The sequence below is a fragment of the Bacteroides sp. MSK.20.12 genome, from assembly GCF_019052435.1.
Classification (GTDB): domain Bacteria; phylum Bacteroidota; class Bacteroidia; order Bacteroidales; family Bacteroidaceae; genus Bacteroides; species Bacteroides xylanisolvens.
Map to the genome: position 1 here is coordinate 1 of NZ_JAHQVH010000025.1, position 57,671 is coordinate 57,671.

At 39.1% G+C, this 57,671-nt stretch carries 54 protein-coding genes, 1 tRNA gene and 2 pseudogenes; 25 read left to right on the forward strand and 32 right to left on the reverse strand.

Annotated features, from left to right (window positions below; genetic code table 11):
- The 5 genes from KTR06_RS14030 to KTR06_RS14050 form a co-directional block, all read left to right on the forward strand.
- Window positions 1-185: hypothetical protein (locus KTR06_RS14030; RefSeq protein WP_217290440.1), on the forward strand; the 185-nt coding region annotated here is incomplete at its 5' end.
- Window positions 182-970 carry an NAD(+) diphosphatase gene (gene nudC, locus KTR06_RS14035; protein ID WP_120071047.1) on the forward strand — a complete coding sequence of 263 codons (789 nt, stop codon included), beginning with the start codon at window positions 182-184 and terminating at the stop codon, window positions 968-970. The genes KTR06_RS14030 and nudC, both read left to right, overlap by 4 nt.
- 7 nt (window positions 971-977) lie before the next feature.
- Window positions 978-1,541, forward strand: a complete 564-nt coding sequence (locus tag KTR06_RS14040; RefSeq protein ID WP_004304240.1) for a Crp/Fnr family transcriptional regulator — start codon at window positions 978-980, stop codon at window positions 1,539-1,541.
- A gap of 80 nt (window positions 1,542-1,621) precedes the next feature.
- A complete protein-coding gene (locus tag KTR06_RS14045) occupies window positions 1,622-2,671 on the forward strand; it encodes an acyltransferase (protein WP_120071057.1) in 1,050 nt (349 codons plus the stop codon).
- Window positions 2,672-2,680: 9 nt separating this feature from the next.
- Window positions 2,681-3,856 carry a DUF418 domain-containing protein gene (locus KTR06_RS14050; protein ID WP_217290441.1) on the forward strand — a complete coding sequence of 392 codons (1,176 nt, stop codon included), beginning with the start codon at window positions 2,681-2,683 and terminating at the stop codon, window positions 3,854-3,856.
- Window positions 3,857-4,245: 389 nt separating this feature from the next.
- Here the strand turns inward: KTR06_RS14050 and KTR06_RS14055 are convergent, their stop codons facing one another.
- From KTR06_RS14055 to KTR06_RS14065, 3 genes are all read right to left on the reverse strand, one after another.
- Window positions 4,246-5,991, reverse strand: coding sequence for a phospho-sugar mutase (locus KTR06_RS14055; protein ID WP_004300737.1), 1,746 nt, complete (start codon window positions 5,989-5,991; stop codon window positions 4,246-4,248).
- A 178-nt stretch (window positions 5,992-6,169) separates the two neighbouring features.
- The gene (locus KTR06_RS14060; RefSeq protein ID WP_053095326.1) at window positions 6,170-7,807 is read right to left on the reverse strand and encodes a C69 family dipeptidase; all 1,638 of its coding nucleotides are present in this window, start codon (window positions 7,805-7,807) and stop codon (window positions 6,170-6,172) included.
- A 28-nt stretch (window positions 7,808-7,835) separates the two neighbouring features.
- Window positions 7,836-9,488 (reverse strand): M23 family metallopeptidase, encoded by a 1,653-nt coding sequence (locus KTR06_RS14065; RefSeq protein ID WP_074560181.1) that lies wholly within the window; start codon window positions 9,486-9,488, stop codon window positions 7,836-7,838.
- 198 nt (window positions 9,489-9,686) lie between these two features.
- On the opposite strand from KTR06_RS14065, the gene KTR06_RS14070 reads away from it, so the two are divergent.
- The 5 genes from KTR06_RS14070 (at window position 9,687) to ald (ending at window position 19,410) form a co-directional block, all read left to right on the forward strand.
- A complete protein-coding gene (locus KTR06_RS14070) occupies window positions 9,687-12,320 on the forward strand; it encodes a zinc-dependent metalloprotease (RefSeq protein ID WP_049702427.1) in 2,634 nt (877 codons plus the stop codon).
- A gap of 30 nt (window positions 12,321-12,350) precedes the next feature.
- On the forward strand, window positions 12,351-15,698 hold the full coding sequence (locus KTR06_RS14075) for a SusC/RagA family TonB-linked outer membrane protein (protein ID WP_015532979.1): 3,348 nt from the start codon (window positions 12,351-12,353) through the stop codon (window positions 15,696-15,698).
- A gap of 10 nt (window positions 15,699-15,708) precedes the next feature.
- Window positions 15,709-17,046 carry a RagB/SusD family nutrient uptake outer membrane protein gene (locus KTR06_RS14080; RefSeq protein ID WP_008025778.1) on the forward strand — a complete coding sequence of 446 codons (1,338 nt, stop codon included), beginning with the start codon at window positions 15,709-15,711 and terminating at the stop codon, window positions 17,044-17,046.
- A 443-nt stretch (window positions 17,047-17,489) separates the two neighbouring features.
- A complete protein-coding gene (locus tag KTR06_RS14085) occupies window positions 17,490-18,173 on the forward strand; it encodes a WG repeat-containing protein (RefSeq protein ID WP_004300751.1) in 684 nt (227 codons plus the stop codon).
- Window positions 18,174-18,303: 130 nt separating this feature from the next.
- Window positions 18,304-19,410: an alanine dehydrogenase gene (gene ald, locus KTR06_RS14090; protein ID WP_008025781.1), complete on the forward strand. Its 1,107-nt coding sequence runs from the start codon at window positions 18,304-18,306 to the stop codon at window positions 19,408-19,410.
- Window positions 19,411-19,726: 316 nt separating this feature from the next.
- Here the strand turns inward: ald and KTR06_RS14095 are convergent, their stop codons facing one another.
- From KTR06_RS14095 to KTR06_RS14125, 7 genes are all read right to left on the reverse strand, one after another.
- Complete coding sequence (locus tag KTR06_RS14095; protein WP_008025783.1) at window positions 19,727-20,671, reverse strand: nitronate monooxygenase family protein; 945 nt, start codon at window positions 20,669-20,671, stop codon at window positions 19,727-19,729.
- A 168-nt stretch (window positions 20,672-20,839) separates the two neighbouring features.
- Complete coding sequence (locus tag KTR06_RS14100; protein WP_004314511.1) at window positions 20,840-21,565, reverse strand: DUF4858 domain-containing protein; 726 nt, start codon at window positions 21,563-21,565, stop codon at window positions 20,840-20,842.
- A 211-nt stretch (window positions 21,566-21,776) separates the two neighbouring features.
- Window positions 21,777-22,301, reverse strand: coding sequence for a DUF4943 family protein (locus tag KTR06_RS14105; RefSeq protein WP_008644616.1), 525 nt, complete (start codon window positions 22,299-22,301; stop codon window positions 21,777-21,779).
- An 11-nt stretch (window positions 22,302-22,312) separates the two neighbouring features.
- A complete protein-coding gene (locus KTR06_RS14110) occupies window positions 22,313-23,362 on the reverse strand; it encodes an outer membrane beta-barrel protein (protein ID WP_008025786.1) in 1,050 nt (349 codons plus the stop codon).
- Window positions 23,346-23,897 (reverse strand): RNA polymerase sigma factor, encoded by a 552-nt coding sequence (locus KTR06_RS14115; protein WP_004300758.1) that lies wholly within the window; start codon window positions 23,895-23,897, stop codon window positions 23,346-23,348. The genes KTR06_RS14110 and KTR06_RS14115 overlap by 17 nt, the downstream gene beginning before the upstream one ends.
- Before the next feature lie 226 nt (window positions 23,898-24,123).
- Window positions 24,124-24,972, reverse strand: a complete 849-nt coding sequence (nadC, locus tag KTR06_RS14120) for a carboxylating nicotinate-nucleotide diphosphorylase (protein ID WP_117809086.1) — start codon at window positions 24,970-24,972, stop codon at window positions 24,124-24,126.
- The gene (locus KTR06_RS14125; protein WP_004311346.1) at window positions 24,965-25,357 is read right to left on the reverse strand and encodes a DUF4783 domain-containing protein; all 393 of its coding nucleotides are present in this window, start codon (window positions 25,355-25,357) and stop codon (window positions 24,965-24,967) included. The genes nadC and KTR06_RS14125 overlap by 8 nt, the downstream gene beginning before the upstream one ends.
- A gap of 127 nt (window positions 25,358-25,484) precedes the next feature.
- On the opposite strand from KTR06_RS14125, the gene rlmH reads away from it, so the two are divergent.
- Complete coding sequence (rlmH, locus tag KTR06_RS14130; protein ID WP_004314516.1) at window positions 25,485-25,958, forward strand: 23S rRNA (pseudouridine(1915)-N(3))-methyltransferase RlmH; 474 nt, start codon at window positions 25,485-25,487, stop codon at window positions 25,956-25,958.
- A gap of 15 nt (window positions 25,959-25,973) precedes the next feature.
- On the opposite strand, the gene KTR06_RS14135 is transcribed toward rlmH, so the two are convergent.
- The 6 genes from KTR06_RS14135 to KTR06_RS14160 form a co-directional block, all read right to left on the reverse strand.
- On the reverse strand, window positions 25,974-26,573 hold the full coding sequence (locus tag KTR06_RS14135) for a nucleotidyl transferase AbiEii/AbiGii toxin family protein (RefSeq protein WP_008025790.1): 600 nt from the start codon (window positions 26,571-26,573) through the stop codon (window positions 25,974-25,976).
- Window positions 26,528-26,827: a hypothetical protein gene (locus tag KTR06_RS14140; RefSeq protein ID WP_004311349.1), complete on the reverse strand. Its 300-nt coding sequence runs from the start codon at window positions 26,825-26,827 to the stop codon at window positions 26,528-26,530. Before KTR06_RS14140 ends, KTR06_RS14135 begins: the two co-directional genes overlap by 46 nt.
- Before the next feature lie 77 nt (window positions 26,828-26,904).
- Window positions 26,905-27,546: an HD domain-containing protein gene (locus KTR06_RS14145; RefSeq protein ID WP_217290442.1), complete on the reverse strand. Its 642-nt coding sequence runs from the start codon at window positions 27,544-27,546 to the stop codon at window positions 26,905-26,907.
- 37 nt (window positions 27,547-27,583) lie between these two features.
- Window positions 27,584-28,039, reverse strand: a complete 456-nt coding sequence (queF, locus tag KTR06_RS14150) for a preQ(1) synthase (RefSeq protein WP_004304260.1) — start codon at window positions 28,037-28,039, stop codon at window positions 27,584-27,586.
- Between the two features lie 580 nt (window positions 28,040-28,619).
- Window positions 28,620-29,279 (reverse strand): 7-cyano-7-deazaguanine synthase QueC, encoded by a 660-nt coding sequence (gene queC / locus KTR06_RS14155; RefSeq protein ID WP_118407342.1) that lies wholly within the window; start codon window positions 29,277-29,279, stop codon window positions 28,620-28,622.
- Window positions 29,280-29,287: 8 nt separating this feature from the next.
- Complete coding sequence (locus KTR06_RS14160) at window positions 29,288-29,968, reverse strand: queuosine precursor transporter (RefSeq protein WP_004311352.1); 681 nt, start codon at window positions 29,966-29,968, stop codon at window positions 29,288-29,290.
- Between the two features lie 232 nt (window positions 29,969-30,200).
- Here KTR06_RS14160 and KTR06_RS14165 point away from each other — a divergent pair, with 232 nt between their 5' ends.
- On the forward strand, window positions 30,201-31,205 hold the full coding sequence (locus KTR06_RS14165; RefSeq protein ID WP_134985669.1) for a virulence RhuM family protein: 1,005 nt from the start codon (window positions 30,201-30,203) through the stop codon (window positions 31,203-31,205).
- A 228-nt stretch (window positions 31,206-31,433) separates the two neighbouring features.
- Here the strand turns inward: KTR06_RS14165 and KTR06_RS14170 are convergent, their stop codons facing one another.
- Complete coding sequence (locus tag KTR06_RS14170; RefSeq protein ID WP_004314521.1) at window positions 31,434-31,940, reverse strand: RNA polymerase sigma factor; 507 nt, start codon at window positions 31,938-31,940, stop codon at window positions 31,434-31,436.
- A gap of 163 nt (window positions 31,941-32,103) precedes the next feature.
- Between KTR06_RS14170 and KTR06_RS14175 the strand changes: the two genes are divergently transcribed.
- The gene (locus tag KTR06_RS14175) at window positions 32,104-33,393 is read left to right on the forward strand and encodes a DcaP family trimeric outer membrane transporter (RefSeq protein WP_008644596.1); all 1,290 of its coding nucleotides are present in this window, start codon (window positions 32,104-32,106) and stop codon (window positions 33,391-33,393) included.
- 117 nt (window positions 33,394-33,510) lie between these two features.
- On the opposite strand, the gene KTR06_RS14180 is transcribed toward KTR06_RS14175, so the two are convergent.
- A complete protein-coding gene (locus KTR06_RS14180; protein ID WP_008774706.1) occupies window positions 33,511-34,920 on the reverse strand; it encodes an OmpP1/FadL family transporter in 1,410 nt (469 codons plus the stop codon).
- Between the two features lie 210 nt (window positions 34,921-35,130).
- Between KTR06_RS14180 and KTR06_RS14185 the strand changes: the two genes are divergently transcribed.
- The 6 genes from KTR06_RS14185 to KTR06_RS14210 all read left to right on the forward strand — a co-directional run bounded on the left by KTR06_RS14185 (window position 35,131) and on the right by KTR06_RS14210 (window position 39,940).
- Window positions 35,131-36,132: a 2-hydroxyacid dehydrogenase gene (locus tag KTR06_RS14185; RefSeq protein WP_074705499.1), complete on the forward strand. Its 1,002-nt coding sequence runs from the start codon at window positions 35,131-35,133 to the stop codon at window positions 36,130-36,132.
- A gap of 63 nt (window positions 36,133-36,195) precedes the next feature.
- Window positions 36,196-36,900, forward strand: a complete 705-nt coding sequence (locus KTR06_RS14190) for a pirin family protein (protein ID WP_004314524.1) — start codon at window positions 36,196-36,198, stop codon at window positions 36,898-36,900.
- 43 nt (window positions 36,901-36,943) lie between these two features.
- The gene (gene pdxH, locus KTR06_RS14195; protein ID WP_217290443.1) at window positions 36,944-37,591 is read left to right on the forward strand and encodes a pyridoxamine 5'-phosphate oxidase; all 648 of its coding nucleotides are present in this window, start codon (window positions 36,944-36,946) and stop codon (window positions 37,589-37,591) included.
- 66 nt (window positions 37,592-37,657) lie between these two features.
- Entirely contained in the window at window positions 37,658-38,389 is a 732-nt protein-coding gene (locus tag KTR06_RS14200) for an MBL fold metallo-hydrolase (RefSeq protein ID WP_004311361.1), read from the forward strand.
- Window positions 38,390-38,402: 13 nt separating this feature from the next.
- Window positions 38,403-39,548 carry a DUF4468 domain-containing protein gene (locus KTR06_RS14205; protein WP_004311362.1) on the forward strand — a complete coding sequence of 382 codons (1,146 nt, stop codon included), beginning with the start codon at window positions 38,403-38,405 and terminating at the stop codon, window positions 39,546-39,548.
- Between the two features lie 14 nt (window positions 39,549-39,562).
- Entirely contained in the window at window positions 39,563-39,940 is a 378-nt protein-coding gene (locus tag KTR06_RS14210) for a VOC family protein (protein WP_008025806.1), read from the forward strand.
- Window positions 39,941-40,725: 785 nt separating this feature from the next.
- On the opposite strand, the gene KTR06_RS14215 is transcribed toward KTR06_RS14210, so the two are convergent.
- Complete coding sequence (locus KTR06_RS14215; RefSeq protein ID WP_004300779.1) at window positions 40,726-40,911, reverse strand: hypothetical protein; 186 nt, start codon at window positions 40,909-40,911, stop codon at window positions 40,726-40,728.
- A 95-nt stretch (window positions 40,912-41,006) separates the two neighbouring features.
- Here KTR06_RS14215 and KTR06_RS14220 point away from each other — a divergent pair, with 95 nt between their 5' ends.
- Window positions 41,007-41,738, forward strand: a complete 732-nt coding sequence (locus KTR06_RS14220) for a bifunctional 2-polyprenyl-6-hydroxyphenol methylase/3-demethylubiquinol 3-O-methyltransferase UbiG (protein WP_217290444.1) — start codon at window positions 41,007-41,009, stop codon at window positions 41,736-41,738.
- Window positions 41,739-41,883: 145 nt separating this feature from the next.
- Here KTR06_RS14220 and KTR06_RS14225 read toward each other — a convergent pair whose 3' ends face one another.
- Window positions 41,884-42,486, reverse strand: a complete 603-nt coding sequence (locus KTR06_RS14225; protein ID WP_009041222.1) for a TlpA disulfide reductase family protein — start codon at window positions 42,484-42,486, stop codon at window positions 41,884-41,886.
- 94 nt (window positions 42,487-42,580) lie between these two features.
- Here KTR06_RS14225 and KTR06_RS14230 point away from each other — a divergent pair.
- Window positions 42,581-42,654 (forward strand) — tRNA-Thr (locus KTR06_RS14230).
- 51 nt (window positions 42,655-42,705) lie between these two features.
- Here KTR06_RS14230 and KTR06_RS14235 read toward each other — a convergent pair.
- From KTR06_RS14235 to KTR06_RS14255, 5 genes and pseudogenes are all read right to left on the reverse strand, one after another.
- The gene (locus KTR06_RS14235) at window positions 42,706-43,593 is read right to left on the reverse strand and encodes a DMT family transporter (RefSeq protein ID WP_087323662.1); all 888 of its coding nucleotides are present in this window, start codon (window positions 43,591-43,593) and stop codon (window positions 42,706-42,708) included.
- 163 nt (window positions 43,594-43,756) lie between these two features.
- Window positions 43,757-44,164: pseudogene (locus KTR06_RS14240) on the reverse strand (hypothetical protein); the annotation flags it as partial.
- A 570-nt stretch (window positions 44,165-44,734) separates the two neighbouring features.
- Window positions 44,735-45,604, reverse strand: a complete 870-nt coding sequence (locus tag KTR06_RS14245; RefSeq protein ID WP_195741032.1) for a hypothetical protein — start codon at window positions 45,602-45,604, stop codon at window positions 44,735-44,737.
- Window positions 45,605-45,606: 2 nt separating this feature from the next.
- The gene (locus KTR06_RS14250; RefSeq protein WP_195741031.1) at window positions 45,607-46,680 is read right to left on the reverse strand and encodes a DUF3696 domain-containing protein; all 1,074 of its coding nucleotides are present in this window, start codon (window positions 46,678-46,680) and stop codon (window positions 45,607-45,609) included.
- Window positions 46,673-47,986 carry a DUF262 domain-containing protein gene (locus KTR06_RS14255; RefSeq protein WP_195741030.1) on the reverse strand — a complete coding sequence of 438 codons (1,314 nt, stop codon included), beginning with the start codon at window positions 47,984-47,986 and terminating at the stop codon, window positions 46,673-46,675. The genes KTR06_RS14250 and KTR06_RS14255 overlap by 8 nt, the downstream gene beginning before the upstream one ends.
- A gap of 376 nt (window positions 47,987-48,362) precedes the next feature.
- Here KTR06_RS14255 and KTR06_RS14260 point away from each other — a divergent pair, with 376 nt between their 5' ends.
- From KTR06_RS14260 to KTR06_RS14270, 3 genes are all read left to right on the forward strand, one after another.
- Window positions 48,363-48,680 carry an HU family DNA-binding protein gene (locus KTR06_RS14260; protein WP_195741029.1) on the forward strand — a complete coding sequence of 106 codons (318 nt, stop codon included), beginning with the start codon at window positions 48,363-48,365 and terminating at the stop codon, window positions 48,678-48,680.
- Complete coding sequence (locus KTR06_RS14265) at window positions 48,680-49,279, forward strand: hypothetical protein (RefSeq protein ID WP_118202014.1); 600 nt, start codon at window positions 48,680-48,682, stop codon at window positions 49,277-49,279. Before KTR06_RS14260 ends, KTR06_RS14265 begins: the two co-directional genes overlap by 1 nt.
- Window positions 49,280-49,439: 160 nt before the next feature.
- Window positions 49,440-49,976 (forward strand): hypothetical protein, encoded by a 537-nt coding sequence (locus KTR06_RS14270; RefSeq protein ID WP_002561186.1) that lies wholly within the window; start codon window positions 49,440-49,442, stop codon window positions 49,974-49,976.
- Window positions 49,977-50,136: 160 nt separating this feature from the next.
- Here the strand turns inward: KTR06_RS14270 and KTR06_RS14275 are convergent, their stop codons facing one another.
- From KTR06_RS14275 to KTR06_RS14295, 5 genes and pseudogenes are all read right to left on the reverse strand, one after another.
- Complete coding sequence (locus KTR06_RS14275; RefSeq protein WP_217290446.1) at window positions 50,137-50,448, reverse strand: hypothetical protein; 312 nt, start codon at window positions 50,446-50,448, stop codon at window positions 50,137-50,139.
- 21 nt (window positions 50,449-50,469) lie between these two features.
- Window positions 50,470-51,276: pseudogene (locus KTR06_RS14280) on the reverse strand (replicative DNA helicase); the annotation flags it as partial.
- Window positions 51,277-51,486: 210 nt separating this feature from the next.
- A complete protein-coding gene (locus KTR06_RS14285; protein WP_217290448.1) occupies window positions 51,487-52,995 on the reverse strand; it encodes a hypothetical protein in 1,509 nt (502 codons plus the stop codon).
- A gap of 40 nt (window positions 52,996-53,035) precedes the next feature.
- Window positions 53,036-54,322, reverse strand: coding sequence for a hypothetical protein (locus KTR06_RS14290; RefSeq protein WP_217290449.1), 1,287 nt, complete (start codon window positions 54,320-54,322; stop codon window positions 53,036-53,038).
- A gap of 4 nt (window positions 54,323-54,326) precedes the next feature.
- Window positions 54,327-54,968 (reverse strand): DUF1643 domain-containing protein, encoded by a 642-nt coding sequence (locus KTR06_RS14295; protein WP_216441860.1) that lies wholly within the window; start codon window positions 54,966-54,968, stop codon window positions 54,327-54,329.
- Window positions 54,969-55,048: 80 nt separating this feature from the next.
- Between KTR06_RS14295 and KTR06_RS14300 the strand changes: the two genes are divergently transcribed.
- Window positions 55,049-55,285: a helix-turn-helix domain-containing protein gene (locus KTR06_RS14300; protein WP_002561180.1), complete on the forward strand. Its 237-nt coding sequence runs from the start codon at window positions 55,049-55,051 to the stop codon at window positions 55,283-55,285.
- 211 nt (window positions 55,286-55,496) lie between these two features.
- Here KTR06_RS14300 and KTR06_RS14305 read toward each other — a convergent pair whose 3' ends face one another.
- Together KTR06_RS14305 and KTR06_RS14310 are read right to left on the reverse strand one after the other, a co-directional pair.
- The gene (locus KTR06_RS14305; protein WP_122364997.1) at window positions 55,497-56,408 is read right to left on the reverse strand and encodes a YafY family protein; all 912 of its coding nucleotides are present in this window, start codon (window positions 56,406-56,408) and stop codon (window positions 55,497-55,499) included.
- Between the two features lie 153 nt (window positions 56,409-56,561).
- Entirely contained in the window at window positions 56,562-57,578 is a 1,017-nt protein-coding gene (locus KTR06_RS14310; RefSeq protein ID WP_217290450.1) for a hypothetical protein, read from the reverse strand.
- Window positions 57,579-57,671 lie beyond the last annotated feature (93 nt).

The following is a 57,671-nucleotide window of genomic DNA, read 5'->3' on the forward strand; positions in this document are numbered from 1 at the left end:
TTGCCCTACGCTATATAATTAAGCCCTTTCAGGGCACTCCGCAAAATTATCATTTAGCTCATTTCTGCACGGTTATGAATCAAATTTTGGTGCAGTTGCCCTGTATTTTATCTGATAAGTCTAAATATCAATCTAGTTTTTTTATAACTTCGCAGCGCGAAGATCAAGAATTAGAATTAAAATGAATCATACAGCACAATCATGGTGGTTTATCTTTTACAAAGACCAACTGCTTCTTGAGAAAAAAGAGGATGGTATATATACCGTCCCATGTGGAGAAAGCTCTCCTATTGTTATTAAAGAAAAAACAACCGTACACAATATCACTACACTGGAAGGGAGAAACTGCAAGGCTTTCTCCCTATCCTCTCCCATTGAAGAATCGGAGCAATGGATCATGATAGGGCTTCGTGCCTCCTATGAATATCTTCCTTTGTCTCATTATCAGACAGCAGGAAAAGCACATGAGATTCTGCATTGGGATATAAACAGCCGCTTTTGTTCCGCCTGCGGCACGCCTATGGAACAGAAAGAATCTATCATGAAGCGTTGTCCGAAATGTGGCCGGGAAGTATATCCTTCCATTTCCACAGCGATTCTTGTATTAGTGAGAAAAAAAGATTCACTACTCTTAGTGCACGCCCGCAATTTTAAAGGAACATTCAACAGTCTCGTTGCCGGATTTCTGGAAACCGGAGAAACGCTAGAAGAATGTGTAGCACGTGAAGTGAAAGAAGAAACCGGACTGGATGTAAAGAATATCACTTATTTCGGTAATCAGCCCTGGCCTTATCCCAGCGGACTAATGGTCGGCTTTATTGCTGATTATGCCGGAGGGGAAATCAACCTCCAAGATGAAGAATTGAGCTCGGGAGACTTTTATACAAGAGACAATTTACCCGAACTTCCCAGAAAACTTAGTCTTGCCCGAAAGATGATTGATTGGTGGATAGAACATCCAAATGAATAAATCAAACATGGAAAATATCATCAAAGGAATCCGTCAGTATTATCCGGTATCCGACAGTTCTTTGGAAGTACTCTTCAGCTATATGAAGAAAATGGAGCTTCCTAAAAAACATTTACTGATACACGGTGGAGTACTAGACCGCCACGTCTACTTTATTGAAAAAGGATTTTGTAGGTCCTATTGTTTACGTGACGGAGAAGAAATCACGATCTGGTTTTCACGCGAAGGTGATATTACCTTTGCCATGAAAGATTTATATCATAATCAACCGGGATACGAATATGTAGAATTACTGGAAGATTGTGAATTATATGCCATACGCATTGAAGATTTAAATCAGATTTATGAAACTAATATAGAAATTGCCAACTGGGGACGTGTTATTCATCAGGAATGTTTGTTGTACATGGATATTCACCATATCAACCGATTGTATCTTCCGGCTAAAGAACGTTATGAACAACTTTTACGTGAGCAACCAGATGTCATTCACCGTGCCCAATTGGGATATATAGCCTCCTTTCTAGGCATGACTCCCCAACATCTTAGCCGTCTACGGTCCGAATCTTGATTCTTTTTAATCTATGTGAATTTTTATATCACAAGAAAGCAGTACTTTTGTCAGCGAATACAAAAAAACTGATAAGTATCGTGATTAACACATTAACTTCTTTACGAATATTATTTGCCTTGATGGTATTCGGGGCACATTGTTATGTTCTGGATCCGAGCTTCGACACACACTTCTTTAAAGAAGGATTTGTTGGAGTCAGCTTTTTCTTCATCCTTAGTGGCTTCATTATTGCCTATAATTATGAAGAAAAGTTATTGGAAAAGATCACCACCAAACGTACTTTTTGGGTAGCACGCATTGCCCGCATTTATCCCCTCCATCTACTTACTCTATTAATTGCCGCATGTATAGGAGGGTATGTTCAATACAACGATATGACAGACTGGATAAAACACTTCGCCGCTTCCACTTTTCTATTGCAACCGTTCTTCCCTTCTGCAGATTATTTTTTCTCATTCAATAGTCCTTCGTGGAGTCTGGGCTGCGAACAGTTATTTTATTTCTGTTTCCCCCTCATCATTCCTTTCTTAAATAGTAAACGGAATCTATGCATCACTCTTTTCATCTGCCTGCTGGTTATGCTGACAGGTATGCATCTGACTGCTGAAGAACAAATTAAAGCATACTGGTATGTAAATCCAATCACCCGCCTGCCGGACTTTTTTGTAGGTGTTTTACTTTATCAGTTTTATCGGTCGATATTCAACAAAAAGATTTCTTATTCCACCGGAACACTATTAGAAATAGGAGTAGTCATTTTATTTTTTGTTTTCTATTTTTGTACCGCAGACATTCCCAAAGTATACCGCTATTCTTGTTACTACTGGCTACCCGTTTCTTTGGTGATACTTATCTTTGCCTTACAAAGAGGGTATATATCCCGGTTACTATCCAATCGGGTCTTAGTGATAGGAGGAGAAATCAGTTACAGTTTCTACCTGATACATTTATTTATTATACTCACATACACCCAAATGGCTACTCTGTATCAATGGCACATGCATTGGATGATAAGTGTCCCCGTCATTTTTTGCATCACTATTGCGCTTAGCTTACTCTCTTATTATTATTTTGAAAAGCCTGCCAATAGATGGGTAAAACGAATACTAACTAAAAAACAATCATAAATTAGCCCCATGGAATTATCAACAAAAACACCCCGAATTGAAGTAGTAGATGCTCTTAGAGGATTTGCTGTAATGGCCATCCTTCTGGTTCATAACCTGGAGCATTTCATTTTCCCCGTATATCCGGAAAGTTCTCCTGAATGGCTCACCATTTTGGATGCCGGAGTATTTAATGCGACATTTTCACTGCTTGCCGGAAAGTCTTATGCCATATTCGCTCTGCTTTTCGGATTCACTTTCTATATCCAGTCGCACAACCAGCAGTTGAAAGGAAAGGACTTTGGTTACCGCTTTTTATGGAGAATGATATTGCTGGCAGGATTCGCTACTTTGAATGCTGCTTTCTTCCCGGCAGGAGATGTCCTGCTTCTGTTTGTTGTAGTCAGTCTTGTACTATTTATCGTACGTAAATGGAGTGACAAAGCGATTCTAATCACCGCCATCTTGTTTTCACTGCAACCGATTGAATGGTTTCATTATATAATGAGCCTTTTCAATCCTGCCTATACCCTATCCGATTTGAATGTCGGAGCCATGTATGCTGAAGTAGCAGAATACACCAAAGCCGGAAACTTTTGGGATTTTCTGATAGGCAATGTTACTTTAGGACAGAAAGCAAGCTTGTTTTGGGCTATCGGTGCCGGACGTTTCTTGCAGACTGCCGGACTTTTCCTGTTTGGCTTATATATCGGACGCAAAGAATTGTTCGTAACTACCGAATCTCATTTGAAGTTCTGGATGAAAGCACTTATTATTGCAGCTATCAGTTTCGCGCCACTGTATTCTCTGAAAGAACAGATCATGCAAAGTGACAGCAGTTTAATTCAGCAAACGGTAGGTACTGCCTTTGATATGTGGCAGAAATTTGCATTTACGATTGTACTTGTTGCTTCTTTCGTGTTGCTTTATCAGAAGGATCAGTTCAAGAAAACTGTATCTAATCTGCGATTCTACGGAAAAATGAGTTTGACCAATTATATTTCTCAATCTATTTTGGGAGCCATTATCTATTTCCCATTCGGATTCTATCTTGCTCCTTACTGTGGATATACTCTTAGCCTGATTATCGGTATTATTCTTTTCCTGGCGCAGGTTCGGTTCTGCAAATGGTGGCTGTCTAAACATAAACAAGGACCATTGGAAACAATATGGCATAAATGGACTTGGATAGGCACGAAGAAATAACAGAAAAAAAAGAAATAGCACTGACTGAAAAATAGACTAAGAAAGCAGGCCACGAAATACACATAACTACAAACGAACAACTTACGAATATGAAACTGAACGTATCACTCTAAAGCATCAACAAAACATGTGTATCCGCAGCCTGCGGGTTGAAATTGAGATGATGTCAATACAACAAGATTCTCGCAAGAAGGATTAGCAAGTGGACTTAAAGAATGCAAAGGAAATGAAAGAACTGTGCCAAGTTGGGGAAAAAGCCCGAAAATAGGCAGAATCAGGGCTATGTATAGAGAAAAAGAAGCGCCGCCATAATCTTCGAAAAGACCATGGAGGCGCTATTTATTATTTATCTTTCGTTATCTATATCTGAAATTTCAGAAGAAACAAAATCAGATACCCAATGATTTCTTCACTGCTTCAATCTTTTCCATTGCAGCAGATTCGGCAGAAGCATAACAATTGCGGCAACCCATTTCACCCTGAACTTCCATATAGAACTTAATCTTCGGTTCTGTACCTGAAGGACGAACAGAAACTTTGCTACCGTCTTCAGTGAAATATTGAAGTACGTTAGATGGTTCCGGCATATCGATTGCAGTTACGTTACCTTTATCATCTGTCTGTTTCAGTGTCTTATAATCTTTGCTCAAGATCACTTTAGAGCCACCCAATTCTTTCGGAGGATTGGCACGGAAGTTCTCCATCATAGCTTTGATTTCTTCTGCACCGCTCTTACCCGGTTTCACTACGTTTACAGTAAACTCTTTAGAGAATCCGTATTCTACGTAGATATCCAGCAACAACTGATACAAGGATTTACCATTATCTTTTGCCCATGCAGCAACTTCAGCAATCAAACAGCAAGCTGATACGGCATCTTTATCGCGAACGAAATCTTCGGCAAGGAATCCGTAGCTTTCTTCACCACCACCGATATATTTCTGTTTGCCTTCACGCAGACGGATTTCACGGGCAATCCATTTAAATCCGGTGTAGCAGTCAAGCATTTCGATATTGTTCTTATCTGCGATCTTCTTGATTAATTCAGTTGTAACGATTGTCTTCACACAGAACTCGCCACCTTTAATCTTACCCAGTTGTTTGTACTGTGTCAGAATATAATAAAGGTACATCATACAAGTCTGATTACCATTAATCAGTACCCATTCGCCTTTATCATCCTTGCAAGCAATACCCACACGGTCAGCATCCGGGTCGGAAGCCATAACGAGGTCAGCATCAATTTCTTTGGCAAGGTTTACAGCCATAGAAAGAGCTTCCGCGTTTTCCGGGTTCGGAGATACGACAGTCGGGAAGTTACCGTCCTTAATCATCTGTTCGGGCACAGTAAATACGTTTTCGAATCCCCACATTTTCAATGCACGAGGAATCAACATCATACCTGTACCATGAATCGGAGTATAGACAATCTTCATATCTTTGTGACGGGCGATAGCTGCCGGATCAATAGAAACAGTTTTCACCATATCCAGATAAATCTTATCGATGTCTTCACCGATAATCTGAATCAAATCCGGATTTCCCTGGAATTTAATATCGGCAGCAGAAGCAATTGCATTCACTTCGTCGATGATACCTTTATCGTGTGGAGCCAATACCTGTGCACCATCGTCCCAATATGCCTTGTAACCGTTGTATTCTTTCGGATTGTGAGAAGCAGTCAGGATGATACCGCTTTGGCAACCGAGGTGACGGATGGCGAAAGACATTTCCGGTGTCGGACGCATGTCGTCAAACAGATATACTTTGATACCATTGGCAGAGAAAATATTAGCAGAAGTTTCCGCAAACAAACGGCTGTTGTTGCGGCAATCGTGACCTACTACTACAGAAATCTGCGGCAGGTCTTTGAAGTTCTTTTTCAGATAGTTGGAAAGTCCTTGAGTGGCAGCACCTACCGTATAGATATTCATACGATTGCTACCTACACCCATAATACCACGCAGACCACCAGTACCAAATTCAAGATCTTTGTAGAAAGCTTCAATTAGTTCGGTTTTATCATCGTTTTCCAACATACGCTTCACTTCAGCCTGGGTTTCAGCATCATAAGCCGGGGTTAGCCATTTTTCGGCTTTTTCAGTGACCTGTTTAATAAGTTCCTGATTTTCCATTTCGATTGTTATTTATTGGTTAATGAATTATTTATTATCAATTTCTTGAGCACACAAATGTAAAATAATAAGTTTATAATTCCTAGTTATTTAATGAAGAATTAAGAATGAAAAATGAAGAATCGCATTATAAGACATATTTGCAAAGCATAATTCTTCATTTTTCATTCTTAATTCTTCATTTTACCAAATATCTGTCACCAGTCTGCTTGACATATTCCTGCAAGAATTCTTTCGGATATCCGGGACGCATCACTCCGGCAGGTTGTCCAATAGAATTACGCTCAAACTTACCGTCTTTAACACGTTTCACCACTCCATCATTGTACTTCACAATCAAGAATGTACCCAATTGTTTCCAAGTATCGAAAGTGCTCTGTGCGGTCATATTTGTATAGTTTGTCAGAAAGTCAACTGCTGCGTTCTTATCTTTTGCCAGCAGTTTGGCAGCCATTTCTTCAATGCCTTCCTGTGCATTGTTGAAAGTAGTTTCCATTTCTTTCTGCGCTTCCCGTACATCACCGATCATCAAATCATAACGCGGATAGACCATATTAGATACCCAGTTGAAAATCCAGAAAGCAGAATTCCAGGAGAAAGTAATATAATCGGCCCCATCTACACGGGTATAACATACCGGCACTTTAGTAGCACAACAATAAACCGGAGTAAATACAGCCATGTTCGCATCATCCACGCCAAACCAAAGTACACCGCCTATCGGGTCCGGCTTATGAGCCCGCATTTGTGCAACAAATACAAACCCGCTTTGTTGAGTGGAAATCGGACGTTCGTTGAAATATTCCTGACCATCTACCTTGAAGTTCAGAGGAGAAAGACGGTAAGGTGTCTTATAAGGTCCGGCTCCAAAATCATTGGAGATGTCAAGAGGCGTTCCTTCATAATGGTCGCGCATCATATCTTTCACATCTTGCACGGATAACTTATGTTTCGGTTTCACAAAAAGAGGCATCGGCGTATTGGTCTTTCCCTCAATGTAAGGAAGATAATCTTTTCCGTTATCTGTGAACTTATTAAAATAGCTCCACACACGAGCCTCACAGAAACGGCGGGCACCAAAATCAAGAGGCGCATAGGCTAATGAGAAGCTAAAGTCTTTGTTTACTCCATTAAAATATCCCTTCTCACGGGCAAAAGAAACGACATCCGGAGAGTACATACAGTTTTCCTTGTCGTTCATATCAAACTGGTGGATACGTGACTGGTTGGCATGGGCTGAAATACAATCATCGGGCACACGTACAGCTACCCAAACTGCTCCACGGATGCCGGGACCTTTACCAATCATTTCCATAATCCATATTTCGTTCGGATCGGCAATAGTAAAGGATTCTCCTTCGCTATAATAGCCGTATTGCTGCACTAAGTCGGTCATGATCTTAATTGCTTCACGGGCAGTGCGCGAACGCTGCAAACCGATATAAATCAGACTTCCGTAATCGATAATCCCTGTAGAATCGGCCAATTCCGGACGTCCGCCGAAAGTTGTCTCACCAATGGTAACCTGATATTCATTCATATTACCGACTACATTGTAAGTCTGGCGTGCCTGCTCTATTTCTCCCAGATACTTGCCGGTATCCCATTCATAAACTTTCAGCATCGTACCTTTTGGATAGGTAGCAGCCGGATAATGATAAAGTTCTCCGAATAAGCCATACGAGTCGGCAGAATAGGAAACAATCGTCGAGCCATCGGCAGACGCATTTTTTCCGACAATCAGGTTGGTGCAGGCGAAGGTGTTCGCCACAGCCGCCATCAATACGGCGGCACAAAGAATAATTCTTCTCTTCATAATAAATATATGATTCACTTTTAATAATTTACCAAATAAAGCTTTCACGGGCCACTGTTTCATTCCCACAATAGTCGGTCACTGTAAATTCAACAGTATGCTTGCCTCCTTTCTTTACGCGTTTGGGGTCCAACGTACATTCCCAGTATGATTTCACAATATTGGGACGTCCGAAAAGCGCATACTTTCCGTCAATCGTTCCACGATAGGAAGCAATTCCCGCGCCCTGATCTTTCAAACGATAGACAATTTTTCCGTTTCTTCCCCACTGATTCTTGTTGACAGGGATAATCTCCGGCGGGATGGTATCGATGGCAACAGTGTAAGTTCCCAACTCCCGGATAGATGCTTTCATGTATCCGTCTTCATACTTTCCGCCTACGCTGTACTTTCCTCCTTTTGGAGTTATGCGGGCCACATAATATTTCGTCGTATCGGCAATTGGTTTTCTACGCAACCCGATACACAACTCACAAGCTGCATGCAGCGGAACCGCCTTATCATTCAGCTGATAAGTAAAAGCAACGGCACCACTATCCGCCTTCACCTGATAATTGAGGGGAACATCATCATACAACATTCCTTTCGGAACAACCAGGTTCAATCCCGGTTCTTGCAGATAATTAGTCTTATTCCAGGTAAAATAATATTTCTCCCGATGATTCAACGGTTCAATCGGCTGTTTCCGACCCCGTACGGTGAAACTATATTTGGAAGTGTTTCCAAAAGCATCTTTTAATGTATATAAGAACTGATAGTCCCGTTCCTCATCAATCGTCACCAAGCCACGGTTATCATTCGATGCTTTTAGCAGACGCAAAGTGTTGCCCGGATCAATGAATGATTTCATATATTGCCCATAAGTCCAGGAATTAATCATCCGGTTCTCTTCCTGCGAGAAGCGATCTACGGTGCTACGAAATATTTCATTGCCATCTACCGTAAGCACAACCGAATAAACTCCATAATGGTTATTCACTCCATCCATGTAATCGTATGCTTTGATCCCCACGCCTATCACTCCCCATGCTTCCACCGGACGCTCACTATTGGGAAGGATGGTTTTATTCTCTTGCTTTCCATCCACTACTCCTTTACCCAGTTGTGGAAAAAATAGAATGCCATCCGCTTTCGGAGCACGCGTATCTTTTATTTTCGATTGAAAGAAAGGCATAGGGTCAATATAATCTCCCGATTCCGTTTCAAATACATCCAGGTGAAGATGCGGACCGAACGAATATCCGGTATTTCCGCTCCATGCGATCTGCTGGCCTCCTTTTACCGGATATTCTTCCGGTTCGGGAACAATCTCTACTTCCCAGCTTTCTTCTTCATATTGAAGTTTCTCCACCCTTTCGGCAATGGGAGAAACAAAACCACTCAAATGGCGGTTGATCGTTGAATAGCCATTGTGATAACAGACATCAAGTACATATCCCGAACCATTCGTGACGCGAATACGCGAAATATAGCCATCAGCGAGAGCACGAACGGGTTTACCGATAACTCCGCCTGTCTTAAAATCCAGTCCGCCGTGGAAGTGATTGGAGCGGATTTCTCCAAAGTTCCCACTCAATGTAAGAGGAAAGTCAAAAGGAGGTACAAAGGTTACTTGCTTCTTCTCTTGTCCATACCCTCCGATGCAGCAAGCCAGCATCAAAGCAGTGATATATCGTCTCATCATTCCGTTCACTTTTTTACTCCCGCAAATGTACACTATTCCCACTAAACTATGAAATATCCGAGGAGAATGATGACCGTAGATACTAGTTAATATTTCTTTTTAATGTTATATTCATTGCAAATTAGTAGTCATTATGTTATTTATATTAGTACTTTTGTAGCCGTTTTTTAATTATAATTAAAAGTTAGAAACTCAATGAGAATGTATGTAAAAGTAATGGCAGCGGTCATTGCATGTATATTGCTGAGTGGAGAAGCGCTCTCGGCATTTGCAACTACCCCCGCTACAGAAAATCTGAGTTGGTTTAAAAAGAAAAAGAAAAAACCAGAAGAGAAAGAAGAGAAGAGTAAAAGCGACTACGAGAAATTAGTGGAAGACAGTAAAACGACCAAAGGGATGTTTGCTGTACATCAAAAGAAGAATGATTATTATTTTGAAATTCCCACCTCACTTTTGGGACGTGACTTATTAGTTGTCAATAAGCTGCAACGAGTTCCTGCCGAACTTAATGATGCGGGTGTAAACCGCGGAGTAAACTATGAAAACCAGATGGTTTGCATGGAATGGGACAAAGCGACGGGCAAACTAATGTTACGCCAACAACGTCCATTACCTCTGGCCCCCCAAACGGACGCTATCTTCCGTTCGGTAAAGGATAATTTTATCTCTCCGCTGATTGCCGCATTCAAGATCGAAGCAGTCAATGCAGATTCTACGGCATTAGTAATCAAGGTGAATGATATTTATGATGGTACGGAAACCAGTATCAATAACGTATTTACCAATATTAATCTGGGTACTTCGGCTATCAAGAATTTATCACGTATTCTATCCATCAAATCCTTTTCAAACAATGTCGTGGCAACTTCCGAGTTGACTACCCGGGTAACGGAAGGTACTACTACTGTTTATGTAACGGTGGAAGTTAGTTCTTCTATTCTCTTATTGCCCGAGAAGCCGATGATGGGACGATTCGACAATCAGAAGGTCGGTTATTTCACGAATCCGTTATTAAGTTTTAGTGATGCGCAGCAGCGTACGGATAAGACACAGTATATCACCCGCTGGCGTATGGAACCCAAACCGGAAGATCGGGAGGCTTATCTGAAAGGTCAGATGGTGGAACCTGCCAAACCGATTGTCTTCTACATTGACAATTCAACTCCTTACCAATGGCGTTCGTACATTAAGAAAGGTATCGAGGACTGGCAGATTGCCTTTGAAAAGGCGGGTTTCAAGAATGCGATTATCGCCAAAGAAATCACGGACAGTATGCATGTAGACATGGATGATGTCAACTACTCCGTACTGACTTATGCTGCTTCGGAAAAGAAAAATGCAATGGGACCTTCTCTGTTAGATCCCCGTTCCGGAGAAATCCTGGAAGCTGATATTATGTGGTGGCACAATGTGCTTTCTATGGTACGTGAATGGATTACTGTCCAGACCGGAACAGTGTGTCCGGAAGCACGTAATGTACAATTGCCTGATGCTTTGATGGGAGATGCCATTCGATTCGTCGCCTGTCATGAGGTAGGCCACTCTCTGGGACTCCGCCACAATATGATGGGTTCATGGGCTTTCCCGACAGATTCATTACGTTCCGAAGCATTCACTTCCAGAATGAACTCTACCGCTTCATCTATCATGGATTATGCACGATTCAATTATATCGCACAGCCTGGAGATGGCGTGAAAGTTCTTTCTCCGCATATCGGTCCATACGATATGTTCGCTATCGAATATGGATATCGTTGGTACGGAAAGAGTACTCCGGAAGAAGAAAAGGATATTTTATTCGATTTCTTGAGCAAACATACTGATCGGCTTTATAAATATAGTGAAGCACAGGACGTCCGCGATGCGGTAGATCCACGTGCACAGAACGAAGATTTAGGTGATGATCCGGTTCGTTCTTCTTTACTTGGCATTGAGAATCTGAAACGTATCGTTCCACAAATTCTTCAATGGACTACTACCGGTGAGAAGGGACAAACTTATGAAGAAGCATCTCGCCTCTACTACGCTGTAATCAACCAATGGAACAACTATTTATATCATGTCCTTGCCAATATTGGCGGCATCTACATTGAAAATACAATTGTAGGAGACGGCGTTAAAACTTATACATTTGTAGAGAAAGAGAAACAACAAGCTTCACTGAAATTTCTGATGGATGAAGTTTTGACGTACCCTAAATGGCTGTTTGACACGGAAGTGGGACAATATACTTATCTACTTCGCAATACTCCCATTGGAAAACAGGAGAATGCTCCTACGCAAATCTTAAAGAACGCCCAAGCCTATATCCTTTGGGATTTACTTGGCAATACTCGTTTGATGCGTATGATAGAGAATGAATCTGTCAACGGAAAGAAAGCCTTTACAGTAGTGGAACTTATGGACGGACTTCATAAGAATATTTTCGGTGTTACCGAACGCGGTGGTATCCCTAATGTTATGGAACGTTCTTTGCAGAAAAACTTCCTCGATGCATTACTTACAGCCGCTGCAGAACCAGAAGCTGTTAAAATCAACAAAAAGATTGCAAACGAGCATTTCTTGCTTGACCACGCTACTCCTTTCTGTAGCTGTTACGCTGCCGAACAACGTGCACTTCGTCAGGAAGACCGGATGGGTGCTCCACGTGTGCTCAATTTCTATGGCAGTCAGCTCAACCGTATTTCAGATGCTATTTCTGTGAAACGCGGTGAATTATTACGTATCAAGAAGTTGTTGCAGAACCGTCTCGGAACTTCCGATACTGCTGCACGCTATCATTATGAGGACATGATTCTACGTATTAATACTGCTTTAGGAATCAAATAAAACCACTTATTACTTTAACTATCTACATTAATGAGAAAAAAATACTTGTGCATTCTTATATGCCTCTTTGCAAATGCGCTGGCCTTTGCCAGCGCTGCTAATCGTACAATCACCGGAGTCGTTATATCCGGTGAAGATAATGAACCTCTGATCGGTGCTTCCGTATATGTTAACGCAGATGACTTAAAAAAGGCCGGAGCATCACAGACTTCTCTAGGTACTATCACTGATATGGATGGTAAATTCTCCATTTCCATTCCGGAAAAGGTGACTAGGTTACATTGTAGTTATATAGGATTTGAAGAACAAGACATCGTTTTGCAAGCAGGAAAAGATACTTATCGTATTGTACTTCAAGCTTCTGCACACACATTGGGAGACGTCGTAGTAACCGGTTATCAAGAACTGGAACGTCGTAAACTGACTGCTGCCATTGCCAAAGTAGATGTAACAGATGGAATGGTAGGTGCTGCAAAAAGTATCGACCAGGCATTAGCGGGACAAATCGCCGGTGTGGCTGTAACGACAACTTCCGGTGCACCGGGAGCTCCAGCACGTATTCGTATTCGTGGCACGGCTTCACTGAATGGAACACAAGACCCGTTGTGGGTATTGGATGGGATACCTTTGGAAGGGACTGATATTCCAGAAATCAACAAAGATAACGATAATGACATCGTAAATATGTCACAATCTTCTATCGCAGGTTTAAGTCCAAACGACATTGAAAGCATTACGATATTAAAAGATGCAGCTGCTACTGCTATCTATGGTGCACGTGCTGCAAATGGCGTAATTGTGGTAACAACCAAAAGAGGAAAAACCGGAAAACCTGTTATTAACTTCAATACTAAATTGACTTATACTCCAAATCTCAATACTTCACGACTCAACTTACTAAACTCGGAAGAGAAAGTCGATTTGGAACTTCAATTGTTAAAAGAAGCACGGTTTGACATATTATGGGGATTAACAGATCCGATACCGGTATTTCCTGAAAAAGGAAAAGTTGCTGCTATCATGAAACAATATAACTTAATAGACATCTATAAAGAACAGGGGTGGAACGGACTGACACCTGAAGCCCAAAATGCTATAAACAAACTGAAAACAATCAATACAGACTGGAATGATATATTATTCAGAGATGCTTTCACGCAAGAATATAACTTTAGCATTTCCGGTGGTAGCGAAAAGGTTACTTATTACAACTCACTTGGTTATGTCAAAGAAAACGGAAATGTACCAGGTGTAAGCATGAGTCGTTTTAATCTGACCAGTAAAACGTCTTACCAAATCAACAAAATATTAAAAATTGGAATGTCTATTTTTGCCAACAGACGCAAGAATAACACATTTATGACTGATACTTACGGACTTATTAACCCTATATATTATTCACGTATCGCCAACCCTTACTTTGCTCCGTTTGACGAACAAGGAAACTACCTTTACGATTACGACGTAGTCAGAAGTAGTGAAACAGATGAAAAGCAAGGCTTTAATATATTCGAAGAACGAGCAAACACCAATAAAGAATCTGTCACCACAGCCATCAATTCTATCTTTGATGTTCAGCTACGTTTTAACGATCAGTGGAAAGTTTATTCACAGATTGGTGTGCAATGGGATCAATTGTCGCAAGAAGAATATGCCGGGATAAATTCATATAATATTAGGAATATACGTGAAACCAATAAATATTGGAAAAATGGTGTACAAACCTATCTTATACCAGAAGGAGGCATGCTTAAAACAACTAATAGTACAACCTCACAACTCACATGGAAAATACAAGGAGAATACAAAAACACATTTGGGGATATACATGACATACAAATAATGGCTGGTTCGGAAATTCGCAAAAACTGGGTAGACAACCAAGCCTCAACCGGATACGGATATGATCCCAAGAAACTAACATTCCAGAATCTCATATTTAAAGATGAAGCACAAGCCAATGATTGGAATCTAAAAACTAAATCGTACAAGGAAAACGCTTTTGCTTCTTTCTTTGCCAATGGTTCATATACTTTAATGAATCGTTATACATTGGGAGGAAGTGTGCGCATGGATGGTTCTGATTTATTCGGAGTAGATAAGAAATACCGTTTCTTACCAATCTATTCGGTAAGCGGTTTGTGGCGTTTATCTAATGAATCGTTCATTAGACAATACAAATGGATTGATAATTTAGCTCTTCGCCTTTCTTATGGTTTACAAGGAAATATTGATAAGGGAACCTCTCCATTCCTAGTCGGGAAATATGATAATGTGAATATTTTACCTGGCTACAGTGAAGAAAATATTATTATCAATAGTGCTCCCAACAGTAAATTACGCTGGGAAAAAACAGCATCTTACAATTTAGGAATGGATTTTTCCGTACTCAATCAAGCCATCAATCTTAGTGTAGATTACTACTATAGAAAAGGAACAGACTTAATTGGTTCTAAAGCATTAGCTTTGGAAAATGGATTCACTAATATGTCTATAAACTGGGCTAGCATGGAAAATAAAGGTGTAGAAGTAAATCTGCAGACACGTAATATCACCACTAAAAACTTCTCTTGGTACACTACTTTCAACTTCGCATATAATCAAAATAAAGTACTAAAAGTACTTACAGATAAAAGCCAAGTGACTCCTAGTCTGGAAGGATATCCTGTAGGTGCAATCTTTGCCCTAAAAACAAAAGGTATAAATCCTGATACAGGGCAAATCTATCTTGAGAATAAAGAGGGCAAAGCTGTCACTGTGGAAGAATTATTTAGAATGACATCAAATGAAGACGGGCTTGGCACTTACCAAATAGGACCGAATAGCGAAGAACAAAGAGATTTCTACAGCTATGTCGGAACGTCAGACGCTCCCTATACGGGCGGTTTTCTAAATACGTTCAATTACCGCAATTGGGAACTGAACCTGAATTTTTCTTATAATTTTGGAGCACACGTAAAAACTACTCCAAGTTATAATGTGTCTGACTTAGATCCAGGACGCAATATGAATAGAGACATACTGGATAGATGGACACCAGAAAATAAAACAGGAAAATTCCCTGCATTAGCAACGTATAACTACAATCCGGCTGACTACTACTTGTTCAGTACTCGAAATGACATTTACAGATCACTGGACATCTGGGTAAAAAAACTAAGCTTTGTACGCTTACAAAATATTCGTCTTGCTTATCGGGTGCCATCCGAATGGCTGCATAAACTAAGTATCGGCGGAGCAACTGTAGGATTAGAGGCTCGTAACCTATTCGTTATCAGCTCTAATTATGATAATTATATGGATCCGGAGTCAATGGGCAACCTATACTCTACCCCAGTTCCCAAATCCATTACCTTCAATCTAAGTCTTAACTTTTAAAAAATATATTATGACAAAGAAAATATATTATATATTCACATTAATAGGAAGCCTGTTATTATCTTCTTGTGATAGTTATTTGGACATACAGCCAGTAGGCCAAGTAATTCCCAATACGCTAGCTGAATACAGAGCTTTATTCACAACAGCTTACAATACAGCACTCAATGACAGAGGAATATGCGAAATCAGAACAGATATCGCAACCATATTACAGTCTGATGCCACTTCCAAAAATTCTTTAGGAGATGTTGAAAAATGGAATGATGTTAATCCGAATGCAAGTACGAGACAATTTGGATGGGCGGCCTATTATACCAATATCTATTATGCCAACGCAATCATCGATAAAAAGGATGAAATATCAGAAGGAAGCCAAGAAGATATTAATCAATTAGTTGGAGAAGCTTACCTCATGAGAGCATATATGCACTTTATATTGGTCAACCTTTATGGACAACCTTATACAGCTGCCGGAGCATTAGAAACCAAAGCAGTTCCTCTCAAACTCAATACTGATTTAGAAGAAATACCATCACGAAACACTGTAAAAGAAATATATACCTCCATATTGTCTGATATAGAAACAGCAAGGAAACTGATTAATAAAAAAGAATGGGAAGTTCAATATTCATACCGTTTCTCAACATTGTCAGTAGATGCTATGGAATCACGGGTATATTTATACATGGGTGAATGGGGCAAATCTTATGAATCTTCGGAACGTGTACTAGCCGGAAAATCAACATTAGTGAACCTAAACGATGAAGGAGACAAACTTCCTAATGAATTTACATCTGTAGAAATGATCACTGCCTATGAAATTTTCCCGAATAGCGATTATGCCGGATCACTCTTACTATACCCTGCATTTTTACAAGAATATGAGGAAGGAAAAGATCTACGCCCAAACAAGTACTATCAAGCAAATAAAAATGGAGATTATACTTCTATCAAAAGTGGTGAATCTAAATTCAAATGTACTTTCCGCACTGGAGAGTTTTATTTAAATTCAGCAGAAGCTGCTGCACATTTAAACAAATTGCCTGAAGCACGTTCACGACTTCTAAAGTTAGTAGAGAATCGTTATACACCAGAAGGTTATGAACAAAAGAAGAATGAAATAAATGCAATGAGCCAAGAAAAGCTAATCACAGAAATTCTGAAAGAACGCGCTCGTGAGCTTGCTTTTGAAGGACATCGCTGGTTTGATTTACGCCGAACTACCCGACCAGAAATCAAAAAAGAAATAGAAGATGTGACCTACACACTTGTACAAGATGACTCCCGCTATACATTGCGTATTCCACAAGATGCAATTGATGCCAATCCTGGATTATTAAACTAATAACATATTACCATCTATATTCTTATAGATATCACTAAATAACAAACTATAAAAAACTCTCTTTACCAAAAGCGTAAGGGGAGTTTTTTTATTCTGTCCACTAACTACTTTATATTTTATCTACACATCTCGTCCATCGCTAAATCTTTATCCCCCAAAAGAATTGCCGATTAACAGAAAATCCGTATCTTTGTAGCGACTTATTACGATTAATAACGTAGAAGCGTTTAGAATATTATCTCTATTCAGAATCTGGTAAATTCTTTAATTGGGGAGATAATGGCAACTAAGCGTTCACGTCTTTGTTATATGCAAGGGCGTGGACTCTGTTGTTCATTTCCCAATAGGTTTACCAGAGCCTTGAATAGAATGAACTAACGACGTCCACGCTTCTCTTGTATATATATGGTATCCGGACGCTTACCACACAAACAATAAAGAAAATGAGTAGCACTATTACAAAGTTCTTCGCTTCTTTTTTAGCTTATGGGGTAGCTAATAAGAAAAAGCGCTTCTCGGCCATTGGCCGTTTCTCTGAAGGATTGGCACCGGTTAAAGGAAAAATCCAATGGGGATACATTAATAAAGAATATGACATTGTCATTCCTCTAATGTATGAACGGGCTTTCTCGTTTAAAGAAGGATTAGGGATGGTAGTACTCAATTCTCAATACGGATTCATCGACCATACCGGACAAATACGGATTCCGTTTAAATATGCAGCCGCTCACTCGTTTGAGCAAGAATGTGCACGAGTATGTCACGATGGATTATGGGGACTGATTGACAGACAAGGAAACTACATTCTTCCACCGACTTACAGTCAAATGGAGCAATTCGCGGAAGGATTAGCCCTCGTCTCACTACACAACAAAGTTGGATTCATTAATAAGAAAGGAGAAGTTGTCATTCCGCTGGAATATGATAATGGATGCTCTTTTTCTGAAGGATTAGCTGCCGTTTGCATTGAAAGCCAGTCGTCCAAGTGGGGATACATAAACAAAGATAATGAAGAAGTACTTCCTTTTAAGTACGATATCGCAGAACCCTTTTATAACAACATAGCTCGAGTGGGTCTCTATGGAAAAAGCATGAAAATCAACAAGCAGGGCAGTGAATGTCTATAAAACAACCACTCTACGCATTTATTCATCTCAACACGCGAAGACATTCTGTTCTAAAACATCCCCTTACGAACAACAACGTAAGGGGATTTTTCGTACTTTCGAACATGTTAAATCTTTAATACGCAACATTATGATTATCGGAGTACCAAAGGAAATCAAAAACAATGAGAACCGTGTAGGCATGACACCTTCGGGAGTGGCTGAAGTGGTAAAACAAGGGCATCGGGTATTTATCCAACATACAGCGGGAATAAATAGCGGTTTTCCGGATGAAGCATATCAAGCTGTCGGCGCACATATCCTGCCAACAATAGAAGATATTTACGCTACTGCCGAGATGATCGTAAAGGTGAAAGAGCCGATAATCACTGAATATAACTTAATAAGAAAAGGACAGTTACTATTCACTTATTTCCATTTTGCTTCCGACAGGGAGTTAACCCTTGCCATGCTCTCCAACAAATCAATATGCCTGGCTTACGAAACTGTAGAAGAAGCAGACCATACATTACCTTTATTAATTCCGATGAGCGAAGTTGCCGGACGTATGTCTATTCAGGAAGGTGCCCGTTTCCTAGAAAAACCGCAAGGTGGAAAAGGTATTCTTTTGGGAGGTGTACCAGGTGTTAAACCGGCTAAAGTATTAATTTTAGGTGGCGGAATCGTAGGTAGCAATGCTGCGCAAATGGCTGCGGGAATGGGAGCAGACGTCACTATCACAGATATAAATCTGGCACGTTTGCGCTATTTGAGTGAAACACTTCCTAAGAATGTAAAGACATTGTATGCATCCGAACTAAGAATCAGAAAAGAATTGCCGGATGTTGATTTAGTTGTCGGTTCCGTATTGATTCCCGGCGATAAAGCACCACATCTGATTACTAAAGAGATGCTTTCGATGATGCAACCCGGCACAGTATTAGTAGATGTAGCAATTGACCAGGGAGGATGCTTCGAGACTTCTCACCCAACCACCCACAGTGCACCGACCTATATTGTAGACGGAATCGTTCATTATGCAGTAGCTAATATTCCGGGAGCCGTACCTTATACTTCCACTCTTGCACTGACTAATGCTACCCTCCCCTACGTGATCGCTTTAGCAAATAAGGGATGGAAAAAAGCCTGCAAAGATAATCCGGCATTGGCTCTTGGACTGAATATTGTAGAAGGAAAAATCGTTTATAAAGCTGTAGCCGATGTATTTGGTTTGAAATACGAACCTGTCAGCCTATAATAAATGGGAATTTATCGGTTAAATGAGAATTTAGCGGTTGAATGAGAATTTAGCGGTTAAGCTGAAAGCCTTACAATTATATATTTATTGGGGTGCCCTGAAAGGGCTTAATTATATAGCGTAGGGCAACGCCCTACGAAAAAAACACACCAGCCACAAGCCCTGAAAGGGCGGAACTGTATACAATTATGCCCTTTCAGGGCGCAAATTCAGATTGTCGTTTTTACGTAGGGCGTTGCCCTACGCTATATAATTAAGCCCTTTCAGGGCACTCCGCAAAATTAAACCCTTTCAGGGCACTCCGCAAAATGATCATTTATCGTTCAAACAAATATTTTTTCTCCACAGCTTGCCGATAAGATTCAACCAATTCATTCATCACCTCTGCCACCGACTGTCGACGGGATATTATTGCCGAGACCTGACCTATTTCCAGTTCACCTTCTTCCAAGTCACCTTCGAAGATACCTTTCTTAGCACGTCCGCGTCCGAGCAAAGTTCTTAATTCCTCGGAAGTAGCACCACTATCTTCAGCCTTCTCCACCGCTTCACGAAAAGCATTCTTTACCAATCGTGTCGGAGCCAGCTTTTTCAACAACAACTTAGTATCCCCTTCACCGAGACTCAAACAATAATCTTTAAATACCGGACTCGCAGAACTCTCTTCAGTCAGCGCAAAACGTGTTCCTATTTGCACACCTTCCGCCCCCAACACCATAGCAGCCAGTATTCCTTCTCCTGTACCAATACCTCCCGCGGCTATCAAAGGCAATGTGGTAGCCTCACGCACAGCAGGAATCAAACAGAAAGTCGTTGTTTCCTCCCGTCCATTATGCCCTCCGGCTTCGAAACCTTCAGCTACTACTGCATCCACCCCGGCTTCTTCACATTTCATAGCAAAACGAGAAGATGAAACGACATGAACAACTGTTATTCCACGCTCCTTCAACCATCCGGTCCACGTTTTCGGATTTCCGGCAGAGGTAAAAACAATCTTCACTCCCTCTTCCACTACAATATTCATAATCTCTTCTATTTGGGGATACATCAAAGGGATATTCACTCCAAAGGGAAATTTTGTGGCCGCATTACATTTACGGATATGTTCACGTAAAGTGTCCGGATGCATAGAACCGGCACCGATCAATCCCAATCCGCCGGCATTGCTCACGGCAGAAGCAAGACGCCAACCGCTACACCACACCATACCACCTTGAATAATAGGATATTGAATACCCAGAAGGGAAGTAATTCTATTCATAATTAATAATTTATCTATGTTTTAATATGCCAAAATACCAATGATAACGACAGAGTTATATAACAATGCGCCAACATAACAATACACAAATATACTAATTATTCAATTACAAACACTCTCAAATCAGTACATTACACATTGTTACATCAACACATCATTATAACGTCTTCAGCGTGCAATCTGTTCGATCGGTTTATTTATCAACACAGTTGTAGAATCTCCATAAGTTCTCAAAACCTCCAATGTGCGGGCGCGGTTATCTCTGCCTTTCTTATTCCAGAACTCTTTGGTAAAGACAGCCATCAGGTCAAGTCCACCGACCGTTCCGCCATTGATATATACCCCACTTCCACCAAACAAGGGAATAGGTGCGTCCATCACTACCGTGTTCACCATCATTCCATTGGCACGTTCACTCAACTGCCGGAAACGTACTCCACTCGCCTGTATCTCATCCAAAGATTTACGCACCCCTTTCGCCATCGGATTACGTGCCCAGTTCGAGTAGGATCTTTGATGGCGTATCTCATAGAAAGGATCTCCCCGCCAAGTGTTTTTATCAATCTTTATCTTCTTCTGATAGATAGGATCCCAGTTATAACGGGTATTCGCTTTATATGGCATCAAACTCAACACCACTTTCGGTTTAGGCAATGCTTCAGGAAGCGATTCATCAGGCATCATCCAGCTTTTCTCCTCCGACATTCGGGGAGTACCAACCGCAGTTCCGAAATCAATCGACTTTACAGCATCCATATTCAAATGCAACTCCTGGTCACTCTCCAGCAATTTCTTCAAATGCAAAGAGTCTTGCGCCGTCCATACTTGCGAATATGCAAATAAAGCCGTCAGGCACAGTACCATCGTTGCAATAAACCGTTTCAATCTATCCATCCTCTATTCTCTTTCATTACCTGTTATTTTGGAGCACTTCATATACACTAATGCACATACGTTTCTCCCTTACGTTACCACCTATATTCTCCTACGAGAAGCGGTCTTTTGAGCGTAGTAATCCCCTGTCAGCAGCATAAGACTACTGATACAAACAAACGTTCCCACATGAATGTTTCCTATTTTTTACTTTCCGAAGGCTCCTCCTTTGTTACCACCAACGATAACCCGATCCACAAAGCGGCTCATCGTAGCACGGATCGATTGTCCATCTTGTTTTCGGATATTGGCGTTCTTCCCACCAACTACGATAACAAGCGGCTGCATCAAGCACCTCCTCATCAGTCAGGAAATAAATTGCTTCATAATTTTCAGCATTCGCCAATACCATTTTGCAACCTAATGACGGAGGTGTGCCCTGACGGATAGACTCAATCACCCAAAGCATACACTCGCCCAACCGAATTTTACCATTGTTCATATTATAAACCGACGGAAAAGAAGGAATAATGGTCAGATCTTCTGCATATTTTAAAAGTTCGGGGATGTCCTCTTCCGTAAAATGAGGGACCTCCACCACCCCTTTATCATTCTTCATCTTGTATGTACCCGACTTCAATTGTTTCACAAAAAGGGCAACATCCGGATTGTTATAATCCATTTCTTCGCTGGTGCATCCTGTAAAAGATACGATCAGGCAAACAGCCATCCACAGCATTAGTAGTGTTTTTTTCATTTTCATAAGGATTAATACGTCATGCGAAGTCCGCAAAGTAAATTAAAATTAGTCGGCCGTTTCGTTCGTACCGTAGCCAGTTTCGAATCTGTTTTAAAATGATGCGAAACTCCAGGTTCGGCAAAAACAGCAAGTCGGTCATTAATCTTATAATTGATTCCAATGCCGGCAGTCACTGCCAGTTGGATAGGTTCTTCTTTAAAACTGTTGTCCGGCGCGCCGGCGATACATTTATCGGCTATTCCGCCTACGGTAGCATAAAGGTCAAATTTCTTCGTATCTACCAGTGTTACATTTACTTTAACGGGGATACCCAGATAGTGCAAATGCTGCCCCGCCGAACGAAGGTTTGAATAAAGCAGTCCGGTTTCTATTCCGAGAGATTCGTTTAGTTTACGCTCTACCGTTACCCCTGCGGAAACTGGCATTTTATAAGTGCCATTATCAGCTGGAAGCGCCGTGCCTACCTGAACTTTCATCGCCCAGCGATGCTTTTTCACCGCTTTGGGTTGAGCCACATTCACATTCGATTGTTCTTCCGGAGCTACAGATGATTCCGTATCACCGTTTGTTGCCTGCCAAAAGCCGTTATTCCCTTGATTACCATATCGGTTGCCATTTCCTGTGGAAGTGGTGGCGGAAAAAGAAAACGACATGGAGAAAGTGATAGAAAGCGAATCTTCTTCCTCCGTGTATTGTGACAGCATACCGTAAGACTTTGGAGCCGGTTTCGGCAACACCGGTTCTACCGGCAACGGTAACTGATTGACGCGTACTCCATCTCCATCCATCTGCCCTCCATTTGTCACGGCTATCTTTGTAAATGCTTCTTCCATTTCTTCTTTGGGAGAGAAATACAAGAAAGTAGCCGACGAGGCCGCCAAAACGAGCAATACAGATGCCGCAGCCGCCACACGGAAGAGCAGAATCCGACGACGATGCTGGCAAGCCACAGGTATTTCCTGCGAGAGCTCTTCCCAAAAGCCATCCCGTACACTCATCCCTGCATCAGCGAGACGCGTGCGAAACAGATCGGTTATTTCATCATTTTCTTTCTTCATGATTCCTATACTCTTTAATTCTTTTTGCTAACAAATACTTGGCCCGGTGCAACTGCGAAGTAGACGAATGTTCTTTAATGTGAAGCATCTTGGCTATCTCCTTGTGCGATTTCTCTTCAAACACATAAAGGTTGAAAACGGTTCGGCAACCATCCGGCAATTCAGCAATAAAAGCCATCAATTGCTCTTCGGAGATTCCAGCCCCTCCTCCCGAGTCCGATATATCCGGTATATCGGGAAGCTGCTCTTCATGCACTACCAACTGGCTGACTCGTTTCTCCCGCCGCAGGAAATCGAGTGATTGAGTGACCATCACCCGGGTGATCCATGTACAGAGCGAAGACTCGCCCCGGAACGAGAAGTTGGTAAAAATCTTGATGAAACCGTCATGCAGTACATCGTGCGCCGCATCCATATCGCCCGTATAGCGGAAACATACCGCCAGCATCTGTTTGGAATAGAGGGTGTAAAGTTCCTTTCGGGCTGAATCCTTTCCTGCCCGACAGCCCTTTATCAGTTCTATCTCGTTTTCCAAAGTCAATTACTTTTTTTTAAAATCGAACGTATGTCTGCGTCGTTTTACTCATTAGACGCAAGAGTTTGAGGAATGCTGCAAGAAATATTGCTAAAAGAAGTTAAAGAATAGAAGAGAGTTCACCACAGAGGACGCAGAGTACACAGAGGTTTTAAACTTACTTTATAGGAAGAATTTCCTATCATTGTTCCTCTGTGTACTCTGCGTCCTCTGTGGTGAAAAAAAATCAGCACGCTTTGAAACTCATATCCAGTCCTTTCACTGAATGAGTCAAAGCCCCCACCGAGATAAAGTCTACGCCACATTCGGCATAGTCACGGAGGGTATCAAAGGTAATGCCGCCCGAAGATTCGGTTTCGTATTTGCCTGCTACCATCTCCACTGCTTTCTTAGTCATCTCGGGAGTGAAGTTATCAAACATGATACGATCCACTCCGCCGAGATCAAGAACTTGTTGCAGTTCGTCGAAGCTGCGGACTTCTATTTCTATTTTCAGGTCTTTGCCTTTTTCTTTGCAATATTCTTTAGCACGAGTGATAGCTTTGTCGATACCTCCGGCAAAGTCTACATGGTTGTCTTTCAGAAGAATCATGTCGAACAAACCAATACGATGGTTTACTCCACCACCGATTTTCACTGCCATTTTTTCGAGGATGCGCATACCGGGAGTTGTCTTACGGGTGTCGAGCACACGGGTATTTGTTCCTTCCAATACCTTTGCATATTTGCGGGTCATGGTTGCGATGCCGCTCATACGCTGCATCACGTTCAACATCAGACGTTCGGTCTGAAGCAAAGATTGCACTTTTCCTTCCACTACCATTGCTACGTCGCCCGGTTTCACTTCTGTTCCGTCGTTGATAAACACTTCCACTTTCATAGTGGGGTCGAAGCGGTTGAAAATTTCTTTGGCTACTTCGATACCTGCCAGTACACCGGCTTCTTTGATAAGCAATTTTGATTTTCCCATTGCCGTAGCGGGAATACATGAAAGGGTGGTATGATCACCATCACCTATATCTTCTGCAAAAGCAAGATCGATCAACCTGTCGATCAGTTCTTTTTCCTTATTCATTGATCTTGTCAATTCTTATTTGATGTATTAAATATTGATTCTGCACTTTCTTCAGGAAACAGTTCACACGAAAGTTCCCATTAGTAGTAGCCAACGTGCCGATAACGAAACTTGATTCGTCCCGTTTTCCCTGATGGTTCACATTAAATCCGCTGACTTTATTCTCCGTAAAGAATTCCTGCATCGCAGCTGTTGCTTTCTGTTTGTCAACGTTTGTCGAGCGACCTTGGAGCACCAGGTTTACCTTGTCCCCCATATACTTACTTAGCTCTTGCGAGCTTCCTCTTTTAAATGCCGTAATCACTCCTGCCGGTATCTCTTGCGCCATTAGCAACGAGAGGGAAAGAAGCAATGCGGTCATTCCTACGAGCACTCGTTTTTTCATAATTACAAGCTTTTAAGTTGAAGTTTAAAGGCTTAAACTTTCAACTAATGATAGGCAAAGGTAAGCATTAATTGCAGAATAACATAAAAAATGCCTATTTTTGTGCAATAATCAGAATTGTAGACGTATGAAAACAACCCTGCTCGTCGTAGGACGAACCGTAGAACAGCACTATATCACTGCCATCAACGACTATATCCAGCGCACCAAACGCTATATCACTTTTGATATGGAAGTGATTCCCGAACTGAAAAACACCAAGAGTCTTTCAATGGAAGTACAGAAAGAAAAGGAAGGAGAACTGATACTGAAAGCTCTTCAACCGGGTGACGTCGTGGTGCTGCTCGATGAACACGGAAAAGAAATGCGTTCTCTTGAGTTTGCCGAATATATGAAACGGAAAATGAATACGGTGAATAAACGGCTCGTTTTTATTATCGGAGGTCCTTATGGCTTTTCAGAAAAAGTGTATCAGGCAGCACACGAAAAGATTTCAATGTCCAAGATGACTTTCTCACATCAGATGATCCGGCTGATATTCGTGGAGCAGATTTATCGGGCAATGACGATATTGAATGGAGGGCCGTATCATCATGAATAGTAACTTATCATACTATTATAAACAAGACAAAATAGACTTTTTAATTTCGTCCCAAGATACATCCACAAACATATAAGGCATTGGTTCCTCCTCCGCATCTTCAAAATAAGCTAAACTTTTCATAGCCATAAAAGAAGATGAGTCAGGATATTTTTGAGAATAGAAATCCAATAGATTTTTCAATGAATACTTTTTCAACAAAAAGTAAATATCTACAAAATCTTTTTTAGTACCCCTCCCTTCAATAGCGGTAATTTTCATTGCCGCAATATCTCTAGGACTTGCCAAACGTATCCCATCTTTATATACGACATCATCAAGCCAAGGATAAGTATAGTTCACGATATCTATTTTAACCTCATTCAATACGTAAATGTGTATATTCTTAGAATCATTTAAGATAGTCAGTGTCCCAAGTGTTCGCAAAGCTTCCTTCAAATCTTGAGAATCTACATTAATCTGACCAAAAAAATCCAAATCGACCGACTTTCGATGTCCTAATTGCAAAGCTAATGCAGTACCACCGACTAGACGAGTATTACAAAGTACAGGCAACTGTTGCAACTTTTTTAAAAGTTCCAGTGTTGTGGATTCGACCGTTGATAAGTGTAACATCTAAATTGTTCTTTAGGAGTTTGTGAAATGGCAGAAAGATAAGCTAAAGCCCGAGGCTCCAATTCACGAAACCCTTTAGCTATTTCGACGATCCTCCCAAGTCCATAATATTGTTTTACAATATTCCAATCTTGCAACATACCATATTCAAGCACTCTCTTTATTATATATTGTGAATGCTTCTCCATATCCAAATCATCTTTATTGACATCCCAAAAAAGATATGTTGAAAATCGAGTAATATATTCTTCCATTGTCTATCGTATTGCAATCCTTAATATGACAAAGATAAAAATAAAAAATGAATCGAACGCAAGCTAATAGCTATATTTCACAAAACTGTATTATTCTCTTCTTCATAGATTTTATTAAAAACTCTACAAAGTTTTTTTTCATCCGCAATTAGTTGACGAAGTTCTGCCAACCGTCCGGCATTATCCGATTGGGGTATCCATAACGTCAGATACCCTCCTTCTGCATATTTTTCAGTTAGATGTTTCCGAAAACGGGCATATTGCTCTTCTTTATCCATCTCCGGATAATGAGACAGCCCATATTGTACGGTACGGCGTAAAGTAACTTCGGGATCAATAATTCGGTCAGCCTCGGCAACAATCATTCCATAGATTGTTCTGGGAGCCTGTTTATTAGAAGCCCGATGATCTTCTATCGCCTCTTTCATCTGCAACAGCTGTTCATCCGTAAACCAACTCCGCAAAGTTTCGTCGGCTAACAATACTTTGCCGGAGGTTATATGATGAAATTCACGTCCTTCATACAACCCCAGGTCATGATAAGCAGCAATGACATAAACCATCGAATAATCGAGTTCATAATACGTCGCTAATTTCAGACTTTCCTCAATTACCTTTTCTACATGGTCAATTTGATGCGCTTTATCAAAGTTAGCGTATTGAGGAATAATACTTTGCCGAACATAGTTTTGCAATTCAGCAGGCACATGATGAGTCATATTCGATCTTTTTAGCTAGTAAATTCTTTTATTTATATTATTCCCGATTCATCAAACGATGTTCTGCCATCTGTTCGAACTTTGTTCCCGGACGACCATAATTGGCATACGGATAAATGGAAATACCACCACGAGGAGTAAATATTCCCGTTACTTCTATGTATTTGGGATTCATCAATCGGATAAGATCTTTCATTATGATGTTCACACAATCTTCATGAAAAGCACCATGACTGCGGAAACTGAAAAGATAGAGTTTCAAACTCTTACTTTCTACCATTTTTATATCAGGAATGTAGCTGATACGTATTTCAGCAAAATCCGGTTGCCCTGTGATAGGACACAGACTTGTAAATTCCGGGCAGTTAAAACGTACCCAATAGTCATTTTCAGGATGCTTATTATCAAAAGCTTCCAATACTTCAGGAGCATAATCTTGCTTATACTCGGTCTTTCTTCCTAATAAAGAAAGTTGGTCTTTTAATTCTGTCATTGTACTCGTTAACTACAACCCCTATTCTAGATAAAAAAACACATTTCCTCTTTCACCTATCACCGGCCAGTCTCAAACGCTCTATTCATCAATGTTTCAGTGGTGAAAGATTCGTTTTACAACCTATCACCACATCTATCACCTATCACCATCAACCCTTAACCCACGGTTGCTTTATCCGCAGCTTACTTGTTACAGTTTGTTTCATTACCTGAAACAAACTGTTTCCCGTAGAGAAACAAAGTGTTTCACACCGAGGAACCAAGTGTTTCACGCCTTGGAACTAATAGTTTCAAGTAACAGAAACTTTAGTTTCCCACCGTTGAAACTCTAGTTTCCTACCGTTGGAACTTTAGTTTCAAGCTGCTGAAACTAAACTAAGCCAATACATTCCAGGCAGAAACTACTATCTTCTATTAGTTGAAACTTACCGGTGACAATAGATGTGACGGCAAAATATCAAGTTTTGTTGCTGTCACCACTTGCTGTCACAAACTATTTATTTTATAATCAACTGTTTAACAACAACAATGTGACAGATGACAGCAAGAAAATGCATTTTAATCTCTATGTAGAGATATTATTGATTCTTACTTTTTAAATACTTCTCCAATCCTTCCCGGCGTAACGTACAAGCCGGGCAATGTCCGCAGCCATCTCCTTGAACACCATTATAACATGTCAAAGTCTCGGTGCGAATCAGTTCCATTACTCCCAATTCGTCGGCCAACGCCCATGTCTCTGCTTTATCAATCCACATCAAAGGAGTATGAATTACAAACTGTTCATCCATAGCCAAATTGAGAGTCACATTGAGAGACTTGATAAACGCATCCCTACAATCGGGATAGCCGCTGAAATCCGTTTGGGAAACTCCCGTTACCAAATGATTAATACCACGTTCACGGGCATACACCGCCGCAATACTCAAAAAGAACAGGTTGCGTCCCGGAACAAATGTATTGGGAACACTATCTGCCGGCTTTTCCTGATCCATCACCATGGTGGTATCGGTCAATGAATTATGGCCTAACTGTCCGATGAAGGAAACATCCATCACATCAAATTCCACTTCCGCTTTCCGGGCTATCTCCCGCGCAAGTTCCACTTCTTTCTGATGCTTCTGACCATACAGAAAACTCAAGGCATATACTTTCTTAAAATTGCGTTTTGCCCAAAACAGGCAAGTGGTAGAATCCTGCCCACCACTAAACACAACCAATGCTACTTCTCTATTCATATTCTATATTAAATATCTTTGACTTTCAATACATTATAAGAGATATCGGTGTCGTAAACATCACTACCGTCTATTTTCTTGATTGCTTTCACCACACGGATCGTCACCGGGAGGATCATCACCTCATACAAGGATTTCAATACAATCTGAATCCCCATCATGATAAGCAGTTCTTTCCAGGCAATGACACCTCCAAAAGCTACCGGGAAGAAAATCAATGAATCGGCAGTCTCACCCACCACAGTCGACCAAATGGCACGGGCTGAAAAGTTACGTCCCTGACTGGCTACTTTCATTTTACTCATCACATACGCATTGAGAAATGAGCCTACCAAAAAGGCCATCAGACTGGCAGCCACAATACGTGGAGCCATACCGAACACAAAATCAAAGTGCTCTTCACCTTCCCAAAAAGGAGCAGCAGGAATGGCAACAGCTATCAACCCAAGAGCGACCACAAAGAAGTTCATAGCAAAACCACTCCAAATGATAAGGCGCGCTTTCTTGAATCCCCAAACCTCGGCGATACAGTCATTTATAATATAAGAAATAGGAAAAACCAATAATCCGGCTGTTACGGTCAAACTACCGATCTGGATTACTTTCGTTTCAAGAAGATTGGCTGCAATAAGGCAAACGTTAAAAAGGATACCCAGCAGCATAAAGGGTACAGATACTTTTTCTTTCATAATTCCTGTTTTTTACGTGGTGTTCTAGAATACACGACCGCTATTCACGGCATCAAATGTCTTTTTATTCTTTTGCGCTGCAAAGGTATAGGAAAAACTATGAAAAAGCAAAAGAAATCTGATGATTGACATACATTTCACCGAAAAGACATAACTTTGCCAAATACAGAGCTTAATGTTTGTATCAAAGATTAAACTTATAAACTATATTTAAAGAAACGATATCTAAATCATGGCAAAAGAAAATAAAAGCAATATCATCATCTACCAAAGCGAAAACGGGCAGACACACATAGAAGTGCAGATGGACGAAGATACCGTATGGCTATCCCAACAGCAAATGGCCGACCTTTACCAGACATCTCGAACAAATGTGGTAGAACATATTAAGCACATTTATGAAGATGGTGAACTTGTTGAAGAATCAACCTGTCGGAAAATCCGACAGGTTCGACAAGAAGGATCGCGCATGGTTGAAAGAGAAATTCCTCACTACAATCTTGATATGATAATATCTTTAGGCTACCGAATAAATTCAATTCAAGCCACACACTTCCGTCAATGGGCAACGGCACGCCTTAAAGAATATATCATCAAAGGCTTCACCATAGACGATGAACGATTGAAGCAGATGGGAGGAGGCTATTATTGGAAAGAGTTACTCGACCGCATCCGTGACATCCGATCGTCTGAAAAGGTGATGTATAGACAAGTGCTTGATATCTATGCTACTGCCGTAGATTACGATCCCCACGCCAAACAATCTATTGAATTCTTCAAGATTGTTCAGAATAAGCTACATTTTGCAGCCCACGGACATACAGCTGCAGAAGTTATTTATGAACGAGCCAATGCCGACCAACACATGATGGGACTAACTTCCTTTAAAGGCGACCATCCGACATTGCGCGATGCAAAGATAGCCAAGAACTACTTGAGCGCAGAAGAGCTCAAAGTGCTGAACAACCTTGTCTCCGGATATTTTGATTTTGCCGAAGTACAAGCTATCAAGCACCGTCCAATGTACATGAACGATTACATCAAACATCTGGATGCCATACTGTCTTCCACGGGAGAAGTTCTATTGATGGATGCCGGTATGATAAGTCATGAACAAGCTATGGATAAAGCTGAAACAGAATATCGCAAGTGGGAAGTGCGCACGCTTTCACCTGTAGAACAAGCCTACCTCAACAGTATCAAAACACTGAATCATAAAACTAAAAAGAAAGGATGACTAAAAAAAATGAAAACTCTCTATGAACAATCCTTTTCAGACGACTACAGTGAAAGAAAAAGCTATAGAAGCAGCCTATACCGCACAAGCAACTGTCCAAAAGGCTAAACACAGAGTACAGAAAATACTGGATTGACAATAAAAAAGAGCCTCCCCATCAGCGTCGTATTCTGACAGGAAGGCTTATCACTTTGACCTTAAAACACATCACTCAATTAAAAAAGCGCATCAGGAGGAGAAATCTTTCAATTCCTCTTTCAACCGTTTACGGATGAAAAACAGACGGCTCTTCACCGTCCCCATCGGCAATCCTAATTTCTCGGCAATTTCTCTATACTTAAATCCAGCTACAAACATCTGAAAAGGCACTTTCATCTCTTCCGGTATAGAATGTATCACCCTATACAACTGTTTCATATCGTATGTAAATTCGAATCTGTCAGCATCCTCATCTTCTATCAGATGTTGTTGATTGATGGAGTAACTATCATCAATCAAGTTCATTTCGCGAACTGTACGACGATAGTTATTCACGAAAATATTACGCATAAGCGTATACATCCATCCTTTCAGATTTTTGCTATACGTAAACTTCTCCTGATTATCCAATGCCTGCAACAAACAATCCTGAACCAAATCATTGGCAGATTCGCGATCTGCCGTCAATTTATATGCGAAGCGATGCAAATCCGGTTGTATCGCTAATATTCCTTTCGTAAAATCTACTTTTTCCATCATCGTATTTCTTTTCTCTAATTAGTACGATACAAAGATCCGCTTTTTTAGAATCATTATAAATAGCAATTCTTCCGATTAGTTTGGCAATTTTTCCTTTGCCCCTCTCAACCATTTCTTTTTTTAGTTGTTGATTGGGCATTCACCTAAAACTTAACTCATAATGAAAACAAGCTTTAAAATGGTAGCTATGCTACTGGGGATAGGAATTTTCCCCCTCTGTGCCCATGCACAAAAAAAGGTAATCATCGAAGATGAAGAACCCAACTCAATCATGTTTGTCTCGAAGAACAAAGCAGGAGATGAAATCATCCGAATCATGAACGACCGTTCACAGATGCGTTTTCACGACCCCAATGCTCCCCGCTTCCTGCTCACTGACCAGAAAGGGAAATTCGCCCTCGGCATCGGAGGATACGTTCGTGCAACGGCAGAGTATGATTTTAACGGTATCGTTAATGATGTAGATTTCTATCCGGCATTGATACCACAACGCGGAAGCGGCAATTTTGCAAAGAACCAATTCCAGATGGACATCACCACTTCCACCCTGTTCCTCAAATTGGTAGGACGTACCAAACATTTGGGAGACTTCGTAGTTTACACTGCCGGAAACTTCCGTGGCGATGGAAAGACCTTTGAATTACAAAACGCTTACGCACAATTCCTCGGTTTCACTATCGGGTACAGCTATGGTTCGTTCATGGACCTCTCCGCACTGCCTCCAACTATCGACTTTGCAGGTCCTAACGGATCAGCCTTTTACCGCACTACGCAATTAAGCTATATGTGTGATAAGTTGAAAAACTGGAAGTTTGGTGTTTCTATGGAAATGCCTTCAGTAGACGGAACAACCAACAATGATTTGTCTATCAACACCCAACGGATGCCTGACTTTGCCACTTCCGTACAGTATAACTGGAACAGCAACAGCCATATTAAATTAGGAGCCATTATCCGCAGCATGACTTATTCGAGCAATGTGCATGAGAAAGCCTATTCTGCTACTGGCTTCGGTCTGCAAGCCTCTACAACCTTCAATATTACCAAGAAATTGCAGGCATACGGACAATTTAATTATGGAAAAGGTATCGGTTCCTACCTGAATGATTTAAGCAACCTGAACGTAGACATCGTCCCCGATCCCGACAAGGAAGGAAAAATGCAAGTTCTTCCGATGCTGGGATGGTATGCAGGATTGCAATACAATCTTTGCCCGAGCATCTTTATATCCGGAACATACAGTCTGTCCAGACTTTATTCTGAAAATGGATATCCTAGTGAGAATCCCGAATCCTATCGTAAAGGACAATATCTGGTAGCCAATGCTTTCTGGAATGTAAGCAGCAATCTGCAAGTCGGCGTTGAATATTTGAGAGGATGGCGCACTGATTTTAGTTCCGCAACCCGCCATGCCAACCGGTTGAATATGCTGGTGCAGTATTCTTTCTAAATCAGCATATACATAAAAAATTATTTCATTGTATAAAATTGAAGAGGGAGACAGCCATTGAAACGCTATCTCCCTCTCATCATTATTAACTTCGTTTTTTATTGAGTTCTAATTTATTTAGAATCTGTAGTCAATGCTAAGACCAAATACTTTGTTGGTACGGCTATATACATTGGTACCAGGCAATCCTGTACCACTATAATTCTTTGAAGTTTTAGTATAATCTTCATAGGTAGTCCACATATAACCAACATTCAAAGCTGCTCTTTCACTCAACTTCACTTTCGCTCCAACACCCAATGTATAAGAGTCACAAGAGAAACTGGTATCACTTTGGAAGTCGTCAGATAATCCGTAGTCTGTAATCTGTCCGCCACAGCTCAATGTCAATTGCTTGGTTACATCCCATTCAATACCCATTAAATATTCATTTGCTCCCTTTGTCAGATATTTCTGTTTGTCACCAGCCATTCCCGCTTTCTTATCATCATAGAAGTGATACTCTACAGATGCACGCAACACTGGAAGGAATTCATAAGCCACTGCTACCGAAAGCATAGAAGGAATATCATTCGGAGTATTCACACCATCTTTATAGCTACCAACCAAACTCTCTGCCGAATCTGGATATTTCAAATTATTAGTTTTGTTTTCAATATTCAAGTTCGTCTTGAATTCATATTTCGCACCAATATTGAATTTACCAAACTTGGCATCCACACCGAGAACAGGAGTCAATCCCCAACCCGTCTGATCACAATCCAATTCCAGATTCATCAATTCGCCACCACCATAAGCTTCTTTCAGATGAGCATTTAGAAAACCTTTATAACCACCTGTAAAATAGTTCATACGTCCACCGGCGAATGCAGAAAGCCAATCGTTAATTTTATAAGTTAGTCCTAACTGTAAAGAATAGATATATTGCTTACCATCCATTGCACTATTGATGTCATACATATTGGGAGTCACAAGAGGACTTTGTACACCAGGAGTAAGGTGTCCCGGAATACTACCCTGAAAAATCCCCGCCATAGCAGCCGCGTCGAACATAGGCAGACCGTCATCAAACGAAGCCTTTCCACCTCCGCCAGTTATAGCGAAGAAACCGGAAATCGTCCAATCTCCTTTCTTATAGGCTGCGAACACGCTAGGAATGACCGGTGCAGCAGCTTTTCCCTTATAATATTTATTAAATGGATTATCAGATTTTGTTGGTACCGGTTTCCCATCAACCATAACCGGGCTCCCATTATTCATAGCAATTCCATTATAAGTATAGAAGCTAGCATCAATATTTCTCGTCTGAAAGGCACTCTGAACACTCAATCCCATATGGAAACCATCATTCGGCAAAAAAGCCAAACCGGCAGGATTGGACAAAGCCCCGTCTATTTCAAAGGTAGCACCACGAGATAGCATACGAAGAAAAGCAGCGTGTTGATTAGTATTTGTCAGAAGACCTCCGGCAAAAGTTGGAATTGAAACGATTAGCATTACAAATCCAATCAAGGAAATTTTTCTCATCTAAATCTTTTTTTAATTATTTCGGGCGCAAAGATACGATATTATTGCACACGAGAGATACGTTTGTGCATTTATTTTCGTTTAGCCTCCTATTTTAATTGAAAAAGTAAACTGTTTCTAATGAAACAATTCTCATTTATAACCCAAAAAAGGATAAACAATTCACCCTATTTTAGCGTTTACTAGTAAGCAATAAAAACTGAAAATATTATGGCCTATACAATTGCATTTTTCGGCACAAAGCCTTATGACGAGTCCTCTTTCAATGACAAAAACAAAGAGTTTGGATTTGAAATACGCTATTACAAAGGACACCTGAATAAAAACAACGTACTACTGACACAAGGAGTGGATGCAGTCTGTATCTTTGTGAACGACGTTGCCGACGCAGAAGTAATCCGTGTGATGGCGGCAAACGGAGTGAAACTACTGGCATTACGCTGTGCCGGATTTAATAATGTAGATTTAAATGCTGCCGCCGCTGCCGGAATCACCGTAGTGCGGGTTCCCGCTTATTCTCCCTATGCTGTTGCAGAATACACGGTAGCACTTATGCTATCGCTAAACCGCAAAATACCCCGCGCCTCCTGGCGTACCAAAGACGGTAATTTCTCCCTGCACGGTCTGATGGGATTCGATATGCACGGGAAAACAGCAGGTATCATCGGCACAGGAAAAATAGCGAAAATATTAATTCATATCTTAAGAGGTTTCGGCATGAACGTACTGGCTTATGACCTCTATCCGGACTACAACTTCGCTCGTCAAGAACAAATAGTTTATACTTCACTGGACGAACTATACCACAATTCGGATATTATCTCCTTACACTGTCCGCTCACTGAAGAGACCAAATACCTGATAAACGACTACTCTATCAGTAAAATGAAAGACGGAGTAATGATTATCAATACCGGTCGCGGGCAATTGATTCATACCAATGCACTGATTGAAGGGTTAAAAAACAAGAAAATAGGTTCCGCAGGACTAGACGTATACGAGGAAGAAAGCGAATACTTTTATGAAGATCAATCCGACCGCATCATCGACGATGATGTACTCGCCCGTTTGCTCTCGTTCAACAATGTAATCGTCACTTCTCATCAAGCTTTTTTCACACATGAAGCAATGGAGAATATTGCCGCAACCACCCTGCAAAACATAAAAGATTTTATCAATCACAAGCCTTTATTAAATGAAGTGAAGAAATAAAACTTTTAAGCCGCTTTCTTTGTTTACCAAACATATAAACAAATAAGAGAAAGGACAGTTTTTATGAAAAAAGTAATACATAAAGCAGATACAAGAGGACATTCCCAGTATGATTGGCTGGATAGTTATCACACTTTCAGTTTTGACGAGTACTTCGACTCCGACCGTATCAATTTTGGTGCTCTTCGCGTATTGAATGATGATAAGGTTGCGCCCGGACAAGGTTTTCAGACTCACCCGCATAAGAATATGGAAATTATTTCCATTCCTCTGAAAGGACATCTGCAACATGGAGACAGCAAGAAGAACAGCCGCATTATTACTGTCGGAGAAATTCAGACAATGAGTGCGGGAACAGGAATCTTCCATAGTGAAGTAAATGCAAGTCCGGTAGAACCGGTGGAATTCCTGCAGATTTGGATTATGCCGAGAGAACGGAACACCCGTCCCGTTTATCAGGATTTCAGCATTGCAGAACTGGAGCGTCCGAACGAACTGGCAGTCATCGTATCGCCCGACGGTAGCACACCTGCTTCCCTTTTGCAAGATACCTGGTTCTCCATCGGCAAAGTAGAAGCCGGAAAGAAATTAGGTTATCACATGCATCAAAGTCATGCAGGCGTCTATATCTTCCTCATTGAAGGAGAAATAGTAGTAGACGGTGAAGTGTTGAAACGTCGTGACGGCATGGGTGTTTACGATACGAACAGCGTTGAACTGGAGACATTAAAAGACTCACATATTCTATTAATAGAAGTACCTATGTGATATCATCATTAAAAATAATAAACTAAAGCTGCCAGATAATCTTATGGCGAAATTAAACATAGCAGATATCCGACAGGAATATACGAAAGGCGGGTTGCGGGAAAGTGAACTTCCCGGCGACCCGCTTTCGCTTTTCAGTCGTTGGCTGCAAGAAGCGATTAACGCAGAGGTGGACGAACCGACTGCGGTCATTGTAGGAACTGTATCCCCCGAAGGGAGACCGTCCACACGTACAGTATTGTTAAAAGGACTCCATGATGGAAAATTTATCTTTTATACCAATTACGAAAGCCGCAAAGGCAGACAATTGGCACAAAATCCATCTATCTCCCTCTCTTTTGTCTGGCACGCCCTCGAAAGACAAATACATATAGAAGGAATAGCGACGAAAGTTTCACCGGAAGAATCGGATGAATACTTCCGGAAACGTCCTTATAAAAGCCGGATTGGCGCACGAATTTCTCCGCAAAGTCAACCGATAGCAAGCAGAATGCAATTGATACGATCCTTCATCAGAGAAGCCGCCCGATGGATTGGAAAAGAAGTGGAAAGACCTGATAATTGGGGCGGATATGCCGTCACACCTACAAGGATTGAATTCTGGCAAGGACGCCCCAACCGACTACACGACCGCTTTCTATACACCCTACAACCGGACGGAGAATGGAAAATCAGTCGTCTTGCTCCTTGATTTCGTCGATTTTTCTTGGCAACTCCAACTAGAATACGTAATATTGCAACTATAAAATAGTCAGCTATGACACTGGATTATATTTATCACAGCGGTTTCGCCATCGAAATGGAAGGTGTAACCATTATCATCGATTACTACAAAGATTCTTCCGAAACGGAACACAACCGGGGAATCGTGCATGATTATCTCCTGCAAAGGCCGGGTAAACTGTACGTATTGGCTACTCATTTCCATCCCGATCACTTTAACCGTGAAATATTGACTTGGAAAGAGCAACGCCCCGACATTCAATACATCTTCTCCAAAGATATTCTGAAGTCCCATCGTGCCAAAGCCGAAGATGCTTTCTATATTAAAAAAGGAGAAACATACGAAGACGACACGATCCGCATCGACGCCTTCGGATCGACAGATGTCGGCAGTTCGTTCCTTCTTCACTTACAAGATTGGAGTATCTTCCATGCCGGCGACTTGAACAACTGGCACTGGAGTGAAGAATCGACCGAAGAAGAGATACGAAAAGCCAATGGTGATTTCCTTGCAGAAGTTAAATATTTAAAAGAAAAAGTGCCTAACATCGATCTAGTGCTATTCCCGGTGGATCGGAGAATGGGAAAAGATTACATGAAAGGGGCAAAACAGTTCATCGAACAAATAAAAACTACTATATTTGTGCCCATGCACTTCAGTGAAGATTATGAAGGAGGAAATGCGCTTCGTAGTTTTGCAGAAAATGCAGGATGCCGTTTTATCAGCATCACCCGTCGGGGCGAAAGTTTTGAGATTACCAAATAAACACATTATAATTATGAATAAATTTACGATTCTGTTTCTTACTATGTTTCTCGCATTGCCGATGGCAATGAAGGCAGATTCTGCAAAAGAGAAGAAAGATGACACCAGGTACCTTGCAGGAGCTGTTCCTGAAGTAGAAGGTAAAGTAGTATTTTCCAAAGAGTTCCAGATTCCCGGAATGAGTCAGGCACAAATCTACGACACAATGACAAAGTGGATGGATGAACGTCTGAAAGAGAATAAAAACACCGACAGCCGCATTGTTTTCTCCGACGAAGTAAAAGGAACAATTGCCGGTATTGGAGAAGAATGGATTGTTTTCCATTCCAGTGCCCTGTCATTAGACCGTACATTAGTTAACTATCAGATTACCGTTACCTGCAAACCCGGAAACTGCCTGGTAGAGCTTGAAAAAATCCGTTTTACTTATCGTGAAACAGAAAAATATAAAGCTGAAGAATGGATTACTGATAAATATGCGCTCAATAAAGCTAAGACTAAATTAGTACGTGGCTTGGCTAAATGGCGTAGAAAAACTGTAGACTTCGCCGATGATATATTTATGGATGTAGCAGTAGCTTTCGGAGCACCTGACACCCGTCCGAAAACAGAGAAAAAGAAGAAAGAAGAAGAGCAAAAAACTCCATCAATCGTTGCAGCCGCAGGTCCGATTGTCATTGGTGGCGCAGATAAAAAGACTGATATAAAAGTGACAACTGGCGAACCTGCTCAAACCACTGTTCCTGCTGCAACTCTCACTCCTGCTACTCCTGCAGGCAAGGCTTCCGCTGATATGCCGGGTTATATAGAAATTGATTTGAAACAAATCCCGGGTGAAGTATATGCTTTGATGGGAAGCGGAAAATTAGTAATCAGCATCGGAAAAGATGAGTTCAACATGACCAATATGACTGCAAATGCTGGTGGCGCACTTGGTTATCAATCAGGAAAAGCAGTTGCCTATTGCACGCTTTCACCCGATCAAGCTTACGATGCAATAGAAAAGGCAGATAGCTATACATTAAAATTGTACGCTCCAAACCAAACAACACCTTCGGCTGTTATCGAATGTAAGAAAATGCCTTCACAGACAACTCCGCAAGCCGGACAACCGCGCACGTATGTTGGAGAAATCGTGAAGCTCTTAATGAAAAAATAAAGAAAATCGCAACAATGGAAATAAAAAGTAAATTTGACCATTTTAATATCAACGTCACTAATCTGGAGCGGAGTATCGCTTTTTATGAAAAAGCACTCGGCTTAAAAGAACATCATCGGAAGGAAGCATCCGACGGCTCGTTCACGTTAGTCTACCTGACTGATAACGAAACAGGTTTCTTGCTGGAATTGACGTGGTTGAAAGATCATACTGCTCCATACGAACTGGGGGAAAACGAAAGCCATCTCTGCTTTCGTGTAGCCGGCGATTACGATGCAATCAGAGCTTATCACAAAGAAATGAATTGTGTATGTTTTGAGAACACGGCCATGGGGCTTTATTTCATCAATGACCCGGACGATTACTGGATTGAGGTACTTCCACAAAAGTAAGAGAGGTCGTTCCAAAAGTCCCTAAAAAGAAAAATCACCCTTACTACAATTTGGAGTGGCCCAAAAAGCTAAACAGATTAAAAAGGGACATTTAATAAATAAAAAAGATAAGGCAACTAATTCACTGCGAGTTAGTTGCCTTTTTTTGTATTTCTAAGCAGAGATATTCAACAAATGTCTCCAAAAATTAACAAGATTGATAAAGAGTCCGGTTTTGCATCGGGCTCTTCCCTTTTAACCTTGACTTGACTCTACTATTATTGTACTACTCTATAATATTCCTCTAAGGCTTTTCGGACAGCCTATGCTGTTTCTAAAAAACAAAGCATAATCCTAAAATTGCCGACAGTATGAAAAAACAACCAGGAACAAATTGGTTAACAAGCAGCCTCATTAGTTGCATTCTGGGCAACACAAACATATCATTCGCCTTACCTTTATCATACAATATGGTAACCTTATCATCTATATGATACTGTTTTGGATAAAGATAAATGTTATTTTCCTCTCCACTCTTTAGATTAGAAGGAAGAAATTGGCAACACTTTTCGTCTTCTCCCTCCAATTTATATTTTATTTTTGGTATACATACATCAGTAATATTCATACCATCAGACTTTACCTGTGTCTCTATATCCACTACCTTTCCATGTGTTTTCCTGTCATACGATTTTATTATCCTGCAATGAAGCATCCACAAGAGTCCCATTTTCAGAATTAGAAAAGCACCCCGCAACATAAGTACAACAGATACTACACAAATTATTATATTTATAACCATACTTTTATTTCTTATGACGGCTAGCTCTCTTCTTCCGGATATCTGCTTTCATCTTCGCTGCACCCGAACCATGCTGTCCACGAATATACGTCGCTTTTTTCGCTTTCGTCTTCACTTTTTCCTCTTCTTTGGGCTTATCTTTCTTACCTTTAAAAACGATTCCACCCATGATTGCTTCTTCTATACTCATATAATCATTTATTAGTATTCAACATTTCCGACGGCAAAGATAACCCTTTTCTGCGGATTTATTTATCTTTGCAGAGTTAACAATCGTAACCACCAATGGCAACAACAACTCTTTCTGCAGAAAAGGACCCGATGGGAGCCGCTATTTCTGATTATTTCAACCATCACAGAGCTGATCGTTTGCGGGTATTCTCTTCCCAATTCGAAGAAGATGAAATTCCCGTCAAAGAATTATTCCGTAGTATACAGTCTATGCCTATATTAGAGCGTACCGCCCTACAAATGGCTACAGGACGAATATTGGATGTAGGTGCCGGAAGCGGATGCCATGCACTGGCACTTCAGGAAATGGGAAAAGAAGTGTGTGCCATTGATATTTCTCCGTTATCCGTCGAAGTGATGCAACAACGCGGAGTGAACGATCCGCGCCTCATCAACCTTTTTGACGAAACATTTACCGAAACATTCAATACGATCCTGATGCTTATGAATGGTTCCGGAATTATCGGAAGACTGAATAATATGCCCGGATTCTTCCAACGAATGAAACGTATTCTCCGTCCCGGCGGATGCATACTCATGGATTCCAGCGATTTGCGCTATCTTTTTGAAGAAGAAGACGGCAGCATAGTCATCGATCTGGCCGGAGATTATTATGGAGAGATTGACTTCCAAATGCAATATAAAGATGTAAAAGGAGACACATTCGACTGGTTATATCTAGATTTCCAGACTCTTAGTTTATACGCTTCCGAATGTGGTTTTAAGGCAGAACTAGTGAAAGAAGGAAAACATTACGATTACCTAGTCAAACTTAGTATTGCTTGAAAAGCTCATTATTATATAGTGACGGTATGCGTTCCGGATAGCGTCACTATATAACCTAAATAGTGACGCCATCACATCAGGATAGCGTCACTATTTTTATATGCTCATAAATGCTCCGTCAGATACGCCTAATGAAGGCTTTCTTTCATTTCAGCATCTCATTAATCTTCTGCACAAGAGAAGCAAACTCTTCTTCATTATATAAACGAGTCAGTTTTACAATTCTTCCTTCCTTATCAACTAACACATTTCTTGTTATTCCGGATTCACGCAATGCATATTTCGCAAAAATATCAGCTCCCGGATCCAGTCCTAACGGATAAGTCACTCCGGTAGATTTAGCAAAAGCCAATACTTTATCAAGTGGTTCGTCACGGTCAATGCCAATTAAAGCAAAGTCTGCATTATTTTTATGCTTTAACCAAATATCCTTCTCAATAAACGGCATTTCTTTACGACAAACTCCGCACCAACTTGCAGTAAACTGCAACATGACAACCTTACCACGAAGGGAAGATAGACTCACTTGTTTACCATCTGTCAGGATAATCGTAAAGTCCGGAGCCATCTCTCCTACCCGAACAATATATCCTGTACTATCTGCCTGAACAGATATAGCATCTGCAGCTACTTCTACACTATCTGTTGCAACTTCTACATTTGCCGTCCCCTTTTTCTGTCCGGAACAAGCCCATATACCTATAGCTAAAATCGCCATACCACATACATTCATAATTTTCATTTTCATCTAATCATTGGTAACTTTGCAAATATAAAAAAAGTATGCGATGTATTTGCATTTTTAAAAGAAATTCATACCTTTGCACCCGCAAAAGAAAAACGCCTCTTTAGCTCAGTTGGCCAGAGCACGTGATTTGTAATCTCGGGGTCGTTGGTTCGAATCCGACAAGAGGCTCTCCTATAAAAATGTTGTTTATCCGATCAGGTAAAACAGCATTTTTTTTATTTATACTCTTTCATTTTTTTGTTTACGAAATATTACCACACTCACAGCCAACAGAATTAAAATAATCCCAATAGCGCTATTCAGAGTAAATAATTCTTTAAACACAAAAACTCCGATCACCACAGCTGTCAATGGTTCCATCGCACCTAAAATAGATGTCAACGTAGGCCCTGCATATTTAATAGCCCGTACCAATGTTATATTAGAAATGGCTGTAGCCGGTAATGCAAGTCCCAAAATAATCAACCAGGTATAACCGTCAGCTACCAGCTGAAGCCCGGAAGTAGTCAAAGCACCTATAAAATAAAGAACGGTTCCTAACCCCATAACATAACAAGTCAGTACAGTGGAATTGATTCGAACAGCGCGTGTCATTCGTACGCCAACAATATACCCCGCATAGGAAAACACAGAAACACAAGCTGCTACCAGTCCGACTATCGTATCACCATTTTTCGCCTCCAGTTCCCCCGATGAAAGCAAGGCCGCTCCTAACAAGGACATGGAGACCGCAAACATCACCCAAAGGGATTTCTTTTCCTGAAAGAAGTACATCATAACTAGAGATACCGCCAACGGATACATAAAATGAATGGTTGACGCCACCCCGGTAGCTATATTCTGATATGCTATAAGCAAACTGAATGAAGTAACTGCCCTCAACAAACTTAATAAAAGAACAACTAAAAAATCCTTCTTTTCCAATCGAAAACTACATCCCGAACACCATCCGAACAGAGTCAACGCAATTGTCGCCACTCCCCAACGATAGGAAAGCACTTCGAAAGCTGAAAAACCTGCCAACAATAAAGTGAGGGAAAAGAACGGAGCCAGTCCAAAAGTAGAGGAAGACACCGCTGCATAAAGTATACCTTTTATACGATTCATCAATCTATTCAACTAATTTCCGATATTCATGGGTACAAAGATCATAAATATTTCTTTAATATCACCATTAATTTCACATTATCAGTTAATCGATCTAACCCCTAAATCAGTACAAGAAGATAAGTCTGATACATTTCCTCCTTATAAATATAACCTTTTAATAATCCTCAATAACTGTATTTCCAAAAATATCCTCTTCGATAGTCTTTCTATTACCTTTATCATCGCGAATGGTGATATTCCCAAAAATATCTTTTTCAATAGTCTTTCTATTGCCCTTATCATCACGAATGGTAATATTTCCAAAAATATCCTCTTCAATGGTCTTTCTATTGCCTTTATCATCACGAATAGTGATATTCCCAAAAATATCCTTTTCAATGGTCTTCCTATTGCCTTTATCATCACGAATGATGATATTTCCAAAGATATCCTTTTCGACAGTCTTTCTCCCTTAATTAACTCCCGAATACTCATAATTGTCTTCAATAAGATTTGCACCATAGCTCTTTATTATATAAGGAGCCAAAATAAATTGGGTAGCAAATAGGATAAATAAAATCTTTTTCATGGCGTTTTTCTTTTGGTTTATAACAAAAGTAACGCAGGAAAATCATAAAAAACTAGTGAATACTATAATTGTCGATAGGGAAAAGCCTAAAATAAAGAATTAAATACAGTGCCTATTATACCATACCATAATGCGGGAATATTCTCGAATTTTCAAGTGGTCCCCCGAAACGGTCTCCGTAAAAAATAAGCCCTTGAAAGTGCTTGACTTTCAAGGGCTTCAAAGTGATAGTTGAGGTTCCTGGCGGTCACTAAATTCATTACCTCGTAGCACAGTACGACACACCGTGACGCACGTAATTTACTTGATAAAAAATAGAGTTGGTTATTGCGGTAGCATCATGTGTCACCATGTACCCCCGAATTGAGACCCAGATTGAGACCCCATATTATCAGTAAAACAATCTATAGAGAAAATGTTCTTTTACAGATAAAAACAACATATTTTTACGGATTGAAAATAGTTACAGAGAATAGCACGGAATTTAACAAAGAACCATAATCCCCTTCTGCTCTTTCCATTTTCTAGCATTTATATCATAAGACACAGAAAATCAGATATGCACAAGAATTATGATTTTAACTTTCTTTTCTCTTTTTTCTTTCGACTAGCACTTTTGCTGTGTGGATTTGTTTCTTTTACAATCAACACTCCATCAATAGTAGCCTCTCCAACAAAATTTCCTCTATTATCAAAAACCTCAATATGGGCTTTTTCTCCAAAATGCAAATTATCCACATACCATTGATTTTCAGTACTTAGTTCACGATAAATCTTTCTTTCTTGATATGTTTTACCTGTATCTTCAAATCTAAGCTTGCTTCGTAAACACGTTTGAATATCTGTCGGTGGAACTTTAGATTTCTTGTCATAAATAAATGGTTTCTTATCTAAGTTCTGTTCAATCCATTCCTTTAAAAGATTATCGTTGTCTACACATGCTATGTGCTTCGAACCTGACGAATTTACTTTTACAGCAATAACTAATAAGCTAACTTGTGTACTCAATATTGAGTTTGGAAAATTTAAAGCTAAAACACTTTCGTTATGCACATACATAAATTCATAAGCTTCTGCTAAAGATGTGTTATTTACAGAAAGAGACTTAGGAGGACAAAGTGTAGAATCAAAAAGATAGTATTGACATTCCCGTTTCTGGATAGAATTTTCATTCCAATATATTGGGGTAATCTTAGAAAGTTGCGCCCTAAAAAGATTTTCTAAGTCTTTTTGAGAAATCAAATTAAAAAAAACTTCTATTATTTCAGATGAAACATATAATTTGAGAGGAGCTTTATTACTAAACTCTAATCTTTTTTCTTTTATAACATCAAAAAAAAGGCTCATTTCTTTTAATGAAGTAAAAAGTAAATTTTCATCATTCAAATGCCTAAGTAAAAGATCATTCTGCAGCAAACAGTCATTAACAAATATATGCATAATTAAAAACCAACTAACTGTTTTAAATCTATTTCATTTTGATCAAAAAAATCATTAGGCCAGAGATCTATAGCACCTTTTTCTTTTATATCTATTGGTGAATATAAATCTTTTGACTTTTCATTAAAGAAAAAGACAGATACCATTTCTGAAGTCAAATTTTCTTTTTTCACAAGAACTCTTAATGCGTTCAATATATGTTCACTATGTGATTCTATAAATATTTGCACTCCACCAATAGCGACTTTTGATAAAAAATATATTAGATTAGATTGAGCCTTAGGATGTAAATGAGCTTCTGGATTCTCAACAATAATAATATCTCCTGGTTGCGCTATTAAACCAGCAACTACTATCGGCAATACATACGAATAACCAAATCCTATATTATGTGGCCTAAACTTTGAGTTTCCAATCCCAAATGAAAATGTAATAATTCTTGAATTTTCAGGATTATCAATATAAACTTTTACATTTTCAGTATTCAAAATATACGATAACCATTCTCCCGTTTTAATCTCAAGTTCGTTTGAGCTTTTTAGATTAATTTCTTGAAGTAATGTGTTGACTAATTGTGCTTTCTTTTGATATAAAATATTTCCTAAATATTCCCCTCTTGTCCCAACAGAGACAAAACGAGGCAAAGTTGTTTTAATATAAAATTCTTGCGGCCCAACTCTATCGGCCGCAATATAATGTACATGTTGAAATTCAGTGGTTATATCACCATCAATATCAGTTGACAAAAGTCCAATTGTATCATCAATCTCATCTCGTTCTAATATCACAGTAAGTACTCCATTCAAAGTTTCATGCGAAATTTCAATAGGATTGCTATTTGCTGTATTTTTATTTTGCACATCTCGAAATGAGCCTAAGTTTACCAATTGTCCATTAAAAACTACCTTACAAAAAGTTTTTTTATCTTCAATGGATTGACTTATAAGTAAAATACTTTGCAAGAAAGAAGACTTACCTCTACCATTAACGCCTGTTAACAGGTTTATTGTTTTAAAATGAAACCTGGTTTCATTTTGAAAACATTTGAAATTTTTTAGACTAGTAGACTTAATCATTTATACATTCTTTACTAAGTGTATCAAAAACACAATCAAAGCGAGTTGCAACTCTCTTTTTATCTCCAGTAGAAAACCTCACTGCATCAAAATATTGAGAATCTTTCAATAGCAAAGTATAGTTCGCTTTTATTTGAGCTTTATTTCTCAAAAGATACTCCTTACTTTTTGAAGCAAAAAAACCAGCAACAGTTTCAAAGATTGCAATATTTATTCTACCTCTAGTCTCAGTGGTTGGAATCCTAAAATTTCTATCCCCGAAAAACTCTCTAGTATAATACATAGCCTTCTCGAATTCCAATTCATATTTTTCAAAGTCTTCATCCGTAAATTTCTCATTCATATTTTTCATAGCATCTTCAACAAAGTCATTCATGCTATTTTTATAATCCATTATATAATCAAAAATTCTAAATGACAAATATCTTAAAACAGCTTCTTGGTCTTTTGCTCTACTATCTGAAATGCCATAATCAATAGCCATCTTAAAACTTAACTTTGATGACAGCTTTTTCAAAAAATCTGTCGCTTTACCAATATAAATGCAATTTCTTATTTCTTGTCTTTCTAACTGCGTTCCCCCTGTGTTTATTCTATTAAATATATCATATACCATTTCTAATGGAACTGACGGTTGAATAATATAAACTAGCAATTTTTTGTCTTCAATTTTAGTCTGATATTCGCTATTAAGTGCAACTAAATCAGAAAATCGTTTCCCATTCACACTAGGAATGGCTTTTAATCCTTCTAGTTTAAATTCATCTTTAAGGAATCTTCTTAATGTAGTAATACGTTGTCTTCCATCAACAACTATGTAGTTTCCTTCTTTATCTTTGTTGATATATAAAGGAGGTAAAGGAAAATTAAGTAATATTGATTCTATAAACAAGCATTGTTGCTCTGCCTTCCAAATGTATTTTCGTTGAAAATCAGGCATTTTTATTAAGCCTCTATCCCATTTTCTAACAACTAATTCATAAATGGTTTGAGGATCTTCTCTAATATCAACATCTGCTTTCGAGGGATCATATGGGTATATTGAACCTTTTCCTAAATCATTTGAATCTAAAGTATCTTCGTCTGTTTCAACCTGTTCAACAAAACTAAGAATGTTATCTTTATATTTCAAATAATTCTCTCCCCCTAATAATCCTTGTACAATAGAATTAAAATCATCATAACGGTGATATATTTGATCTTTGAGTACTGACAATTTCTCGATAATATCAATAGGGATATCTTGTGCAAGATGTTTTAGAGAATCTTCACTCAATAATATTCTATTTTCAGTATTTCCATTCATACAAAAATCGTTTTATTAATAGACTGTATTACAAACTATTTTTGTAATACACATACATGTACATTTTATGCGAAATTTAATCCACATAAACTCTATTATAGTTGTAATTGCAAATTTAGTCTTATTTATGGTTTCAAACAAATTATAGTCCACAAAAAATAAAAATAGTCATTCTATCTAACTTTCTACTCACTTTTTCCAGATAATTTGCAAACAAGGAAAGATTACACATCGATATAGTCTATGACAAAGCGTCATAAGCAAAGTATAAACGTCATAACCTCTCTAATCAGCTTATGACGCTTCGTCATATCATTACAGACGGAACAATCCTTGAAAATCAACTGAAAATCAATCACATTAATATAATAACAGTATGAACAAGAAAGAACTAACTAACGCAGTAGCAGCAAAGACAGGATTAAACAAAACAGAGTCAAGAAAGGCACTGGATGCAATCATTGAAACCATTACCGAAGAAATGAAGCGGAACGGAAGAGTTATCATTATCGGCTTCGGCTCATTTTCAGTCAAGCAGAAGTCAGCAAGAAAAGGGATGAATCCGGCTACCTTTGTACCGATTGATATTCCAGCCAAGAAAATAGCATTCTTTAAGCCCAGCATCTACCTAAATTTTCTCTTGAATCGGAAGAAAAGAGGCAGAAAGAGAAAAGACGAGAACAATGCCGGATAATGGTTAGACTATCAGACGAGAACAGGCAGAGAGCTATTTTTGAACAATATACAGTATTCGATATTGATATTGCAAAAATAGCTTCAAAGTATGGATTGTATCTGATAGGTGGAACTGCAATAGACTTGCTATGTAACTATCATTCTATTCCATTTTGGAGAAGTAGGTCTAACAATGATTTCGACTTTTGGACTTTATTTGACAACCAGCAAAATACAAGTGAGTTCATAGAGCATATCAGGGATAGTTTCAGGTTTGATATAGAGGAAGATTCCGACTACATGATTACTTTAGAATCAAACTATGTAAAGGCAGATGTTGATATACTTATAGACCGTGACTACAACAACAAGCAATTTACTCATTTTATAGGAGGTATTAATGTCATGTCTCCGATTTACTTGTTTTCATCCAAATTTGATAGATATATCAACTGTAGCAATATTCAACGTAAGGAGATAGATTTCAAAGATTTGAGAACCTTACTATCTATAATTGAGAAAATAAACGGGCTTGATGATCTTGAATACCATTTGTCTAGCCTAAATTATGACCAGAAAGCCGAAAATATGCTCAACTCTATTATTGCAAGTCTGTAATTCGGGGGAACTTGACTGTGGTGTTTCAGTCTTAAAATAGTATCTTTGCACACATATTGCTGATAATAACCATACCCTTCTTCTATTGATAAATGAATGGCTTGTTTATTATCAACAGCATATTAGTTAGACAGAATATTACACTTATATAGCATTGATTATGTCAGACCATATTACCACTTATTCAGGAGTTAAATTCTCGCCTCTCAACCCAAAGGAAGAGGATATTCGTATTGATGATATAGCACACGCTTTATCGCTAATGACAAGGGCAAACGGACATTTCCCCGAATTTTATTCAGTCGCACAACATTGTATCGCTTGTTGCAAAGAAGCTATTGCCCGTGGATATAGCAACAAAGTTGCGTTAGCTTTGTTGCTACATGATGCGAGTGAGGCATATCTATCAGACATCACAAGACCACTCAAAAAGCATTTAGAAGTATATTTACAAGCAGAATCTAAGTTACAAAATATGGTATACGGCATGTTTCTTGGCGAACTTCCTAACGAACAGGAACGAGAGCAAATTGACAGCGTAGACAATGTAATGCTCTATCATGAGTTTTTACACTATACCTCTGAAGAACTATCAAACTACAAAGGAGAGATTCTATCTACTCCAAACTTCAAGTTTGTTGAGTTTAAAATCATAGAGCAAGAATATAAGGATTTATTCTATAATTTAACGAGATAGTAAAGTACACAATCGGCACGATTGCACGATCATGCCGCCAAACCTTTCATTACAAGACTTTTAATATATTGTAATTGTGCGATAATGTGTAAGTCAGACACAATTTAAACGTTATATTACATAAAGTAAGAGGATTCACAACTTTAACAACCTCTTAGCCCTATGTAACTATTAAATACCCGTTTAAATCTTTCGGTTCATCTAATTTAGGAGATTCATTTATAATATCCCACACCAAAGTTTTACCCACAAATGACTGTATAAAACTTGCGAGGTTATATATATCTTCAAGCTCTAAGCTACAATCTATATTTCCAGTAAATAACAATTTACATTCTTTGCCTGCCTCTAATTTTATGGGGTTATCTGTTAGTTTGTGAATTGTATTAATTGACAACTCAGAGCAATTCAACGTTAGGATGATGCTTTCATCACCTTTGATTAGCTTGAATTTAAAATGCCTCTCTTTCATGCGAAATGATTATAGCTTGGATTCTTCATCTATATTCTGAAAGCGTGATATTGCACCCAAGAATTTTAGTCGAGCATCTCCCGTTTTCCCATCACGATTTTTGGCAACAATAATTTCAGCCATACCATGTAAATCGTTACCCTTGTCATCTTGGAATATTTTATAATATTCAGGACGGTGGATAAAACAAATCATGTCCGCATCTTGCTCAATACTCCCTGAATCTCGGAGGTCGCTTAATTGAGGACGTTTCCCCTCAATACCTTCACGGTTTTCTACAGAACGATTTAACTGCGAAAAAGCAATGATAGGGATATTCAACTCTTTGGCAAGTGCTTTAAGAGAACGAGTTATCACACCTATTTCTTCTTTGTGGCTATCAAAAATCAGTCCACTGGCATTCATTAATTGAAGATAATCCACAATGATTAACTTAATCTGATGTTCCCGTACAAGACGAGAGGCTCTCGTACGAAGCTCATGTACAGATAACGAAGGAGTATCATCCAGAAAGACAGGAGCATCCTCAATATTTTTTTCTGCATCATCTAAAAAACGATGTTCTTGCTTGCTGTACAATTCAGCCCGGTTTAATTCCACACTACTCACATTTGATAGGAATCTGTTCATAAATTGTAAACTTGACATTTCAAGACTGAAGAAAGCTACTGGAATTCTATTAAGAATAGCGATATTTCGTATCATAGATATTCCAAACGCTGTCTTTCCCATTGCCGGACGTGCTCCAATTACAATCAATTCTCCATTCTTCCACCCGAATGTTACTTTATCCAATTCTGGAAATCCAGATTGTATGGCTCTCTCACCTACATACTCATATTTGAATATACCCAATTTTTTCATATTCTTTTTCTTATTTAGTCTTAGTGTGAGCAAAGTAACTAAGACATATACGTCATTTTACGACGTAACTCTCGAAAAAAAGAAACCGCCACAACTTGACATTATAGCGGTTCTTATTCGTGGTTAGTATGTAATATATTGATTTATATCTCATTACATAAAAACAAATGACTTTTATTCCACATCATTATTCAAGAAAATATCCAATTGAGCTTCGGGAGTCTCTGCTTTTTTTAATAATTTCTCAATAGGAGTAATTTTCTTGCTATACCATTTCCTCATTTTGGAACTAACAGTTGCATACTGTTGGAGTATAGCCAACGTCTCGCTCAAGTTTTTACCCTCCAAGCTTAAAGTAAGGTATTCAGTTGTTGCAAGATATGCATTGTAAGCATTCTTGTGTATTTTGGGCGCATTATCTTTATACCCTTGTTGACCTCTATAATAAGTGTAAGAACATTCCACGCATTGTAAGTCATCTGAAATCTGTTCTACTATTTTTTTCATCATAGATAAAGTATCATACTTCTGCATGAAGTCTCGACTGATTTTATCAATGTATTCACTTATCAATTTTATTGATTTATAATATTTCCCATCGTTTTCTTTAATCCCTCTTTCCGTATATTCATTGCGTAGACGAATAACATCATCTAATTCTTTTTTATGCATTTTAACCGCAGTCTCTAAAGCCGAGGATTTTCCACTACTCTCATATAATCCTTTTCTACAATATACTACGTCAGGACGAACAAACTCCATTTCTTTTATATTCATAGAAACTTTTGTAGGGAGAATTTCTTGCAGCTTGTTATATAAGGAATCATACTGAAGTTCTAATAGCTTTTCTTTTCTTAATTGCTCCACATCATTTCCATTTTGATCTACTATCTTCTTAGAATATACTTCGTTATCTTTATATAAAGATACCTCATAATATTCATTTCCTGCTTCTCTCAGAACTTTTATAGATTTGGTTAAAGCACCATTATCATAACATTCTATCACATCTGTGCTTAGGTTCTCTTTTTGTGTGATAGTTTTGCCATCTTCCGCATAAAACGAAATGATATTATCATCCAGTTTCTCAATTAATATGCCCGTTTCGCTATATCTGGTATACTGAATTGGAGTTGTTATATTTCCATAGTTTCCCGGTGTCACTTGAAGTATTCCTTTGTATTCTGTTTGTCCGTTTTGAAACCAGTTTGTGTTATATTGTTTGTCACCTACTAATTTTGCATGGCTTTTCTTTTGCCCTCTATTTTTGGCATCTGTGTAGTAGGATGTTTTCTCTATCATTTCATCTTCCTTATATATACATTCTTCCAAAAGATAATGTCCACTACTTCCCAAATTATAATTCTTTTCCATTCCGCTCTTTTTCCCATTTAGATAGTTTGTGGATTTAGAAATATATTTTTCGGGTGTTCCGAAATATTCGATACATAATCCATGTAAAGCTCCATGATTGTAGTTTGCGGAGATTAGTAACATTCCATTCCTGTCGTATTCCTTATAGGAACCATGTCTTGTTCCAGTACCCGCAATTACAGTAAAAGATTCATATAAACGGGAATTCCCCCAATCCCAATAAGTTTTTTTAGTCACAAGATTCTGCGCACTAGCTATATCAACTGATGATATTATAATGCAAATAAAAAATAAAATTCTAAATTTCATATTCTCCTTGATATTAATTTCTTTTTTGTTGTATGCAATCTCAATTTATCTGTACGATGTTGGTAATAGGATTAGGCGTTGATTCCGTAATTTCCACATTACCGTCTATATCAATCGTTCCGATAACAGATTGGCTTGTGCTATATTGAAAACCTGCAAAATATAGCAAATCCGAACCCTCCATTGTATAAATGGAACGAAAATCAATGCCTTTGCTTGACAAGTCCAATTCCTTAATACTGTATTTCTCCAATGCTATAATATCCAATTTATCCACAGATTTTCGTGCATATAAAGCATTTGCTGTCAAATAAGTGGAATAATCTGTATTGAAGAATCCGTTTAGATTAACAGGAATCTCAGTCAATGTCCTTGTTGCAAGTATATATTCATAAGTGCGACCATAAACATTTATCAGCATTGTAGCCCTGCGTTCGTTCCATTTTACTTGTATATCATTCGGCTGTGGTATTCCCCAATAGTCAAGAAGTTCCGTCTCTACCATAATTTGACTTTGGAGTTCTTGTTTCTCATTTAACTTACTAATTACAAGTTTGTAAGAATTGTATTCTCCACTAACAGCAGTGAGGTATAAATCCTCATTGTCGTGAGATACAAAAGCGTTTCCATATTCTGTTTGGGGTATAAAGCTAGAAATTATAAACTGTTGTGTGCCATACGACGGACGGATATATCTGTAACCATAGAAACAAGTTCCCTTATTGTTGACTACAAAAGAAAGGGAATTATCTGCATACAATTCTAACTTTAAATTAGAAATATCTTGTGTATGAATTTTATAAAGTCTTCCTCCGTCCATATTGTTTTCCATGTTAGCCATGACATAGATATTTCCCTTATTGTCTGTTACAGCATTCTCTCCATTTAGTCCTGCACCTAAATCATATATCGCTTCTGTCGCTTTATCAATAAGATAAGAACACCCTCCAAGCACAGTGACATCGACGTTGTCTGGAAGTAAATTTCCATCTTCACTATATGAGGGTTTATAATTTATGGGCTTACCTGTATTTATCATCAGATACTTTTTATTAATATCCCATATTGAAAATGAACCGCTTATTCTAATCGTATCACCCTTATTGTCAATCCACGATAATTCCATGTCTCTACCGTCTTTCTTAATCTGCCGATATTGGGTAGAAGAAGAACGGGTATTAGTTCCACTTGTATAGATATACTTTGCATCTTTGATATTCAACCCCACAATATCACCGTGTTGTGGCGGTTGGGGCAGTTCATCATCATTGCTGCAAGATACAAGAAAAAAGGCTGTACAAGCAGCCAATAAATACTTCAATTTCATAATGCTATTTTTTAATATTATTAGTAATTCTATCTGATAATTCTTTCAATCCTATATCATCTAAGCTTTTCAACTTAGCTTCCTTCCCTATCAGAAGAGGGTGTTTAGGATAGCCTTTCGTGGTAGCTCCGTAGGCTTTAAAATGATAATTTCCACTAAATAGGCTGATTATACCTTGTATGTTCTTATCTTCGTTTCCGAATAGCAAATCAGACAAGTATGTCCGTTTCGTATCGTCAATAATCGCCCCCCAAGCGCACCACACATCTGCCCGTTCAATAGTGGACAACAATTCTTCTATGGCTGCAAGATTGCGCAAATGAATCTCCATACTGTAAGTATCATCTATATCCATGTTGTTCGGATTGGTCGCTCTTTGAGGGTAAACATTCAGCATATACCATGCTCCATATTCACCGCTTCTTTTTGCATAGTCCTGCACCCTTCTCAATGTCGGGTCAAGGAAGTTAGGCAGTGCCATGCTAGGATTGATACCAATGCAAACCAATACATTCTGTTTATCTGTATCGAATTGCTCCCCTAACACGTAGCGAACATCTGTAAGTTCGCAATTATAGTTTTTTCGATATTTCTCTGCCGATTCATATTCATAGAACCAACCTTTTCTATCTGTTTTTTTGTTCATAACCTTACTTAACTACTTAGCATTACTAAGCGCAAAGATAAATCTTTTTTTCATCTTTACAAATTCAAAAACAAGGTTTTATGAAGTCAGATATTGATTTGTTCGTTATTAATAGGATTAAAGAAAAGCGGAAAGAGCTAAATGTGTCACAGCGTGGTATGGCTGCGATACTTGACTGTACTGCTGGCTTTATCGGACAAGTTGAAAGCGAGAACTCTGATACTAAGTATAGTGTACATCAACTGTACCTTATAGCAAAGGATTTTGAGTGTTCACCTGCTGATTTCTTTCCTCCTATTAATTCTGACCTTGAATAACCTGTTTCGCTGCAAAGCTAAGGTTATGGATACGACAGTTTAAGACGGTGCTCTAATTTTTTTTCTCATATTTTACGATTTAAACAAAAAAAATAACCACTACATTGCTGTAATGGTTATCTTCTTATCCTTTTAATTTATCAACTTTCTATAATATCTTCTGATTCAGTACAGGTGTGAATTATAAAACGCTGTATTAGTTGGATATTTTTCATAATCTTTCGTATTGGGACAATGCCTTTAACAATCGTTGCTTAATTCTCTCTCTTAGATGAATGGGAGACAAGACTTCTATATGTTCTCCGTAACTGATAATCTTATTTTCTAATTCGGGATTGATAATGAGGCACAAAGTTAAGATGTTCTCGTTAATAGTCTGTGAGTGGTGCAATGGCAAAGCATTCAGATAATGGAGCATCGTTTCGGAAACTTTTAGCTTGACTTCTTCTATTGGGGTATTAGAGTTGTTGTCCGGCTCATATACCAACCCATATACTTGATTGAACTTTTCTGCAACTTGTTCCAGTACTTTTTCTCTTTGGAATGGTTCATCTGTGACAATAAGATTGTGAATCCTATCTAGTCCGAAAGTGCGGAATGCTTTCAATTCATCGACAAAGGCAAACAGGTACCACATTCCCTCAAACTCTTTCAGTAGATAAGGAGAAACGGTATAATCTTTTGATGTGCCATTCTGATAATTTCTATGTTCAAAGCGGACAATCATTTGGTTTTGGATTACTTGTAATAAGCAACCTATGTTTTCAATTCCTTTTGCACGGGGATTGGGGCTAATCGACAAATATTGAAGAATTTTGTTTTTGTCTTTGATAGTGGAAAGGACAATATCAGAACTTTCAGCCAATCCGATAAAATAAAGCAACTTGTCGAAATCCAGCGTATTGTCTGTTTGAGCAAAATAGCCATTTTTCTGTTCATCGTATATAATCTCAATATCGAAATTACTCCGTATATCGGCTAAGTCTCTTTGGAAAGTTCTTTCGCCTATCTCGGTATCATAGCGTTTCAGATAATCAAGCAAAGTACGCTTGCTAGGATAGTCGTTTTGGAGAATCCTACGAATAATCAGATAGTCTCTTCTTATGGTGTTCTTTGTTGGCATAGTGAATAAGTTATTAGTTATGATAGTTGCTACTTATCAGCAGGTATAATAGCAAGCGTGCACAATCCGCACAATGATGCACGGTCTCTGTGTTCTCTAAGTCTTATTAGGCAAGGGCTGGTAACACGACCGTGCAATCGTGCGGATTGTGCATCATTTTTTATCTCTATAGTCGGGTGTACCAGCCAAACTCAGATGATTAACAAGCGCATTTACTATATGATCACCTTTGGTTGCATAGCTATTATTACTTTTTAATAAATCGCAAGTAATTTGAGCTTTTTCAACCTGTTTCTTACAATTCGCACTTTTTAGTCCAAAATTTTTCACTACAAAATCATTAAAATAAGTTCCCACTGTGTCTATATCCATATCAAGAATTTCAGCGATAAATCTTTCTTTGTTCCCCTGTGTTTCAGGAGTAATACCAGCAGCTTCAATTAAGGAATTCAGCATTAAAACTCTAATTCTTTGGGTATGCACTTTTGCACTTTCTGTCTGTAGTTTCTTTAATAATTTCACAGACTCTTCCGTGATAAGCTCTCGCCAGAACTTTATTTCAGACGGGATTCCATTATTCGGTTTGATTATTATGTCATGAAGAGATGCTAGTTGCGAGATAACATTTGTAAGCCTAGCATCATACTCCATTACACAAGTAGGTGTCAATTTGCTAATACATTTTTCTGCTGACAATTGTAGTTCTTTTACAACTTCCTTCTCCATGAAATGACGAGCTAAAAGAGTTCCTTTATATAATATAGAATACTCAATATTTTCGGGACCATATTTATTCACAATATAATCTTTATGTTTGGCACTAAACAAAGCATCTTGTAGTTCATCACCTTCAAATACGTCACTTTCTTTATATTCAATCCCGTCAAGTTCGAAACGTTGAATTAACAAATCGTCAAATATATTCTGATTAATCTTTATTTGACGATTTATTATTTTATCATTATCAAGATATAAAATTCTATTATTATAATGATAATACTCAATAATTCGGTCTTGCCACCTATCATTTATTAAGGTCAATAGTTCTTCAAAAATCAACGAGAATCTCTTTGGTACTATTTCACTAATTATTATAGATGATGTTTCTGCCACAAAAATAAATTCTTCTATAGCAATTCTATCTTCGATATTATAAATATCTTTACTCATTGGTTTAAGATTTAAATGAATAATATTTTGTCTATCTCTTTTAATTGTCCACACAGTCCGCACAATCGCACGGTTTTGTCACAAGTTCTTTTC

What these genes read in the sequence shown, in the direction of transcription:
- nudC (WP_120071047.1), top strand. Translation starts at nt 182, where the DNA reads ATGAATCATACAGCACAATCATGGTGGTTTATCTTTTACAAAGACCAA.
- KTR06_RS14040 (WP_004304240.1), top strand. Translation starts at nt 978, where the DNA reads ATGGAAAATATCATCAAAGGAATCCGTCAGTATTATCCGGTATCCGAC.
- KTR06_RS14050 (WP_217290441.1), top strand. Translation starts at nt 2,681, where the DNA reads ATGGAATTATCAACAAAAACACCCCGAATTGAAGTAGTAGATGCTCTT.
- KTR06_RS14055 (WP_004300737.1), bottom strand. Translation starts at nt 5,991, where the DNA reads ATGGAAAATCAGGAACTTATTAAACAGGTCACTGAAAAAGCCGAAAAA.
- KTR06_RS14060 (WP_053095326.1), bottom strand. Translation starts at nt 7,807, where the DNA reads ATGAAGAGAAGAATTATTCTTTGTGCCGCCGTATTGATGGCGGCTGTG.
- KTR06_RS14065 (WP_074560181.1), bottom strand. Translation starts at nt 9,488, where the DNA reads ATGAGACGATATATCACTGCTTTGATGCTGGCTTGCTGCATCGGAGGG.
- KTR06_RS14070 (WP_049702427.1), top strand. Translation starts at nt 9,687, where the DNA reads ATGAGAATGTATGTAAAAGTAATGGCAGCGGTCATTGCATGTATATTG.
- KTR06_RS14075 (WP_015532979.1), top strand. Translation starts at nt 12,351, where the DNA reads ATGAGAAAAAAATACTTGTGCATTCTTATATGCCTCTTTGCAAATGCG.
- KTR06_RS14080 (WP_008025778.1), top strand. Translation starts at nt 15,709, where the DNA reads ATGACAAAGAAAATATATTATATATTCACATTAATAGGAAGCCTGTTA.
- KTR06_RS14085 (WP_004300751.1), top strand. Translation starts at nt 17,490, where the DNA reads ATGAGTAGCACTATTACAAAGTTCTTCGCTTCTTTTTTAGCTTATGGG.
- ald (WP_008025781.1), top strand. Translation starts at nt 18,304, where the DNA reads ATGATTATCGGAGTACCAAAGGAAATCAAAAACAATGAGAACCGTGTA.
- KTR06_RS14095 (WP_008025783.1), bottom strand. Translation starts at nt 20,671, where the DNA reads ATGAATAGAATTACTTCCCTTCTGGGTATTCAATATCCTATTATTCAA.
- KTR06_RS14100 (WP_004314511.1), bottom strand. Translation starts at nt 21,565, where the DNA reads ATGGATAGATTGAAACGGTTTATTGCAACGATGGTACTGTGCCTGACG.
- KTR06_RS14105 (WP_008644616.1), bottom strand. Translation starts at nt 22,301, where the DNA reads ATGAAAAAAACACTACTAATGCTGTGGATGGCTGTTTGCCTGATCGTA.
- KTR06_RS14110 (WP_008025786.1), bottom strand. Translation starts at nt 23,362, where the DNA reads ATGAAGAAAGAAAATGATGAAATAACCGATCTGTTTCGCACGCGTCTC.
- nadC (WP_117809086.1), bottom strand. Translation starts at nt 24,972, where the DNA reads ATGAATAAGGAAAAAGAACTGATCGACAGGTTGATCGATCTTGCTTTT.
- KTR06_RS14125 (WP_004311346.1), bottom strand. Translation starts at nt 25,357, where the DNA reads ATGAAAAAACGAGTGCTCGTAGGAATGACCGCATTGCTTCTTTCCCTC.
- rlmH (WP_004314516.1), top strand. Translation starts at nt 25,485, where the DNA reads ATGAAAACAACCCTGCTCGTCGTAGGACGAACCGTAGAACAGCACTAT.
- KTR06_RS14135 (WP_008025790.1), bottom strand. Translation starts at nt 26,573, where the DNA reads ATGTTACACTTATCAACGGTCGAATCCACAACACTGGAACTTTTAAAA.
- KTR06_RS14140 (WP_004311349.1), bottom strand. Translation starts at nt 26,827, where the DNA reads ATGGAAGAATATATTACTCGATTTTCAACATATCTTTTTTGGGATGTC.
- KTR06_RS14145 (WP_217290442.1), bottom strand. Translation starts at nt 27,546, where the DNA reads ATGACTCATCATGTGCCTGCTGAATTGCAAAACTATGTTCGGCAAAGT.
- queF (WP_004304260.1), bottom strand. Translation starts at nt 28,039, where the DNA reads ATGACAGAATTAAAAGACCAACTTTCTTTATTAGGAAGAAAGACCGAG.
- queC (WP_118407342.1), bottom strand. Translation starts at nt 29,279, where the DNA reads ATGAATAGAGAAGTAGCATTGGTTGTGTTTAGTGGTGGGCAGGATTCT.
- KTR06_RS14160 (WP_004311352.1), bottom strand. Translation starts at nt 29,968, where the DNA reads ATGAAAGAAAAAGTATCTGTACCCTTTATGCTGCTGGGTATCCTTTTT.
- KTR06_RS14165 (WP_134985669.1), top strand. Translation starts at nt 30,201, where the DNA reads ATGGCAAAAGAAAATAAAAGCAATATCATCATCTACCAAAGCGAAAAC.
- KTR06_RS14170 (WP_004314521.1), bottom strand. Translation starts at nt 31,940, where the DNA reads ATGGAAAAAGTAGATTTTACGAAAGGAATATTAGCGATACAACCGGAT.
- KTR06_RS14175 (WP_008644596.1), top strand. Translation starts at nt 32,104, where the DNA reads ATGAAAACAAGCTTTAAAATGGTAGCTATGCTACTGGGGATAGGAATT.
- KTR06_RS14180 (WP_008774706.1), bottom strand. Translation starts at nt 34,920, where the DNA reads ATGAGAAAAATTTCCTTGATTGGATTTGTAATGCTAATCGTTTCAATT.
- KTR06_RS14185 (WP_074705499.1), top strand. Translation starts at nt 35,131, where the DNA reads ATGGCCTATACAATTGCATTTTTCGGCACAAAGCCTTATGACGAGTCC.
- KTR06_RS14190 (WP_004314524.1), top strand. Translation starts at nt 36,196, where the DNA reads ATGAAAAAAGTAATACATAAAGCAGATACAAGAGGACATTCCCAGTAT.
- pdxH (WP_217290443.1), top strand. Translation starts at nt 36,944, where the DNA reads ATGGCGAAATTAAACATAGCAGATATCCGACAGGAATATACGAAAGGC.
- KTR06_RS14200 (WP_004311361.1), top strand. Translation starts at nt 37,658, where the DNA reads ATGACACTGGATTATATTTATCACAGCGGTTTCGCCATCGAAATGGAA.
- KTR06_RS14205 (WP_004311362.1), top strand. Translation starts at nt 38,403, where the DNA reads ATGAATAAATTTACGATTCTGTTTCTTACTATGTTTCTCGCATTGCCG.
- KTR06_RS14210 (WP_008025806.1), top strand. Translation starts at nt 39,563, where the DNA reads ATGGAAATAAAAAGTAAATTTGACCATTTTAATATCAACGTCACTAAT.
- KTR06_RS14215 (WP_004300779.1), bottom strand. Translation starts at nt 40,911, where the DNA reads ATGAGTATAGAAGAAGCAATCATGGGTGGAATCGTTTTTAAAGGTAAG.
- KTR06_RS14220 (WP_217290444.1), top strand. Translation starts at nt 41,007, where the DNA reads ATGGCAACAACAACTCTTTCTGCAGAAAAGGACCCGATGGGAGCCGCT.
- KTR06_RS14225 (WP_009041222.1), bottom strand. Translation starts at nt 42,486, where the DNA reads ATGAAAATGAAAATTATGAATGTATGTGGTATGGCGATTTTAGCTATA.
- KTR06_RS14235 (WP_087323662.1), bottom strand. Translation starts at nt 43,593, where the DNA reads ATGAATCGTATAAAAGGTATACTTTATGCAGCGGTGTCTTCCTCTACT.
- KTR06_RS14245 (WP_195741032.1), bottom strand. Translation starts at nt 45,604, where the DNA reads ATGCATATATTTGTTAATGACTGTTTGCTGCAGAATGATCTTTTACTT.
- KTR06_RS14250 (WP_195741031.1), bottom strand. Translation starts at nt 46,680, where the DNA reads ATGATTAAGTCTACTAGTCTAAAAAATTTCAAATGTTTTCAAAATGAA.
- KTR06_RS14255 (WP_195741030.1), bottom strand. Translation starts at nt 47,986, where the DNA reads ATGAATGGAAATACTGAAAATAGAATATTATTGAGTGAAGATTCTCTA.
- KTR06_RS14260 (WP_195741029.1), top strand. Translation starts at nt 48,363, where the DNA reads ATGAACAAGAAAGAACTAACTAACGCAGTAGCAGCAAAGACAGGATTA.
- KTR06_RS14265 (WP_118202014.1), top strand. Translation starts at nt 48,680, where the DNA reads ATGGTTAGACTATCAGACGAGAACAGGCAGAGAGCTATTTTTGAACAA.
- KTR06_RS14270 (WP_002561186.1), top strand. Translation starts at nt 49,440, where the DNA reads ATGTCAGACCATATTACCACTTATTCAGGAGTTAAATTCTCGCCTCTC.
- KTR06_RS14275 (WP_217290446.1), bottom strand. Translation starts at nt 50,448, where the DNA reads ATGAAAGAGAGGCATTTTAAATTCAAGCTAATCAAAGGTGATGAAAGC.
- KTR06_RS14285 (WP_217290448.1), bottom strand. Translation starts at nt 52,995, where the DNA reads ATGAAATTTAGAATTTTATTTTTTATTTGCATTATAATATCATCAGTT.
- KTR06_RS14290 (WP_217290449.1), bottom strand. Translation starts at nt 54,322, where the DNA reads ATGAAATTGAAGTATTTATTGGCTGCTTGTACAGCCTTTTTTCTTGTA.
- KTR06_RS14295 (WP_216441860.1), bottom strand. Translation starts at nt 54,968, where the DNA reads ATGAACAAAAAAACAGATAGAAAAGGTTGGTTCTATGAATATGAATCG.
- KTR06_RS14300 (WP_002561180.1), top strand. Translation starts at nt 55,049, where the DNA reads ATGAAGTCAGATATTGATTTGTTCGTTATTAATAGGATTAAAGAAAAG.
- KTR06_RS14305 (WP_122364997.1), bottom strand. Translation starts at nt 56,408, where the DNA reads ATGCCAACAAAGAACACCATAAGAAGAGACTATCTGATTATTCGTAGG.
- KTR06_RS14310 (WP_217290450.1), bottom strand. Translation starts at nt 57,578, where the DNA reads ATGAGTAAAGATATTTATAATATCGAAGATAGAATTGCTATAGAAGAA.